The organism is Pseudomonas sp. WS 5021 (genome assembly GCF_012985535.1).
Lineage (GTDB): Bacteria > Pseudomonadota > Gammaproteobacteria > Pseudomonadales > Pseudomonadaceae > Aquipseudomonas.
On sequence record NZ_JAAQWP010000010.1, the window covers coordinates 1 to 57,671 of the forward strand.

50 protein-coding genes and 2 tRNA genes (1 of these 52 running past the window's edge) are annotated in these 57,671 nt (G+C 59.6%); 19 read left to right on the top strand and 33 right to left on the bottom strand.

Annotated features, from left to right (window positions below):
• Positions 1–365: 365 nt before the first annotated feature.
• From msrQ to mrcB, 9 genes are all read right to left on the bottom strand, one after another.
• On the bottom strand, positions 366–986 hold the full coding sequence (msrQ, locus tag HBO19_RS24860; RefSeq protein WP_169955052.1) for a protein-methionine-sulfoxide reductase heme-binding subunit MsrQ: 621 nt from the start codon (positions 984–986) through the stop codon (positions 366–368).
• The gene (gene msrP / locus HBO19_RS24865) at positions 986–1,999 is read right to left on the bottom strand and encodes a protein-methionine-sulfoxide reductase catalytic subunit MsrP (protein WP_170058498.1); all 1,014 of its coding nucleotides are present in this window, start codon (positions 1,997–1,999) and stop codon (positions 986–988) included. Before msrP ends, msrQ begins: the two co-directional genes overlap by 1 nt.
• 63 nt (positions 2,000–2,062) lie before the next feature.
• Entirely contained in the window at positions 2,063–2,920 is an 858-nt protein-coding gene (gene pssA, locus HBO19_RS24870; protein ID WP_029298897.1) for a CDP-diacylglycerol--serine O-phosphatidyltransferase, read from the bottom strand.
• Between the two features lie 142 nt (positions 2,921–3,062).
• Complete coding sequence (gene ilvC / locus HBO19_RS24875) at positions 3,063–4,079, bottom strand: ketol-acid reductoisomerase (protein ID WP_003176099.1); 1,017 nt, start codon at positions 4,077–4,079, stop codon at positions 3,063–3,065.
• Positions 4,080–4,125: 46 nt separating this feature from the next.
• Complete coding sequence (gene ilvN, locus HBO19_RS24880) at positions 4,126–4,617, bottom strand: acetolactate synthase small subunit (RefSeq protein WP_003176102.1); 492 nt, start codon at positions 4,615–4,617, stop codon at positions 4,126–4,128.
• 2 nt (positions 4,618–4,619) lie between these two features.
• On the bottom strand, positions 4,620–6,344 hold the full coding sequence (locus HBO19_RS24885) for an acetolactate synthase 3 large subunit (protein ID WP_169955054.1): 1,725 nt from the start codon (positions 6,342–6,344) through the stop codon (positions 4,620–4,622).
• A gap of 431 nt (positions 6,345–6,775) precedes the next feature.
• The gene (locus HBO19_RS24890) at positions 6,776–7,105 is read right to left on the bottom strand and encodes a YqcC family protein (protein ID WP_170043554.1); all 330 of its coding nucleotides are present in this window, start codon (positions 7,103–7,105) and stop codon (positions 6,776–6,778) included.
• Complete coding sequence (locus HBO19_RS24895) at positions 7,105–7,836, bottom strand: tetratricopeptide repeat protein (RefSeq protein ID WP_057440150.1); 732 nt, start codon at positions 7,834–7,836, stop codon at positions 7,105–7,107. The genes HBO19_RS24890 and HBO19_RS24895 overlap by 1 nt, the downstream gene beginning before the upstream one ends.
• Before the next feature lie 16 nt (positions 7,837–7,852).
• Positions 7,853–10,177 carry a penicillin-binding protein 1B gene (gene mrcB, locus HBO19_RS24900; protein ID WP_170043555.1) on the bottom strand — a complete coding sequence of 775 codons (2,325 nt, stop codon included), beginning with the start codon at positions 10,175–10,177 and terminating at the stop codon, positions 7,853–7,855.
• 117 nt (positions 10,178–10,294) lie between these two features.
• On the opposite strand from mrcB, the gene HBO19_RS24905 reads away from it, so the two are divergent.
• The 3 genes from HBO19_RS24905 to HBO19_RS24915 all read left to right on the top strand — a co-directional run bounded on the left by HBO19_RS24905 (position 10,295) and on the right by HBO19_RS24915 (position 12,761).
• Positions 10,295–11,851: a bifunctional aminoglycoside phosphotransferase/ATP-binding protein gene (locus HBO19_RS24905; protein ID WP_170058499.1), complete on the top strand. Its 1,557-nt coding sequence runs from the start codon at positions 10,295–10,297 to the stop codon at positions 11,849–11,851.
• 91 nt (positions 11,852–11,942) lie between these two features.
• Positions 11,943–12,287: a pentapeptide repeat-containing protein gene (locus HBO19_RS24910; RefSeq protein ID WP_169955058.1), complete on the top strand. Its 345-nt coding sequence runs from the start codon at positions 11,943–11,945 to the stop codon at positions 12,285–12,287.
• Positions 12,288–12,488: 201 nt separating this feature from the next.
• Positions 12,489–12,761, top strand: a complete 273-nt coding sequence (locus tag HBO19_RS24915; RefSeq protein WP_169955059.1) for a TfoX/Sxy family protein — start codon at positions 12,489–12,491, stop codon at positions 12,759–12,761.
• Between the two features lie 325 nt (positions 12,762–13,086).
• Here the strand turns inward: HBO19_RS24915 and HBO19_RS24920 are convergent, their stop codons facing one another.
• From HBO19_RS24920 to HBO19_RS24930, 3 genes are read right to left on the bottom strand one after another with little or no spacing between them, the layout of a single operon-like run.
• Positions 13,087–13,854, bottom strand: a complete 768-nt coding sequence (locus tag HBO19_RS24920; RefSeq protein WP_170058500.1) for a heme ABC transporter ATP-binding protein — start codon at positions 13,852–13,854, stop codon at positions 13,087–13,089.
• Positions 13,854–14,837 carry an iron ABC transporter permease gene (locus HBO19_RS24925; RefSeq protein WP_169955148.1) on the bottom strand — a complete coding sequence of 328 codons (984 nt, stop codon included), beginning with the start codon at positions 14,835–14,837 and terminating at the stop codon, positions 13,854–13,856. Before HBO19_RS24925 ends, HBO19_RS24920 begins: the two co-directional genes overlap by 1 nt.
• A gap of 50 nt (positions 14,838–14,887) precedes the next feature.
• Positions 14,888–15,766, bottom strand: coding sequence for an ABC transporter substrate-binding protein (locus HBO19_RS24930; protein ID WP_170058501.1), 879 nt, complete (start codon positions 15,764–15,766; stop codon positions 14,888–14,890).
• A 172-nt stretch (positions 15,767–15,938) separates the two neighbouring features.
• On the opposite strand from HBO19_RS24930, the gene HBO19_RS24935 reads away from it, so the two are divergent.
• Positions 15,939–16,256: a Rieske (2Fe-2S) protein gene (locus tag HBO19_RS24935; protein WP_169955062.1), complete on the top strand. Its 318-nt coding sequence runs from the start codon at positions 15,939–15,941 to the stop codon at positions 16,254–16,256.
• Here the strand turns inward: HBO19_RS24935 and sfsA are convergent.
• On the bottom strand, positions 16,253–16,966 hold the full coding sequence (sfsA, locus tag HBO19_RS24940; protein ID WP_170058502.1) for a DNA/RNA nuclease SfsA: 714 nt from the start codon (positions 16,964–16,966) through the stop codon (positions 16,253–16,255). The two genes, HBO19_RS24935 and sfsA, sit on opposite strands and share 4 nt — an antisense overlap.
• Complete coding sequence (locus HBO19_RS24945) at positions 16,966–18,138, bottom strand: pyridoxal phosphate-dependent aminotransferase (RefSeq protein ID WP_170058503.1); 1,173 nt, start codon at positions 18,136–18,138, stop codon at positions 16,966–16,968. The genes sfsA and HBO19_RS24945 overlap by 1 nt, the downstream gene beginning before the upstream one ends.
• Positions 18,139–18,457: 319 nt before the next feature.
• On the opposite strand from HBO19_RS24945, the gene dksA reads away from it, so the two are divergent.
• From dksA to HBO19_RS25015, 14 genes are all read left to right on the top strand, one after another.
• Positions 18,458–18,892 carry an RNA polymerase-binding protein DksA gene (gene dksA, locus HBO19_RS24950; protein ID WP_029298940.1) on the top strand — a complete coding sequence of 145 codons (435 nt, stop codon included), beginning with the start codon at positions 18,458–18,460 and terminating at the stop codon, positions 18,890–18,892.
• A gap of 84 nt (positions 18,893–18,976) precedes the next feature.
• Positions 18,977–19,864: a tRNA glutamyl-Q(34) synthetase GluQRS gene (gene gluQRS, locus HBO19_RS24955; protein WP_170058504.1), complete on the top strand. Its 888-nt coding sequence runs from the start codon at positions 18,977–18,979 to the stop codon at positions 19,862–19,864.
• 62 nt (positions 19,865–19,926) lie between these two features.
• Positions 19,927–20,103: a hypothetical protein gene (locus tag HBO19_RS24960; RefSeq protein ID WP_003176118.1), complete on the top strand. Its 177-nt coding sequence runs from the start codon at positions 19,927–19,929 to the stop codon at positions 20,101–20,103.
• Positions 20,087–23,041, top strand: coding sequence for a sensor histidine kinase (locus HBO19_RS24965; protein ID WP_169955066.1), 2,955 nt, complete (start codon positions 20,087–20,089; stop codon positions 23,039–23,041). Before HBO19_RS24960 ends, HBO19_RS24965 begins: the two co-directional genes overlap by 17 nt.
• Positions 23,042–23,063: 22 nt before the next feature.
• On the top strand, positions 23,064–24,491 hold the full coding sequence (locus HBO19_RS24970) for a sigma-54 dependent transcriptional regulator (protein WP_029298946.1): 1,428 nt from the start codon (positions 23,064–23,066) through the stop codon (positions 24,489–24,491).
• Between the two features lie 712 nt (positions 24,492–25,203).
• Positions 25,204–26,601 carry a polynucleotide adenylyltransferase PcnB gene (locus tag HBO19_RS24975; protein WP_169955068.1) on the top strand — a complete coding sequence of 466 codons (1,398 nt, stop codon included), beginning with the start codon at positions 25,204–25,206 and terminating at the stop codon, positions 26,599–26,601.
• Positions 26,602–26,606: 5 nt separating this feature from the next.
• Positions 26,607–27,095, top strand: a complete 489-nt coding sequence (gene folK, locus HBO19_RS24980) for a 2-amino-4-hydroxy-6-hydroxymethyldihydropteridine diphosphokinase (protein WP_170058505.1) — start codon at positions 26,607–26,609, stop codon at positions 27,093–27,095.
• Between the two features lie 350 nt (positions 27,096–27,445).
• The gene (panB, locus tag HBO19_RS24985) at positions 27,446–28,246 is read left to right on the top strand and encodes a 3-methyl-2-oxobutanoate hydroxymethyltransferase (RefSeq protein ID WP_169955070.1); all 801 of its coding nucleotides are present in this window, start codon (positions 27,446–27,448) and stop codon (positions 28,244–28,246) included.
• Positions 28,243–29,097 (top strand): pantoate--beta-alanine ligase, encoded by an 855-nt coding sequence (gene panC / locus HBO19_RS24990; protein WP_170058506.1) that lies wholly within the window; start codon positions 28,243–28,245, stop codon positions 29,095–29,097. The genes panB and panC overlap by 4 nt, the downstream gene beginning before the upstream one ends.
• A gap of 354 nt (positions 29,098–29,451) precedes the next feature.
• Entirely contained in the window at positions 29,452–31,116 is a 1,665-nt protein-coding gene (gene pgi, locus HBO19_RS24995) for a glucose-6-phosphate isomerase (RefSeq protein ID WP_169955072.1), read from the top strand.
• Positions 31,117–31,238: 122 nt separating this feature from the next.
• A complete protein-coding gene (acs, locus tag HBO19_RS25000) occupies positions 31,239–33,176 on the top strand; it encodes an acetate--CoA ligase (RefSeq protein ID WP_170058507.1) in 1,938 nt (645 codons plus the stop codon).
• 16 nt (positions 33,177–33,192) lie between these two features.
• Positions 33,193–34,062, top strand: coding sequence for an oxygenase MpaB family protein (locus HBO19_RS25005; protein WP_169955074.1), 870 nt, complete (start codon positions 33,193–33,195; stop codon positions 34,060–34,062).
• Between the two features lie 126 nt (positions 34,063–34,188).
• Entirely contained in the window at positions 34,189–35,205 is a 1,017-nt protein-coding gene (locus HBO19_RS25010; protein WP_170058508.1) for a class I SAM-dependent methyltransferase, read from the top strand.
• Positions 35,206–35,312: 107 nt separating this feature from the next.
• Positions 35,313–38,246 (top strand): DUF748 domain-containing protein, encoded by a 2,934-nt coding sequence (locus HBO19_RS25015; RefSeq protein ID WP_170058509.1) that lies wholly within the window; start codon positions 35,313–35,315, stop codon positions 38,244–38,246.
• A gap of 289 nt (positions 38,247–38,535) precedes the next feature.
• Here HBO19_RS25015 and HBO19_RS25020 read toward each other — a convergent pair whose 3' ends face one another.
• The 16 genes from HBO19_RS25020 to rlmE all read right to left on the bottom strand — a co-directional run bounded on the left by HBO19_RS25020 (position 38,536) and on the right by rlmE (position 54,810).
• Entirely contained in the window at positions 38,536–39,156 is a 621-nt protein-coding gene (locus tag HBO19_RS25020; RefSeq protein WP_029298967.1) for a BON domain-containing protein, read from the bottom strand.
• Between the two features lie 296 nt (positions 39,157–39,452).
• A complete protein-coding gene (pnp, locus tag HBO19_RS25025; protein ID WP_169955077.1) occupies positions 39,453–41,558 on the bottom strand; it encodes a polyribonucleotide nucleotidyltransferase in 2,106 nt (701 codons plus the stop codon).
• A 194-nt stretch (positions 41,559–41,752) separates the two neighbouring features.
• Complete coding sequence (gene rpsO / locus HBO19_RS25030; protein ID WP_003177875.1) at positions 41,753–42,022, bottom strand: 30S ribosomal protein S15; 270 nt, start codon at positions 42,020–42,022, stop codon at positions 41,753–41,755.
• Between the two features lie 159 nt (positions 42,023–42,181).
• Positions 42,182–43,099, bottom strand: a complete 918-nt coding sequence (gene truB / locus HBO19_RS25035; RefSeq protein WP_169955078.1) for a tRNA pseudouridine(55) synthase TruB — start codon at positions 43,097–43,099, stop codon at positions 42,182–42,184.
• 3 nt (positions 43,100–43,102) lie between these two features.
• A complete protein-coding gene (gene rbfA / locus HBO19_RS25040) occupies positions 43,103–43,498 on the bottom strand; it encodes a 30S ribosome-binding factor RbfA (protein WP_029298974.1) in 396 nt (131 codons plus the stop codon).
• A 159-nt stretch (positions 43,499–43,657) separates the two neighbouring features.
• A complete protein-coding gene (gene infB, locus HBO19_RS25045; RefSeq protein WP_169955079.1) occupies positions 43,658–46,177 on the bottom strand; it encodes a translation initiation factor IF-2 in 2,520 nt (839 codons plus the stop codon).
• 27 nt (positions 46,178–46,204) lie between these two features.
• A complete protein-coding gene (gene nusA, locus HBO19_RS25050) occupies positions 46,205–47,686 on the bottom strand; it encodes a transcription termination factor NusA (protein WP_038445977.1) in 1,482 nt (493 codons plus the stop codon).
• 59 nt (positions 47,687–47,745) lie between these two features.
• Positions 47,746–48,204 carry a ribosome maturation factor RimP gene (gene rimP / locus HBO19_RS25055; protein WP_032867412.1) on the bottom strand — a complete coding sequence of 153 codons (459 nt, stop codon included), beginning with the start codon at positions 48,202–48,204 and terminating at the stop codon, positions 47,746–47,748.
• 140 nt (positions 48,205–48,344) lie between these two features.
• A tRNA-Met gene (locus HBO19_RS25060) sits at positions 48,345–48,421 on the bottom strand.
• 96 nt (positions 48,422–48,517) lie between these two features.
• Positions 48,518–48,603, bottom strand: a tRNA-Leu gene (locus HBO19_RS25065).
• Between the two features lie 21 nt (positions 48,604–48,624).
• On the bottom strand, positions 48,625–49,008 hold the full coding sequence (gene secG, locus HBO19_RS25070; protein WP_029298979.1) for a preprotein translocase subunit SecG: 384 nt from the start codon (positions 49,006–49,008) through the stop codon (positions 48,625–48,627).
• Between the two features lie 4 nt (positions 49,009–49,012).
• A complete protein-coding gene (tpiA, locus tag HBO19_RS25075; RefSeq protein ID WP_070994377.1) occupies positions 49,013–49,768 on the bottom strand; it encodes a triose-phosphate isomerase in 756 nt (251 codons plus the stop codon).
• A gap of 66 nt (positions 49,769–49,834) precedes the next feature.
• Complete coding sequence (gene glmM, locus HBO19_RS25080; RefSeq protein ID WP_029298983.1) at positions 49,835–51,172, bottom strand: phosphoglucosamine mutase; 1,338 nt, start codon at positions 51,170–51,172, stop codon at positions 49,835–49,837.
• 16 nt (positions 51,173–51,188) lie between these two features.
• Positions 51,189–52,040: a dihydropteroate synthase gene (gene folP / locus HBO19_RS25085; RefSeq protein ID WP_170058510.1), complete on the bottom strand. Its 852-nt coding sequence runs from the start codon at positions 52,038–52,040 to the stop codon at positions 51,189–51,191.
• Between the two features lie 8 nt (positions 52,041–52,048).
• Positions 52,049–53,959 carry an ATP-dependent zinc metalloprotease FtsH gene (gene ftsH / locus HBO19_RS25090; RefSeq protein ID WP_029298988.1) on the bottom strand — a complete coding sequence of 637 codons (1,911 nt, stop codon included), beginning with the start codon at positions 53,957–53,959 and terminating at the stop codon, positions 52,049–52,051.
• Positions 53,960–54,159: 200 nt separating this feature from the next.
• Positions 54,160–54,810, bottom strand: coding sequence for a 23S rRNA (uridine(2552)-2'-O)-methyltransferase RlmE (gene rlmE / locus HBO19_RS25095; protein ID WP_038445965.1), 651 nt, complete (start codon positions 54,808–54,810; stop codon positions 54,160–54,162).
• 105 nt (positions 54,811–54,915) lie between these two features.
• Here rlmE and HBO19_RS25100 point away from each other — a divergent pair, with 105 nt between their 5' ends.
• Positions 54,916–55,224, top strand: coding sequence for a YhbY family RNA-binding protein (locus HBO19_RS25100; RefSeq protein WP_029298992.1), 309 nt, complete (start codon positions 54,916–54,918; stop codon positions 55,222–55,224).
• Between the two features lie 8 nt (positions 55,225–55,232).
• Here HBO19_RS25100 and HBO19_RS25105 read toward each other — a convergent pair whose 3' ends face one another.
• The 3 genes in view from HBO19_RS25105 to carB are tightly spaced (at most 28 nt apart) and all read right to left on the bottom strand, a layout consistent with a single transcriptional unit that may run on beyond the window.
• Complete coding sequence (locus HBO19_RS25105; RefSeq protein ID WP_169955083.1) at positions 55,233–55,637, bottom strand: MFS transporter; 405 nt, start codon at positions 55,635–55,637, stop codon at positions 55,233–55,235.
• A 28-nt stretch (positions 55,638–55,665) separates the two neighbouring features.
• Positions 55,666–56,142, bottom strand: coding sequence for a transcription elongation factor GreA (gene greA, locus HBO19_RS25110; RefSeq protein ID WP_032862903.1), 477 nt, complete (start codon positions 56,140–56,142; stop codon positions 55,666–55,668).
• On the bottom strand, positions 56,139–57,671 hold the final stretch of the coding sequence (gene carB, locus HBO19_RS25115) for a carbamoyl-phosphate synthase large subunit (RefSeq protein ID WP_169955084.1). It continues 1,689 nt past the right edge of the window; the window shows 1,533 of its 3,222 coding nt (coding positions 1,690–3,222); the start codon falls outside the window, past its right edge; it ends in the stop codon at positions 56,139–56,141. Before carB ends, greA begins: the two co-directional genes overlap by 4 nt.

Here is a 57,671-nt window from a genome sequence, read left to right on the forward strand (position 1 = left end):
AGCACCCACACGAATTGCTTGATTCAGTTGTTAAAGAGCGGTTGGTTAAGATCTTTCGTCTCAACCGAGGCGCGCATTCTACAGCAGCCTCATTTGCTGTCAAGTGATTATTTTCAGAAGCTTCGAGGTTTTCCTCAACAACTTCAACCACTTGCGCTTTCGATCTCTCGTCAGCGGGAGGCGAATTCTACAGCGTTACACGCTGCTGTCAACACCTCTTTTTCAACTTCCTTTTGGCTTCGATGAACTGAAGCAACCTGCTGCCGAAAACTACATAACTCTTTGTTTACCAAGGAGTTTTCCGTTTCGACTGCGCCGGAAGTGGGGCGAATTATAGACTTCCAGGATCTGCGGTCAAGCGTTAATTACGCTTTTGTTGCAGAAGGTGCTTTTTTGGCAATAAGGCGAGGGATACGGCGCATCACAGGCGGAATCCGCAAGAGCAAAAGCAGCACCCCTATAGAGGCATAGATAGCCCACTCCTTCAGATCGGCACGCACGATCCACAGCATATGCAGCAAACCAAGCCCCAAAATCACATACACCAGGCGATGCAGCTTCTTCCAACGGGCGCCCAGCCGACGCTGGCTATAGCGATTGGATGTCACCGCCAACACCAACAAGCACATAAAACCCAACGCCCCCACAATAATGTAGGGCCGCTTGCGCAGCTCAACGCCCAGTTGCGACCAGTCCAGCCCCAGGATAAATACGCAATAAGCGGCGAGGTGCAAAACCACATACGCAAAGCACCACAACCCCAACTGCCGGCGCACAGCGATCCACCCTGCCCAACCGCTCAATTTTTGCAGTGGCGTCATTCCCAACGTAACCAGCAACAGGATCAGCGTTCCCAGCCCCAACCGATCAACCAGCACTTTTCCGGGATCAGGCCCCAAGGTGAGACTCCACGCCTCATACAACCAGTACAACGGCCACACCGCCGCAGCTATAAAGACGCCAAGGCGCCAGATGGGGTAGCGCATCAGTAGTTCTTCCGCAGATCAAGGCCGGTATAAAGAGAAGCGACCTCATCCGAGTAGCCATTGAACATCTGCGTCTCGCGTACATTCGGACTGAACAAGCCACTGGGCAGGCGCCGCTCCCGTGCCTGGGTCCAGCGCGGGTGATCGACGGTGGGGTTCACATTCGCATAAAATCCATACTCATCCGCCGCAATGCTCTGCCAGGTGGTTTTCGGTTGCTCGCTCACCAGGCTGATCCGCACGATAGATTTCACGCTCTTGAAGCCATACTTCCACGGCACCACCAAACGCAGCGGCGCGCCATTCTGGTTGGGCAATTCCCGCCCATACATGCCCACAGCCAGGATCGCCAAAGGATTCATCGCTTCATCCAGGCGCAGTCCTTCTATATAAGGCCAATCGATCAGGCCAAAACTTGAGCGCTGGCCCGGCATGCTCTTGGGATCCTGCAGGGTTTCAAAGCGGATGTATTTGGCCTTGGAAGTGGGCTCGACCTGTTTAAGCAAGGCCGATATAGGAAAGCCGATCCATGGAATGACCATCGACCACGCCTCGACACAGCGTAGACGGTAGATCCGCTCTTCCAACTGATAGGGCTTCATGAAGTCTTCCAGGGCGTAACGCCCTGGTTTTGCGACTTCACCATCAATCACGACACTCCATAGCTCGGTCTTGAGCGAGCCGGCATTCGCCGCAGGATCGCCCTTGTCCGTGCCGAACTCATAGAAGTTGTTGTAATGGGTCGCATCCTTGAACGGCGTGATGGCCTCGTCTTTGACCGTCACCGCCTGCCATTGCGTGCCAGGAAGTTTCTCGGCGAACCAGCCGGGAGCCTTGCCTGGCTCGACATCGGCATAACGCGCAGTGTCAGCCGCACTCACCCAACGCGGCAGGCTGCTGGCAGCAATACCGGCAAGCGCGCCACCGAGCAGACTGCGGCGGGAGAAATAGAGAGATTCTGGGGTGACATCCGATTCGTGACAGTCGGACGCTTTGGGCAACTTGATTAACATGGCAACTCCGCAGCATTGGAGAACTGATGCACCAATAGACTGCGGAGTATGGGGGAAATTACATTAAGGCAATGTTTTGTCCCGGCGCAGATGCAACAGGTACTGAACCGGACCCGAAGCCGCGTATACCAGGAACGCCAGCAGCAGGATCCGCGGCGGATCACTGAAGACCACCGCGAACACCAGTACCACCACCAGAATCGCCACGAAAGGCACACGCCCCTTCAGGTCGAATTCCTTGAAGCTGTTGTACTTGATGTTGCTGACCATCAGCATACCGGCCGCCGCAACCATCAAGGCCACCAGGAACGACATCTTCGAACCCTGGATACCGTAGTCACTGAACGCCCAGACAATACCGGCCACCACACCCGCCGCCGCAGGACTGGCAAGACCGATGAAGTAACGCTTGTCGGCAGTGCCCACCTGGGTATTGAAGCGTGCCAGGCGCAACGCAGCGCCCGCGACATAGATGAAGGCCACCATCCAGCCAACCTTGCCCATGTCACCCAGGGCCCAGGCAAACGCCAGCAACGCAGGTGCGACACCAAAGGCCACCATGTCCGACAGCGAGTCGTACTCGGCACCGAAGGCGCTCTGGGTATTGGTCATGCGCGCCACGCGCCCATCAAGGCCATCGAGGACCATGGCCACGAAGATCGCGATGGCAGCAAAACCGAAGTACTTGCTGGCACTCGCCGCATCACCTGCTGCTAGCGCGCTCTGGGCACTCATGGAATTGATGATGGAGTAGAAACCGGCAAACAGGTTCGCCGTGGTGAACAGGTTGGGCAGAAGATAGATGCCACGATGCCGGACCTTGCGGCCTTCCGCGTCATGCCCTTCTTCGACATGCTCATCGATCGGTAGCAGGCTTTCGGCGTCAGAGGCCTGGTTTGGCTCTTCGGGACGTTCGCTCATGGACTTTACCTTGCAACGGTGTGAAAAAAATCGATAGACACTTGCGGCGAGTTTCGCCCGCAAACGATGCAGCTTTATACCAGAACCAGCCCTCAAACGAAAAAACGCGGCCTAGGCCGCGTTTTCCGTAGACACGTGCGACTTAGTTCTTGGCTTTGTCGACGATCTTGTTGGCACCGATCCACGGCATCATGGAGCGCAGTTGCTCGCCGATGACTTCGATACCGTGAGCGGCGTTGTTACGACGTTTGGCGGTCATCGAAGGGTAGCCGGTAGCACCTTCGCTGATGAACATTTTGGCGTATTCGCCGTCCTGAATACGTTTCAGGGCGTTGCGCATGGCCTGACGGGATTCGGCGTTGATGACTTCCGGGCCGGTCACGTACTCGCCGTACTCGGCGTTGTTGGAGATCGAGTAGTTCATGTTGGCGATACCGCCTTCGTACATGAGGTCAACGATCAGCTTCAGTTCGTGCAGGCACTCGAAGTAGGCCATTTCCGGCGCGTAGCCAGCTTCAACCAGGGTTTCGAAACCGGCTTTGACCAGTTCAACGGTACCGCCGCACAGAACGGCTTGTTCGCCGAACAGGTCGGTTTCGGTCTCGTCCTTGAAGGTGGTTTCGATGATGCCGGTACGACCACCACCGACGCCAGCAGCGTAGGACAGTGCAACGTTCTTGGCGTTGCCCGAGGCGTCCTGGTAGATCGCGATCAGGTCAGGAATACCACCGCCCTTGACGAACTCGGAGCGCACGGTGTGGCCCGGTGCTTTCGGCGCGATCATGATCACGTCCAGGTCAGCACGTGGCACAACTTGGTTGTAGTGAATCGCGAAGCCGTGGGAGAAGGCCAGGGTGGCGCCTTTCTTGATGTTCGGCTCGATTTCGTTCTTGTACAGCGCGGATTGGAACTCGTCCGGGGTCAGGATCATGACCAGGTCGGCAGCCGCAACAGCGGAAGCAACGTCAGTCACTTTCAGGCCATGGGCTTCTGCCTTGGCAACAGTGGCCGAGCCTTTGCGCAGGCCAACGGTCACGTCAACGCCGGAATCTTTCAGGTTGCAAGCTTGTGCGTGACCCTGGGAGCCGTAGCCGATGATGGCGACTTTCTTGCCCTGGATGATCGACAGGTCACAATCTTTATCGTAATAAACTTTCATGAGGTTCCTCTATATATCCAGGCCTTAAGGCCATTCGCTAATTGGGTTAGATGCTGAGTACTTTGTCGCCACGGGCAATCCCGGTGACACCACTGCGTACGGTTTCCAGAATCGAGGCCGTCCCGATCGACTGGATGAAGCTGTCCAGTTTGTCGCTGGTACCGGTCAGTTGAACGGTATAAACGCTGGCGCTCACATCGACGATCTGCCCACGATAAATATCGGTAGTACGCTTGATCTCGGCACGTTGGGCACCCGTGGCCTTGACCTTGACCAGCATCAGCTCACGCTCGATGTGGGCGCTTTCCGACAAATCGACCAGCTTGACCACTTCGATCAGCTTGTTGAGGTTCTTGGTGATCTGCTCGATCACCTCATCATGGCCTACGGTGGTCAACGTCAGGCGCGACAGGGTCGGGTCTTCGGTCGGGGCCACGGTCAGGCTTTCGATGTTGTAGTTGCGCTGCGAAAACAGGCCGACCACACGAGACAGAGCGCCCGGTTCGTTCTCCAGAAGCAGGGAGATAATGTGCCGCATGATTAGGTTCGCTCCGTCTTGTTCAGCCACATATCGCGCATTGAGCCGTCTTTGATCTGCATCGGGTAGACGTGCTCGCTGGTGTCGACCTGAATGTCGATGAACACCAGGCGATCCTTCATGGCGAACGCCTCTTCCATCTTCGGCTTGAGATCCTTCAGATCGGTGATGCGCATGCCGACATGGCCATAGGCTTCAACCAACTTGACGAAGTCAGGCAACGATTCCATGTAGGAATGGGAGTGACGACTGTTGTAGCTCATGTCCTGCCATTGGCGAACCATGCCCAACACACCGTTGTTCAGGCAGACGATCTTCACCGGCAGGCCATATTGCAGGCAGGTCGACAGCTCCTGGATGTTCATCTGGATGCTGCCTTCACCGGTGACACAAGCCACGTCGACATCCGGGAAGCTCAGCTTCACACCCATGGCCGCAGGGAAACCAAAGCCCATCGTGCCCAGGCCACCGGAGTTGATCCAGCGGTTAGGCTTGTCGAACTTGTAGTACTGCGCGGCGAACATCTGGTGCTGGCCCACGTCGGAGGTCACAAAGGCGTCGCCCTTGGTCACTTCGCACAGGGTTTCGATCACGGTTTGTGGCTTGATGATGCTGCCGTCGCCCTTGTCGTAAGGGAACAGGCCGCGGTCACCGCGCCATTCGTCGATCTGCTTCCACCAACTGGCAACGGACTCCTTGTTCGGCGTCTCGCCAATGTCCTTGAGCGCAGCGACCATTTCGGTCAACACGCTCTCCACGGGACCTACAATCGGCACATCGGCCTTGATGGTCTTGGAGATGGACGCCGGGTCGATGTCGATGTGGATGATCTTGGCATTCGGGCAGAACTTGCTCGCGCCGTTGATCACCCGGTCATCGAACCGCGCGCCCACGGCCAGGATCACGTCGGCGTGGTGCATGGTCAGGTTGGCCGTGTAGCTGCCGTGCATGCCGAGCATGCCGACGAACTGACGGTCCGAACCCGGGAAGGCACCGAGGCCCATCAAGGTGTTGGTCACTGGCAGGTTGAGCATCTTGGCCAATTCGGTCAACGGTGCGGAACCGCCGCCCAGGATCACGCCGCCACCCGAGTAAAGCACTGGGCGCTTGGCCGCCAGGAGCATTTCTGCTGCCTTGCGGATTTGCCCCGAGTGCCCACGCACGGCCGGGCTGTAGGAACGCAGCTTGGCTTTCTTCGGGAAGATGTATTCGAACTTTTCCGCCGGGTTGGTCATGTCTTTCGGGATATCGACCACCACTGGACCCGGGCGACCGGATTGCGCGAGGTAGAACGCCTTCTTCATGACTTCCGGGATTTCCGAGGCATGCTTGATCATGAAGCTGTGTTTCACGATCGGCCGGGAGATACCGATCATGTCGGTTTCCTGGAATGCATCAGTGCCCACCATGGTGCTCGCCACCTGGCCGGAAATGATCACCATCGGAATAGAGTCCATATACGCAGTCGCGATGCCAGTAATGGCATTGGTTGCGCCAGGGCCGGACGTTACCAGCACCACGCCGGCTTTACCGGTTGCACGGGCATAACCGTCAGCCATATGGGTCGCGGCCTGTTCGTGGCGAACCAGGATGTGGTTGACAGCCGGTTCCTTGAACAGTGCGTCGTAGACATGCAGCAGAGCACCACCTGGGTACCCGTAGATATAGTCGACGCCTTCGTCACGCAAAAAGCGGACGAGCATCTCACCGCCAGATAAAAGCTCCACGTTGTTCACCTCTAAAACGCCAGAATACCGTCCGTTGAAAACCGACGGGTCTTAATAGGTTTACTTCTCAACAGAGCATGAGCGACGGTGGTCGCCGACTACGTCAGCACTGACTGAGCAAGTATTGGGATCGTCCCAAGTGTTGCGGGCTTTTCCCACCCAGCGCGAGGTAACGCGTTGCGGGTGTAACAGGTCGGCGCGGATGTGCGCCTCATGATCTGCTGAGCGGGCCTGCTTCTGGCAGTCCCGATACAGCGGACTTTGGATTCTTCTGTTTCAGCCCCTTCAAGTCAAGCAATAATTGCGCTTTTTTCCAACTAAGCGCATGAGAACGTAGAAGAAAGGGCTTTGAGGAGGGATAAAACTCGCCTGAATGTCGTCAAGCGGTAGAAATGTGCGCAAGACTGCCGGAAAACCCGACAGTCAGGCAATTAACGAGCGCCGACGATCAGTTGGTCGAACTTTTTCAGCGCAGAGCGTAGGCCGAGGCTTTGTTGGGGACGGTCGGCGTAGACCATCTCGGCCATCTCCAGGATGCCCGACGCATTAGGTAGCGGCAGGTCCTGTTCGAGGATCTGTTTCATCCGCACCAGGAAGATCCACTGCAGCCACTGATGAAAATCCAGGGTATCCACGGAAAACGGCTCGACGCTGCTCAGCGCCTCTGCACCGGGAGACACCTCATCCCACCAGCCCGCCACGCGCAATTCGCGCTCAATCAGCAACAACTGTTCGGCAATCGCCGGAAAACGAGGATCCATCAGAGACTGACCTTGGCCTTCTGCCGGGCCTGGGCAGCACCGGCAGCATCACCTTGTGCAGCACGTGCATCACCAATCAAGGCCCACAGGCTGGCTTGCAGGTCAGGACGACCGTTGGCCATGGTCAAGCCACGACGGGCGAACTGCTCAGCTTGCGGCGCATCACCCTGGGCCATGCGCACTTGCGCCAGGCGGTAGAGCACCTGCGGTTCACGCGGCGCGACCCGCTGGGCGCGCTCAAGGCTGGACGATGCGCCGTTCAAGTCGCCACCGGCCTGCTGTTGCTGCGCAGTGGTGAGCAAGGCCAGGACCGGGCCGTCCAACTGCTCGTCGGCAGACAGGCCGCCGGCATTGGCCGAGGGAATCCCGCTCGGGGTCGACGGCATGTTGTAGGTGCCCTGGTTGATCGGCGCGGTATCAATCGGCGCCGAGTTCGACGGGCCAGGGGTGATCGGCCCCGGCGTCCATGGTGCGGAGCTGATGGGTGCAGATGTGGTGGCGCCCCCACCCGGGACCATCACCACTACGCCGGAATCCTGCGGTACCGCCTGGGTCGTGGCAGGGTTTGGACGGGTAGTCACGGTCTGGCGAAAGCCGCCATTGGCCGAGATCCGGTCATTGTTGGATACGGCCGTGCCGGAATCCACCACCGGGATGGAGCCGCGCTGCACGCTGGAGCAACCGCTGAGCAAAGCTAACGTTGTAATAGCCGGAATCAACCACTTGTTCACTTGAAATCCTCTTTGCTTAATTCATCCAGCCCTTGACCCAATCCATCACCGAATCCGCATCCGTGGGCACACCTGTGCCACATGGAGCGCCGGCTGGCGGTTCACTGCCGCGAATATACGGCATCTGCACCGCGCCCGGACAGTTGGCATCGGAGCCCTGCCCGGTATGGGGGTCGATCCAGGCCTGAACGATATTGTCGGGTTGCGGCATGTTCAGTGGCAGCGGGTCGGCCTTGCGCATAAAGCTGGTCCAGACCTGCAAGGCGCCGGTCGCGCCGGTGAACGGTGTCTTGCCGTTGTCATCGCGCCCCAGCCACACCACCGCGAGCAGGTCCTGGCTGAAACCGGCGAACCAACTGTCACGGGAGTCGTTACTGGTACCGGTCTTGCCGGCCAGCGTCAGGTTACCCGGCAGCGAGCTGTACACCGAACGCCCGGTCCCTTCGCGCATGACCCGTTGCATGGCGTTCTGGATCAGGTAGATGGAGGCCGGATCAAAACGCTGCTCGATCTGGAACGGGTAGCGCTTGAGCGGCTCGCCTTCCGCCGTGAGGACACTGCGGATCCCGCGCATCGGCGTATTGAAACCACCGTTGGCCAGGGTCTGGTACATGGTCGCCACTTCCATCGGGCTCAAGCCACCTGCGCCCAGCAACATCGACGGGAACGCCGGGAACTCGCGGCTTACACCCAGCCGTGCAAGGGTCTTGAGCACATTCGGCACACCCAGCTCCAGGCCAAGCCGCGCCGTGGACAGGTTGTAGGAATGCGCCAGTCCCTGATACAGGAACACCGTGCCGTGGGAGCGACGATCATAGTTCTGCGGCTTCCATACCTGGCCATCGGCGCCCTTGACCGAAAACGCTTCGTCGGAGAGCCAGCTGGTCAGGGTGTACTTGCTCGGCTTTTCCAGTGCAGTGAGGTACACCGCCGGCTTGATCAGCGAGCCAATCGGCCGCACGGCATCCAGGGCACGGTTGAAGCCGGCGAAGCTGGCCTGGCGGCTGCCGATCATGGCCTGGACTTCACCGGTTTCCGGGTTGGTCACCACCATGGCCGCTTCGACTTCGTCCGAGCCCTTGCGCCCGGCCAGGCGCTTGAAGGTATCGCTGACCGAGGCTTCGGCCTTCATCTGCAGGATCGGGTCGAAACTGGTGAAGATCCGCAGACCTTCTTCGGTCAAGTCCTCGTCGCGATAGTCTTCGCGCAACTGGCGCTTGACCAGGTCGATAAAGCCGGGGAAGGAACTGTCAGCCAACTTGCCACGAGTGGTGACGCCCAAAGGCATCTTCTTCGCGGCCGCGACCTGTTCTGCGGTGGCTACGCCCTGCTGCTCCAGCACGTCGAGGACCAGGTTGCGGCGCTCCAGCGCCCGCTCCGGGTTGCGGCGCGGATTGTAATAGGACGGCCCCTTGACCATACCTACCAGCAACGCCACCTGGTGCAACTTGAGCTCGGACAACGGCTGGCCGAAGAAGAACTGGCTGGCCAGGCCAAAGCCGTGCACCGCGCGCTGGCCATCCTGGCCGACGAACACCTCGTTGAGGTAGGCCTCAAGGATCTCCGGCTTGCTGTAGTGCAGCTCCAGCAACATCGCCATCATGGCTTCGGTGAGTTTGCGAGTCAGGCTGCGCTCACTGGTCAGGTAGAAATTCTTGACCAATTGTTGCGTCAGCGTACTGCCGCCCTGAGTCATGCGGCCACCCGAGGTGTTGACCCAGATGGCGCGAGCGATGGACTTGGGCGAGACGCCCCAGTGGCTGTAGAAATCCCGGTCTTCGACCGCAACCAGGGTTTCCAGCAGATACGGCGGCACCTGATCAATCTTGATCAGGATGCGATCTTCAAGGTTCTTGGGGTAAATCCCGCCGATCAGCAACGGCTCAAGACGCACCACTGGCAACTTGCCGCCATTGAGTGCAGAAAGCTCGGCCACGTAATCCCCGGAGAAACGCACGCGCACCGGCTGCGCCTTTTCCAGGCCTTCATAGAACTGGAAGCCCCGGGTGTTCAGGTCCACGGTATTGCCGCTGACCGCCGCCGCACCCGGGCCGTTGGCCACGGCTTCGCGCCGATAGCCCAGCGCATCGAGTTCGGTAAGGAAATCTTCCTTGCTCAGTTTCTGGCCGGTAAACAGCTCCAGCGGGCGAGCGTAGACCTTCGCCGGGATGGTCCAGCGCTTGCCAGAGAACTTCTCCTGGACCACGGCATCGAGGTATACCGCGATGCCTGCGATCACCACCAGGCCCACCAGGCCGAGCTTGAGCGCCCAGCCTAGCCAGGGGCGCAGGCTGCGGGGAGGAGGTTTTTTACGGGAACGGGGAGATCGGGTACGAGTCATGGCGGCGGATTATACGCATTTTATTGATGATCAACATGAACCGGACGGCGGTTTGCATGACCGACCTGAGCGGCCATAATGCGCTCCATTATTTTCCCAGACTCCGAAGGATCGCCTGTGAGCCAGCCCCTGATTGCCGCCCTGCAAAACCCGGCCCTGTTTCCTCATCCGGTCGAAGCGTTTCAAGTCATCGAAACCCATATTTCCTGGGTCCTGCTCACCGGTCCCTATGCCTACAAGATCAAGAAACCGGTGAACTTCGGCTTCCTCGACTTCACCCAACTGGACGCCCGCGCCCACTTCTGCAACGAGGAACTGCGCCTCAACCAACGCCTGACACAAGATTTGTATCTTGAAGTGTTGCCGATCACCGGCAGCGCTGAAGCACCGCAACTGGGCGGCGAAGGCCCGGCCATCGAATATGTGCTGAAAATGCGCCAGTTCCCGCAAAGCCAACTGCTGAGTACCTTGCAGGCCAATGGCGAGCTGACCAACGGCCACATCGATGAGATGGCCAGCCAGATTGCGCACTTCCACCTCAACGCCCCCAAGGTTCCCGAGGCCCATCCCGCCGGCACCCCGGACGAGGTGATGGCGCCGGTGCGGCAGAACTTCGAGCAGATCCGTCCGTTCCTCAGCGACAAAGCCGACCTGGCCCAACTGGACGCACTGCAAGCCTGGGCCGAGAGCAGCTTCGAACGCCTCAAGCCCCTGCTGGAGCAACGCAAGCTCAATGGCTTTACCCGCGAGTGCCACGGCGATATTCACCTGGGCAACGCAACCATGATCGACGATCACGTGGTGATCTTCGACTGCATCGAGTTCAACGAACCGTTCCGCTTCACCGACGCGTGCGCCGACACCGGCTTCCTGGCGATGGACCTGGAAGACCGTGGCCTCAAGACCCTGGCCAGGCGCTTTATCAGCCAATACCTGGAGCTGACTGGCGATTACCAGAGCCTGGAGCTGCTGAACTTCTATAAAGCCTACCGCGCGCTGGTGCGGGCAAAGATCGCGCTGTTCAGCATGCCGCCCGAGGCAACACCGGTCGAGCGCGCAACCACCCTGCGCCAGTACCGCAACTACGCCAACCTGGCCGAAAGTTACAGCACCATCCCCTCGCGCTTCCTGGCGATTACCCATGGCGTATCGGCGACCGGCAAAAGCCATGTGGCGATGCGCCTGGTGGACGCGCTCGGCGCCATTCGCCTGCGCTCCGATGTAGAACGCAAGCGCCTGTTTGGCGAGCAACAGGTCGAGAACACCCTCCAAGCCGGGATCTATGCCTCGGACGCCAGCGCGGCAACCTACGCCCGCCTGCATACCCTCGCCGAAACCGTACTGCGCGCAGGCTTCCCGGTAGTCCTGGACGCGACCTACCTCAAGCGCGAGCAACGAGAAGCTGCCGCCAAAGTCGCAGAAGCCACCGGCGCACCCTTCCTGATCCTCGATTGCAATGCACCGCAGGCCGTTATCGCCAGTTGGCTGGCGAAACGTCAGGCAGATAAAAACGATCCGTCTGACGCTACCCTGGCAGTCATTGAGCAGCAACAAGCCAGCCGCGATCCCCTGAGCGCCGAAGAACTGCTACTGAGCAAGCGGGTCGAGACCAATGAAAGCGGGACGCTGGACGCACTGGTTGCCCACGTCCGCCAGCGCCTGCCAGGGCTGTAGGAAATATTTCACGGCCGTGATGCGGTTAACAGCTCACGGCCGCAAATAGTGGCACTATAATGGCATTATAAGTCCAACAGGAGTTGCCGCCATGGGCCAGCCGAAGCTGCTTGATACACCGCTCTACGCGCTGCTGCATAAAGATGACATCCGGGGTTTCAATCAGGAACGCCCCAAGGATGGCCCGATTGATATGCGCGGCGGCGACTTCCGTGGTCTGGACCTGCGCCACCTGGACGCCGAGGGCGTGGACTTTACCGACGCCTACTTCCGCTCGGCCGACTTGCGTGGCCTGGACCTGCGGGGCTGCCCGCTGGAAGGCGCCAGCCTGGCCCATGCGCAGATCTCGGGCACTTACTTCCCAGCCGAGCTGAGCGCTGACGAGATCCTTATGTCGGTCAATTTCGGCACGCGCCTGCGCTATCGCACCCGCTGACCGAACACCTTTATCCCCAGCTGAGCGCAACGCGAGCTGGGGGCCTGCGCCTGTCACCGTCAAGATTCCAGCGCCAGCCTTAGAAGCGTTTACGTCGTTTCTGAGCAAAGAACTACGCTTTTCCTACTGAGCGCTACACTCCTTTCAGGCTTGCCTGGTCACGATACCCACCGAACCATTCGGCCGTCGCAAGGAGGCTTGATGAATGATGAGCTGCAACACCTGAAAAACCTTGGCAAGACCTCGGCGCAATGGCTGCATGCGGTGGGCATCCATAGCGCTTCGGACCTGCGTCGCCTGGGCGCGGTGGACGCCTACCGGGCGGTACGCACCCGTGGTTTCCGGGCATCCAAAGTCCTGCTGTATGCCATCGAAGGCGCATTGATGGATGTGCATTGGAACGATATTCCAACCGAGCGCAAGGAGGCCTTGAATCGCCAACTGGAAGCGCTGTCGATACGGAACAAGAACTGAAACAGGTGATAACCCAATGTTTGCGGGGTTCCAAACAAACGTTTGAGAAAAATCCCCATGGGTGCAAAAACAAGTGTTGACTCTCAAATGAGAATCGTTATGATTATCACAACTGGTCGCGAGATCAGCCGATAACTGAAAGACCATTGGTTCGGACTCTCAGATTATCTCCTCATCAGGCTAATCACGGTTATTTGACCCGGCTCTTGCCGGGTCTTTTTTTGCCTGGGTTTTATATCACCCTGTAGGACCTGGCTTGCCGGCGAAGGTGCTGGGTCTTGATACACCGCTATCGCCGGCAAGCCGGCTCCTACAGAGATAGGGTTCAGCGGGCGATGATCAAGGGATGACCCAGCTCAGGATGGGGCTGCACCAGCACATCCAGGCCGAACACCGCCTTGAGCAACTCCGGTCGCAACACCTGCGCCGGTGTGTCCAGGGCGTGGGGGCGACCGTTCTCCAGCAGCAGGATGCGATCGCAGTAGCGCGCCGCCAGATTGAGATCGTGAAGAATCACCAGCACGGCCGCGCCACGGTCGGCAAAGCTGCGGATGGCCTGCAAGGTGGTGTGCTGGTGCAATGGGTCGAGCATCGAGGTCGGCTCGTCCAGCAATAGGGTCTGCCCCGCCTCGCCCGGCCAGAGTTGCGCCAGCACCCGAGCCAGGTGCACGCGCTGGCGCTCGCCGCCGGATAACGCCAGGTAGCTGCGTCCGCTCAGGTGGCCCACGTCGGCGGCCTGCAAGGCGGCTTCGATGATTTCATCGTCGCGTACCCGCCCGGTCTGATGGGGCAAGCGCCCCATGCCCACCACTTCCTCGACGCGAAACGCGAAATCCAGGGTCGACACCTGGGGCAGCACCGCCAGGCGCTGCGCCCGTTGCGCGCCCTGCCAATCCTTGAGCTCGCGGTCGTCCAGCCAAACCTGCCCTTCATCCGGGTGCAGTTGCGCACACAACGCGCCCAGCAACGTGCTTTTGCCGGCGCCATTGGGGCCGAGCACACCCAGAACCTCACCGGGTTTCAAGTCCAGGGTCACGTCGGCCAACACGGTTTTGCGACCGCGGCGGATCTGCAGGTTGTCCACTCGCAGCATCAGGCGCGTCCTCGCAACAGCAGGTATAGAAAAAACGGAGCACCGATAAAGGCAGTAACAATACCAATGGGCAACTCCGCCGGCGCCAGGGCCAGGCGGGCCACCAGGTCGGCGAATAACAACAGGCTCGCGCCCGCCAGCACCGAGGCCGGCAGGAGCACACGATGATCCGGCCCCGCCAGCAGCCGCACCAGATGTGGCACCACCAGCCCGACAAAACCGATCAGCCCCGCAGCGGCGACCGCCGCGCCAACCCCGAGCGCCGTGCAAAACACCAGCTCGCGCTTGAGCCCCTCGACATTGATCCCCAGGTGACTGGCTTCCGATTCTCCCAGTAGCAAGGCATTGAGCGCCTTGGCCCGGCGCGGCAGCCACAGCGCCACACCGGCACTGACCAGCAGCAATGGCCACAGTCGCGAGTAGCTGGCACCGTTCAGGCTGCCAAGGTTCCAGAACGTCAGGGTGCGCAAGGTAGCGTCATCGGCCAGGTAGGTGAACAGGCCCACCGCCGAGGCCGCCAGCGCGGTCAGGGCGATACCGGCCAACAACATGGTTGCGACATTGGTCTGCCCATCGCGCCGCCCCAGGCGATAGACCAGCGCGGTCACGCCCAAGCCACCCAGAAATGCACACAGCGACAGCAGATACGGCGCCACGGCGTCCGGCAGGCCACCAAAGGCCGCGCCGCCGACGATGGCCACCGCCGCCCCCAGCGCAGCGCCACTGGACACACCGACCAACCCGGGGTCGGCCAACGGGTTGCGAAACAGCCCCTGCATGGCCACCCCCGACAGCGCCAGCACCCCGCCAACCGCCAGCCCCAGCAAAGTGCGCGGCAAACGGATCTGCCCCAGAATCAGCTCAGCCTGCTCCAGGCCCTGGGCCTCGATAGGCACGCCAAGCAGGCGCAAGGCAGCGCGCAGTGTGTCGAGCAATGGCAGGCTGACCGGCCCCAGGGCCAGGGACAGCCAGGTCGCCAACACACACAACAGGCTCAAGCCGATAAACAGGGTGCGCGGTTTAACCAGAGTGGTCATGGGGCGGCTTGGGCTTTAACGGGATAGAACCCGGCGGACAGGATTTGCAGGCTGGCCGGCAAGCGTGGGCCCAGGCCGCCGACCAACAAGGTGGGATCCAACTCAAACACCCGGCCGGTCTTGGCCGCCGAGGTGTTCGCCAGAATCGGGTTTTCCTTGAACAACGCCGCACGGGCCGCCTCGCCACTCAGGGCGCGGTCAGAGAACACCAGCACTTCAGGGCTCAACCCCGCCAGCGACTCAACCGAAAACGGCTTATAGCCGCTGTGCGTCGCCAGGTTGTGCCCGCCGGCCTGTTGCAGCACCCAGTCGGCGGCCGTGTCCTTGCCGGCGATCAGCGGCTTGCCACCGGCATGCCCGAGCACCAGCAGCACGCCAGGGGCCTTTTGCCGGGTTTGCGCCTGGGTCACGGCCGCTTTTTGCAGGTTTAGTTGCTGTTGATAAGCATTGAACAGTGTCGCGGCCTTGTCTTCAGCTCCCAGCAGCTTGCCCAGGTGCTGCAGGTTGCCTTGCAGGGTCGGCAGGTCCGGCTGCGCGGAGAACAGTTCCACTTGCACCCCGGCATTGCGAATCTGCGCCAGCACCGGTGGTGGCCCCATTTCCTCGGTGCCCACCAGGATCTGCGGGCGCAGGCTCAAGATCCCTTCGGCGGACAGCTGGCGCTGGTAACCGATACTGGGCAGCGCCTTGAGCGACTGCGGATGCTGGCTGGTAGTATCGACGCCCACCAGCTTCGACTCTCCGCCCAGGGCCGTCACCCACTCCGACAACGCGCCCCCGGCGCTGACCCAGCGTTGAGGCAGCTCAGCAGCTTGCGCCACGTGGTTGACCAGCAGTCCGACAACAAGCGCAATAGCGCTGGCACTCAGGCGCATAAAAGGGTTTCCTTCCAAGGGTGAGGCCGTCTGGCATCGTACTGAGCACGCAGTCAGCTGACGGGCGAAGCCAGCATTTGATAATTGTTTGCATTTGAACGTCAAGCACCGGGCTTACCCGTAAACCCCGGATTGCGCCACAGCCCTTGACCCGCGCCACCTGAGAACACCTATGAAGTTTCTGTGCTCCTCCCACGAACTGGCCCCAGACAGCAGCCGCGGCTTCGATATCGATGGCCGCAAGTTATTGGCCGTGCGCCGCGAAGGCCGAGTGTATTTCTATATCAACCGCTGCCCCCATCGCGGCGTACCACTGGAATGGCAACCTGACCGGTTTCTCGACCCCAGCGCGAGCATGATCCAATGCGCCACCCACGGCGCGTTATTTCTGATCGAAAGCGGCGAATGCGTGGCCGGCCCCTGCGCAGGCCAAAGCCTGACGCCTCTGCCCGGCCGCGAAGACGCACAGGGGCTATGGGTGCAACTCTAGTCGTTGAGCAGCACGGGCAAAGGGCGATCAATGCAGATTTCCTGTGCACTGACATTCACGCCATAGGCCAGGACCTGCACCCCAGCGGACTTGGCTTCACGCAGTGCAGCGGCATACCCGGGATCGATCTCCTCGGCCGGCCTTACGCCATCGATGCCGGACACATTCACACAGTACAACTGCACGGCTCGTACACCGTTACGGGCCAAGTGCGCCAACTCCCTCAAATGCTTGGCACCACGTTGGGTCACTGCATCGGGAAACGCCGCGATTGGCGTGCCGTCAAACCCCAGGGTGACACTTTTGACTTCGACATAGGCCGCGCCGTCGGGGTAGTCCAGGCGAAAGTCGATCCGGCTTTTCTCCTGGCCGTAGGGCACTTCACGCTTTAACGCGGTAAAGCCGTTGAGCTCAGTGATCACCCCAGCATTCAACGCCTCTTCAACCAACGGGTTGGCTCGCGCGGTGTTGACGCACGCCAGGCGGCCCTGTGGGGTCTGCGCGATCTCCCAGGTGCCCGGCAGCTTGCGCTTGGGGTCGTTGGAGCGGCTGAACCAGACCGGCCCGCCCTCGATCATGCAGTTGAACATTGAGCCGGTGTTGGGGCAGTGAATGGTCAGCAACTCGCCGGTAACGGTTTCGATATCGGCCAGAAAACGCTTGTAGCGGCGAATCAGCCGACCTTCTTCGAGGGGAGGATGAAAGCGCATCAGCCTTGCCAGCTCCGCAAGCCACGGGCAATGCGTTCCACTGCTTCCTGTAGGCGATCGAGGTTTTGTGTGTAGGCAAAACGCACATGATGACCCGCCTTGAAGCGACCGAAATCCAACCCTGGCGTGAATGCCACGTGCTCGGTTTCAAGAAAGTGCCGGCAAAACGCGAAGGCATCGCCACCAAAGGCGCTGATATCGGCATACAGGTAAAACGCCCCCTCAGGCTCGACTGCGATACCGAACCCCAGCTCACGCAGGGCCGGCAGCAAAAAGTCACGCCGGCGCCCGAACTCGGCCCGTCGTTCTTCAAGGATCTCCAGGGTCTGCGGGGTAAAACAGGCCAATGCCGCATGCTGGGCCATGCTCGGTGCGCTGATGTACAGGTTTTGCGCCAGCTTCTCCAGCTCACCCACCGCAGCGGGGGGCGCCACCAGCCAGCCGAGGCGCCAACCGGTCATGCCGAAATACTTTGAAAAACTGTTTAGGACAAACGCCTCGTCATCCACTTCCAGGACGCTGGCCGCGTCAGTGCCATAGGTCAGGCCGTGATAGATCTCATCCACCACCAGATGGCCATTGCGGGCCTTGATCGCCCCGGACAAGCCGGCCAGTTCATCACGGGTCAGAATGGTCCCGGTCGGGTTGGCCGGCGAGGCGACCAACGCCCCCACGCTGTCCTGGTCCCAATAGCGCTCCACCAGGTCGGCGGTCAGCTGGTAACGCACCTCGGGGCCGACCGGCACCAGTTGCGCCGCGCCCTCCACCAGTCGTAGGAAATGCCGGTTACAGGGGTAGCCTGGGTCCGCGAGCAACCAATGTTTGCCGGGATCCACCAGCAGGCTGCTGGCCAGGAGCAAGGCCCCGGAGCCGCCCGGTGTGATCAGGATGCGTTCGGGGTCGATGCTCAAGCCATAACGCAGCTGGTAGAAACCACTGATGGCCTCGCGCAGTTCCGGCAGGCCACGGGCGGCGGTGTAGCGGGTCTTGCCGTTGGCCAGTGCGGCCTGGCCGGCCTGGATGATCGGCTCGGCGGTGGTGAAGTCCGGCTCGCCGATCTCCAGGTGAATCACATCATGGCCAGCGGCCTGCAGCTCATTGGCCCGCGCCAGCAACGCCATGACATGAAAAGGTTCGATAGCACGACTGCGAGCACTGTAGGGCTGAGCCATTAGCCTTCCTTAACAATGAGGACAAAATCGGGATTCTACCGAACCCGCGAGGTAAAACATGTTCTATTGCCTGCCCGGCTGGCGTGATGAGCCGGGCAAGCGCCTGCAAAAAGACTAAAATCATCATTCCAGACGGTGTATGCCCGGCCACGGCGGGTCGCAGCAGTTTGCAACCCCGGCGCGACGGGCCTCGACAACCGGGAGTGGCGCACCCCGAATCTATCTGGTAAGTTCGCCCGCTTGCAGCCGCAGGGCCGGCAGGTGTCGGTGATGTTGCAATCCTGCGCAATGGATTAGAAGAGTGAGAGGCGGTCTATTCATGTCCACCCAAGCAAAGCAACAGAGCATCAGCGGCTTCGAACCCTACATCGAGACGAAGGGTGAGGAGTACATGGGCGAGCCCATGCGCAAGCACTTCACCAAGATCCTGCAAAAATGGAAACAGGACTTGATGCAGGAGGTCGACCGTACCGTTGACCATATGAAGGACGAAGCAGCCAACTTCCCTGACCCGGCCGACCGTGCCAGCCAGGAAGAAGAGTTCAGCCTTGAACTGCGCGCCCGTGATCGCGAGCGCAAGCTGATCAAGAAAATCGACAAGACGTTGCAACTGATCGAAGACGAAGAATATGGCTGGTGCGAATCCTGCGGCGTCGAGATTGGTATTCGTCGCCTGGAAGCCCGTCCTACTGCAGACATGTGCGTAGACTGCAAGACCTTAGCCGAAATCAAGGAAAAACAGGTCGGCAAGTAATCCCTGCCGGGCTGGACGAATGGGGCGTGCAAACGCCCCATTTTTGTTTCTGGAGTTTGGCGGTTTTCCAGTAATATCCTGGCCATGACAGCCTCTCCCTATATCGGGCGTTTCGCCCCCACGCCCAGCGGCCATTTGCACTTCGGCTCCCTGGTTGCAGCCCTCGCTTCCTATCTCGACGCCCGCGCCAATCAAGGCCGCTGGCTGATGCGCATGGAAGACCTCGACCCACCCCGTGAAGAGCCGGGCGCCCAGGCGGCGATCCTGCATGCCCTGGAAAGCTATGGTTTTGAATGGGACGGCGAACTGGTCCGACAAAGCGAGCGGCATGATGCCTACGCCAAAGTCCTGAACGATATGTTCAACCATGGCCTGGCCTACGCCTGCACCTGTTCACGCAAGCAACTGGAACCGTATAACGGCATTTACCCAGGCCTCTGCCGCAACGCCGGCCACGACCAGCAGGATGCCGCCATTCGCCTACGGGCTCCCGAGTTGGAATACCATTTTACTGACCGTGTACAGGGCGAGTTCCGACAACACCTGGGCCGCGATGTCGGCGACTTCATCATCCGCCGTCGCGACGGCCTGTATGCCTACCAACTGGCCGTGGTGCTCGACGATGCCTGGCAAGGTGTCACCGATATCGTGCGCGGCGCCGACCTGCTGGACTCCACGCCACGCCAGCTGTACCTGCAAGAGCTGCTGGGCCTGCGCCAGCCGCGCTACCTGCATGTGCCGCTGATCATCCAGCCGGACGGCAACAAGCTGGGCAAATCCTACCGCTCCCCACCGCTGATCCCCGACCAGGCCGCACCTTTGCTCTTAAGGGCCCTGCGCGCCCTCGGCCAGGTGCCGGGGGATGAGCTGCTCTACGCCAGCCCACGGGAACTGCTCGATTGGGGCATCCAGCACTGGGATGCCAGCCGGATCCCGCGCACACTGACCCTGGCCGAAGCGCAATTGCGCTGAAGGCGCTTGCAGCCTGCCAGCCATCCGTTAACATCGCCGCAGTTTTTCAATCAGAGGCCAACATGTACATCTATCGATTGGTCCTGCTGCTGGTCGTCGGGATCTACCTGTTTTCTCCCGCCATCATGGACTGGTGGATCGACGCCACGGGCGCCTGGTATCGCCCCTATCTGCTGTGGCTGATCCTGATCGTCGTGACCTTCATCCTGCAGAGCCAAAAAGATGCCGATGAGCTTTAGCCTGACCCAGATGCTGCTGATCAGCGCCGCCTACCTGGCCGCGCTGTTCGGGGTGGCCTGGATCAGTGAGCGCGGGATGATCCCGCGGGCGATCATTCGCCACCCGTTGACCTACACCTTATCCCTGGGCGTCTATGCCAGCGCCTGGGCGTTCTATGGCACGGTGGGCCTGGCCTACCAATACGGTTATGGGTTTCTTTCCAGCTACCTCGGGGTGTCCGGGGCCTTCCTGCTGGCGCCGGTGCTGCTGTACCCGATCCTGAAAATCACCCGCACCTACCAACTGTCGTCGCTGGCCGACCTGTTTGCCTTCCGCTTTCGCAGCACCTGGGCCGGCGCGCTGACCACGATTTTCATGCTGATCGGCGTGCTGCCGCTACTGGCCCTGCAAATCCAGGCCGTGGCCGATTCCATCGGCATTCTCACCCATGAGCCGGTACAGCATCGGGTGGCCCTGAGCTTTTGTGCGCTGATCACTTTGTTCACGATTTTTTTCGGCTCGCGGCATATCGCCACCCGGGAAAAGCACGAAGGCCTGGTGTTTGCAATTGCCTTCGAGTCGGTGATCAAGCTGATCGCCATCGGTGGCGTCGGCCTCTATGCACTGTACGGCGTGTTCGACGGTCCGCAACAACTGGAGCTGTGGCTGCTGCAAAACCAGACCGCCCTCGCCGCCCTGCACACTCCGCTGCAAGAAGGCCCATGGCGCACGCTGTTGCTGGTGTTCTTTGCCTCCGCCATCGTCATGCCGCACATGTACCACATGACCTTTACCGAGAACCTCAACCCGCGCTCGCTGGTCAGCGCCAGTTGGGGCCTGCCGCTGTTCCTGTTGCTGATGAGCCTGGCAGTGCCGCTGATCCTCTGGGCCGGCCTGAAACTGGGGGCCACCACCAACCCGGAATACTTCACCCTGGGTATCGGCATCGCCGCCAACAGTAAATCCCTGGCCTTGCTGGCCTATGTCGGCGGTTTGTCGGCGGCCAGCGGCTTGATCATTGTCACCACCCTGGCGCTGTCGGGCATGGCCCTCAACCACCTGGTGCTGCCGCTGTACCAGCCGCCCGCCGAAGGCAATATCTACCGCTGGCTGAAATGGACACGCCGGGCGCTGATCGTAGCGATCATCATGGCCGGCTATGGTTTCTACCTGTTGATGGCGGCCGAGCAAGACCTGGCCAACCTGGGCATTGTGGCCTTCGTCGCCACCTTGCAGTTCTTGCCGGGGGTTTTGTCGGTGCTGTACTGGCCGACAGCCAATCGGCGTGGGTTTATCGCCGGGTTGCTGGCGGGGATCCTGGTATGGCTGGTGACCATGCTGCTGCCGCTGGTCGGTAATCTGCAGGGTTTCTATATCCCGCTGCTGAACATGATCTACGTGCTCGACGACACCAGTTGGCACATGGCAGCGATCGCCTCGCTGGCGGCCAACGTGCTGATGTTCACCCTGATTTCCCTGTTCACCAACGCCAGCCCCGAAGAAACCAGCGCCGCCGAGGCATGCGCGGTGGATAACGTGCGCCGTCCGCAACGCCGCGAACTGCATGCCGCCTCGCCCCAGGAGTTTGCCACGCAACTGGCCAAGCCCCTGGGTGCCAAGGCCGCGCAAAAGGAAGTGGAGCAGGCGCTGCGCGATCTGTACCTGCCGTTCGACGAGCGCCGTCCCTACGCCCTGCGCCGCCTGCGTGACCGCATCGAGGCCAACCTTTCCGGGTTGATGGGCCCCAGCGTGTCCCAGGACATGGTCGAGACCTTCCTGCCGTACAAGGCCGGCGGCGAGAACTATGTCACCGAAGACATCCACTTTATCGAGAGCCGGCTGGAGGACTACCACTCGCGCCTCACCGGCCTTGCCGCCGAACTCGACGCCCTACGCCGCTACCACCGCCAGACCTTGCAGGAACTGCCCATGGGCGTGTGCTCCCTGGCCAAGGACCAGGAGATCCTGATGTGGAACAAGGCCATGGAGGAGCTGACCGGCATCGCCGCCCAGCGCGTGGTGGGCTCGCGCCTGACCACCATCGCCGATCCGTGGAAAGAATTGTTGCAAGGGTTTATCAACCTGCCAGACGAGCACTTGCACAAACAGCACCTGGCCCTCGACGGCCAGACCCGCTGGCTGAACCTGCACAAGGCAGCGATCGACGAGCCCCTGGCCCCCGGTAACAGCGGCCTGGTGTTGCTGGTCGAAGACCTGACCGAAACCCAGATGCTCGAAGACAAGCTGGTGCACTCCGAGCGCCTGGCCAGTATCGGCCGCCTGGCGGCCGGCGTGGCCCACGAGATCGGCAATCCGATCACCGGTATCGCGTGCCTGGCGCAGAACCTGCGCGAGGAGCGCGAGGAAGACGACGAAATCACCGAGATCAGCGGGCAGATCCTCGAGCAGACCAAACGTGTCTCACGCATCGTGCAATCGCTGATGAGCTTTGCCCACGCCGGCGGCCACCAGAATCATGACGAAGCGGTGTGCCTGGCTGAAGTCGCCCAGGATGCCATTGGGCTGCTGGCCTTGAACCGGCGCAATTTCGAAGTACAGTTCTATAACTTGTGCGACCCGGAACACTGGGTGGTGGGCGACTCACAACGCCTGGCCCAGGTGCTGATCAACCTGCTGTCCAACGCCCGCGACGCGACCCCCGCCGGCAGTGCGGTAAGGGTCAAGAGCGAGGCTTTCGAGCACACGGTCGATCTGATCGTCGAAGACGAAGGCAGCGGTATTCCACAGAACATCATGGACCGATTGTTCGAACCCTTCTTCACCACCAAGGATCCGGGTGAAGGTACCGGTCTGGGCCTTGCACTGGTCTATTCCATCGTTGAAGAGCATTATGGACAAATCACCATCGACAGCCCGGCTGACACCGAAAGCCAACGCGGCACCCGTATTCGGGTGACCTTGCCGCGTCATGTCGAAGCGACGTCCGCTGTGAACTGAGACCGTCGAGAGAATTGAATCAATGCCGCACATTTTGATCGTCGAAGACGAAACCATTATCCGCTCTGCCTTGCGTCGCCTGCTTGAACGTAATCAGTACCAGGTCAGCGAAGCCGGCTCGGTGCAGGAAGCCCAGGAGCGTTTCAGCATTCCCACATTCGACCTGATCGTCAGTGACCTGCGCCTGCCCGGCGCACCGGGCACCGAGTTGATCAAGCTGGGCCAGGGCACGCCGGTGCTGATCATGACCAGCTATGCCAGCCTGCGCTCGGCCGTCGACTCGATGAAGATGGGCGCGGTGGACTACATCGCCAAGCCTTTCGACCACGACGAGATGCTCCAGGCGGTGGCGCGTATCCTGCGTGACCGCCAGTCGGCCAGCAGCGCACCGGCGGAACGGCCGGCCGGCAAGGCCGCCAGCGACAAACCCGGCGTCGACAACAGCAATGGCGAAATTGGCATCATCGGCTCCTGCCCACCCATGCAGGACCTGTACGTCAAGATCCGCAAGGTGGCGCCCACTGACTCCAATGTCCTGATCCAGGGCGAGTCCGGTACCGGCAAGGAACTGGTGGCCCGCGCCCTGCACAACCTGTCCAAGCGCGCCAAGGCCCCGATGATCTCGGTGAACTGTGCAGCGATCCCCGAATCCTTGATCGAATCCGAACTGTTCGGCCACGAAAAAGGGGCCTTTACCGGCGCCAGCGCCGGACGCGCAGGCTTGGTAGAAGCGGCGGACGGCGGCACGCTGTTCCTCGACGAAATCGGTGAACTGCCCCTGGAAGCCCAGGCCCGCCTGCTGCGTGTGCTGCAGGAAGGCGAGATTCGCCGGGTTGGCTCGGTACAGTCGCAAAAAGTCGACGTGCGCCTGATCGCCGCGACTCACCGTGACCTGAAAAGCCTGGCGAAAATCGGCCAGTTCCGTGAAGACCTCTATTACCGCCTGCACGTGATTGCCCTCAAGTTGCCGGCCCTGCGCGAACGCGGCGCCGACGTCAACGAGATCGCCAATGCGTTCCTGCTGCGCCAGAGCGCGCGGGTCAACCGTACCGACCTGACGTTTGCGGCCGACGCCGAACAGGCCATCCGCCACTATTCGTGGCCAGGTAACGTGCGCGAGCTGGAAAACGCCGTGGAGCGCGCAGTGATTCTCTCGGAGAGCCCGCAGATCTCCGCTGAGCTGCTGGGCATCGATATCGAACTGAGCGACCTGGACGATGACGACTTCATTGGCCTGGCACCACAACAGGGCGGCAGTAACACCAGCCACGAGCCCACAGAAGACTTGTCCCTGGAGGACTACTTCCAGCACTTCGTCCTGGAGCACCAGGACCATATGACCGAGACCGAGCTGGCGCGCAAACTGGGCGTCAGCCGCAAGTGCCTGTGGGAGCGGCGCCAGCGCCTGGGCATTCCACGGCGCAAGACCGGGGTTGCCAGTGAAAGCTGAGATCAACTCACATTGGGTAACACCCCAAACGTGAAAAAACTGTTACCTCAGATATTCACGTAACAAAAAGCCGGGGCTTACGGTAACGAAGCCCCGGCTTTTTTTCGCCCGCCAAACACCCATGAACCGGTCAAACCCCTGATTTTGCTGGGGCTCGCAAAAGTTGGCACGCACCCTGCTATATGCTTAGTACAAGAACAATAAAAAGCACCGTACACACACAATAAAAATAAGACGAATCGACTCACGCACAATAAAAACAACACGGCGGAGGCGCAGCTAACTGATTCTTTTGGAGAGGCGTTGCATTTGGGGCTTGCCCCGCAACCAGGCCGAGAACAACAAAAACTGCCCTAAGGCAGAGCCTGAACTGGTTGGATCATTGATCATAGCAACACAGCGACCAAAGCAATCCGTTTGCTCTTGACTCCCGATTGGGAGTGTCATGAAGGTGAAATGTCATGGCGAGGGCGATCAACAAAAACAAGAAGCCCGAAATCAATAATAAAAATAGAGCACGCAACTACTTTCTGGGGGAGCTTCGGCTCCCCTTGTAGTTTCTGCGATTTGAGCGCCACGCCGGCTTTTTTAAGCATCTGGCTCAACGCTTGCAGCTAGTTCCTACACCATCCCCTGACTAAATGCTAGAATCCCGGCCCATCATGCGGTCATTCTTCGTTATGGCCGAACATTCCTTCAAACAGTGCATCCCATGCTGAAGAAGTTGTTCCAGTCATTCCGTTCCCCCTTGCGTCGTACGCAACACATTCGCAGCACGCCTGAAGTGCTCAACAGCAATCAACATTCGCTGCAGCGCGCCCAGTTCAGCCGTTATGCGGTGAACATCGTCGAACGCCTGCAGAACGCCGGCTACCAGGCCTACCTGGTCGGCGGTTGCGTGCGCGACATGTTGCTCAACATCACCCCCAAGGATTTCGACGTCGCCACCAGCGCCACGCCTGAACAAGTGCGTGCCGAGTTTCGCAACGCGCGGATCATCGGCCGGCGCTTCAAATTGGTGCATATCCACTTTGGTCGCGAAATCATCGAAGTTGCGACATTCCGCGCGGGCCACCCGCAAAACGATGAAGAGGAAGACAGCAACCAGTCTTCCCGCAACGAAAGCGGACGCATCCTACGGGACAATGTGTACGGCACCCTGGAAGAAGACGCGCAACGCCGCGACTTCACCATCAATGCCCTCTATTACGATCCAGTCAGCGAGCGCATCCTCGATTACGCCAACGGCGTGCACGATATTCGCAATCACCTGATTCGCCTGATCGGCGACCCCACGCAGCGCTATCAGGAAGACCCGGTGCGCATGCTGCGGGCCGTGCGTTTTGCCGCCAAGCTGAACTTCGGCATTGAGAAACATACAGCCGCGCCGATTCGCGAACTGGCACCGATGCTGCGGGAAATTCCCTCGGCGCGCCTGTTCGAGGAAGTGCTCAAGCTGTTCCTTTCCGGGCATGCCGCCGACACGTTCGAAATGCTGGTGGACCTGCAGTTGTTCGACCCATTGTTCCCGGCCAGCGCCGATGCACTGGAGCACAACCCGACGTACACCCACACGCTGATCAGTGAAGCGTTGATCAACACCGACCTGCGGATCAAACAGAACAAACCGGTGACCCCGGCGTTCCTGTTTGCCGCCCTGCTCTGGCCGGCGCTGCCCGCCCGGGTACTGCGCCTGCAGAACCGTGGCATGCCGCCGATTCCGGCAATGCAGGAAGCTGCGCACGAACTGATCGCCGAACAGTGCCAGCGCATCGCGATCCCCAAGCGCTTCACCATGCCGATCCGCGAGATCTGGGACATGCAGGAACGCCTGCCACGTCGCAGTGGCAAACGCGCCGACCTGCTGCTGGACAACCCGCGCTTCCGTGCCGGCTACGACTTCCTGCTGCTGCGCGAAAGCGCCGGCGAACAGACCGATGGCCTGGGCGAATGGTGGACCGACTATCAGGACGCCAATGACAGCGAACGTCGCGAGATGATTCGTGAACTGAGCAGCAAAGGCGAAACCACGGGCGAGGGGCCGAAAAAGCGCCGCCGCAGCAGTGGCAGCAAGCGCAAGCGCAGTGCCGCCGATACCTCGGGCGAATAAGCACGGTGGAACGGATCTACATCGGCATGGGCAGCAACCTCGCTGCCCCGCAGCAGCAATTGCGCAACGCCATCGAGGCGTTGGCGCAGTTGCCGAACACCACACTCGTCGGTGTTTCTGCCTTCTATCAAAGCGATTCCCTGCTTCCTGGCCAGCCGCGCTACACCAACGCGGTGGCGGCGCTGGACAGCACCCTCGCGCCACTGGATCTGCTGGATGCGCTGCAAGCCATCGAGAACGACCAGGGCCGCGAACGCCTTGAACGCTGGGGCCCACGCACGCTGGACCTGGATATCCTGCTGTTTGGCGATCGCCTGATTGATGAGCCGCGCCTCAAGGTGCCGCACTATCAAATGCATCTGCGCGCGTTTGTGCTGTATCCACTTGCCGAACTGGCGCCTGCCACTTTGCAACTGCCTGACGGCCGTCTACTCAGTGATCTGCTCGCCGGATGCCCGTTCGTCGGCCTGGAACGCCTGCCTCAATCCCTGTAGGAGCTGGCTTGCCTGCGATGGCATCACCGCAGTCTGCCTGACACTCCGCGGTGATGCCATCGCAGGCAAGCCAGCTCCTACATTGATCCTCAGCGCCAGCCAAAAAGCATTACAGCCTGCTGAATCGCATCAGTAACAGCGGTAACACCTACCTCGTAACAATGCGGTAACACATCCAATTGACTTCCAGAGTCCTCCTCACGACTATAGGCGTCCCGCTGCCGCCAACCCGGCGCTGAAGGGCGCAATCCAGGCCTTATAAGCACTGCTCTGAAGAAAGTGCGCCTGTATAAACGAAGACTCACGCGCGTTACTCGCTGTTTCCAAGCGCCTGAACGAGGACCCTTTTCATGCCAGACATTACCCTGACCACCTTGCAGAGCCTCAAACTCAAGGGTGAAAAAATCGCCATGCTGACCTGCTATGACGCCACCTTCGCCCAGGCCTGCTGCCAGGCCGGCGTCGAGGTGTTACTGGTGGGCGACTCCCTGGGCATGGTTCTTCAAGGGAATGACAGCACCCTCCCGGTCACCACCGATGAACTCGCCTACCACACCGCCAGCGTCAAGCGCGGCAACGAGGGTGCGTTCATCATCGCCGATCTGCCGTTCATGGCGTACGCAACGCTTGAGCAGACCTTCCAGAATGCCGGCAAGCTGATGCAGGCCGGGGCACATATGATCAAGGTGGAAGGTGCCGTATGGCTCGCCGAGTCGATCCGCCTGCTGGCCGAACGCGGCGTGCCGGTGTGTGCGCACATGGGCCTGACACCGCAGTCGGTGAATATCCTCGGTGGCTACAAGGTCCAGGGTCGCAATGAAGCCCAGGCGCGGCAGATGCGCGCCGATGCCATCGCCCTTGAGCAGGCCGGCGCGGCAATGATCCTGCTCGAATGCGTGCCAAGCGAACTGGCCGCAGAAATCACCCAGGCGGTGAAAATCCCGGTCATCGGTATTGGCGCCGGCAGCGCTACCGACGGCCAGGTCTTGGTGTTGCACGATATGCTCGGCCTGAACCTCACCGGCCGCGCACCTAAGTTCGTGAAGAACTTCATGGCGGGCCAGGACAGCATCCACGCCGCGCTGGGTGCCTATGTCGCCGAAGTCAAAGCCGTCACCTTCCCAGGCACCGAACACGGATTCTCTGCATGAACACCGTAAAAACCCTGCGCGAACTGCGGGCCGCGGTCACTCACGCGCGCAGCGCCGGTAAGCGCATCGGCTTCGTGCCAACCATGGGCAACCTGCATGCGGGCCACGCCACGCTGGTGACCCGCGCCGCCGAGCAAGCCGACTTCGTGGTGGCGAGCATTTTCGTCAACCCGCTGCAGTTTGGCGCCGGCGAAGACCTGGACAAGTACCCGCGCACCCTCGCCGCCGACCAGGAAAAGCTGCTGGTGGCGGGCTGCAACCTGCTGTTCGCACCCACGGTCGACGAAATGTACCCAGGCGGCATGACCGTGCAGACCCGGGTCAGCGTGCCACAACTGTCTGAAGGCCTGTGCGGCGCCAGCCGTCCGGGGCACTTCGAGGGTGTGGCGACGGTGGTGAGCAAGTTGTTCAACATGGTCCAGCCTGACCTGGCGGTGTTCGGGCAAAAGGACTACCAGCAACTGGCGGTGATCCGCGCCATGGTGCGCGACCTGAACATGCCGATCCAGATCATTGGCGAACCCACCGTGCGCGCCGAGGACGGCCTGGCGCTGTCCTCGCGCAACGGTTACCTGACGCAAGAGCAGCGCGCCATCGCCCCGGTGCTGTTCCGCAGCCTTAGTCATATCGCCACTGCCATTGAGAATGGCGACCGCGACTTCGCCAAGCTGCGGGCCGAGCAGGTCCAACACATCGAGGCCGCCGGCCTGCGCATAGACTACCTGGAAGTTCGCCAGGGCCAGCATCTGCGCCCGGCAACCGCCGAGGATCGTGATGTGGTGATCCTGGTCGCCGCGTACCTAGGCGCGACCCGGTTGATCGACAACCTGCACCTCAACCTCAGCGTTTAAGCCTGGCAATATCCTCATGTGGGGGCGGGCTTGTCGGGTCGCCGCATCGCCGCGATGGCGGACTGTCAGTCGATGTAGTTGTCGCTGACCCACCACCATCGCGGGCAAGCCCGCTCCCACATTCGGTTTGTAGCGCCTCCCAGGCCCCAGTATAAAAAAGTACCGGCCTGTACGCAGACAAAGCCAAGACATATCGACACGCTAGGTTTAATGTAATCGCCCGACGCTAGTGTTGGCGTTGACGCATTCGACCGGAACCCGCCGTTTCTCAGTGCCTGCTTGATAAAAGTCGGACGTTCCGGACATTCAAGTGTCCCAAAAGTAGTCCCAGTAATAAAAAGGAAACCCGCAGCGATGGCGTATTACCGCACTCCTCATGACGTTACCGCTCTGCCCGCCTGGCAAGCGCTCAATCAACACCGCCAAGCCATGCAGGATTTCAGCATGCGCGAAGCGTTCAATGCCGATCCCCAGCGCTTTGGCCAGTTCACCTTGAGCAGCTGCGGACTGTTCCTCGACTACTCGAAAAACCTGATTACGTCTGAAACCCGCGACCTGCTGGTGGGCCTGGCCAACGAAGTCGACCTCAAGGGCGCAATCAAGGCGCTGTTCGACGGCGAGCCGGTCAACTCTTCGGAAGGGCGCCCGGCGCTGCATACCGCATTGCGCCGTCCGGTGGGCGACAAGCTGTCGGTCAACGGCACCAATATCATGCCCGACGTGCACAAGGTGCTGAACCAGATCACCGACCTGGTAGGCCGCATCCACGACGGCCTGTGGCGCGGCTACACCGAGAAGCCGATCACTGACGTGGTCAACATCGGCATCGGTGGTTCGTTCCTCGGCCCGGAGCTAGTCTCTGAAGCACTGTTGTCCTACGCCCATAAAGGCGTGCGCTGCCACTACCTGGCGAATATCGACGGCAGTGAGTTCCACGAACTGACCCAGAAGCTGCGCGCCGAGACCACGCTGTTTATTGTCTCGTCGAAGTCCTTCAACACCCTGGAAACCCTGAAAAACGCCCAGGCCGCCCGCGCCTGGTACCTGGCCCAGGGCGGCTCCGAAGCCGAGCTGTATCGCCACTTCATCGCCGTGTCGAGCAACAACGCGGCAGCCGTGGCCTTCGGTATCCGTGAAGAGAACATCTTCCCGATGTGGGACTGGGTCGGCGGCCGTTACTCGCTGTGGTCGGCCATCGGCTTGCCGATCGCCCTGGCCATTGGCATGTCCAACTTCAAGGAACTGCTGTCGGGTGCCTACACCATGGACCAGCACTTCCAGACCGCGCCGTTCGAGGCAAACATGCCGGTGCTGCTGGGCCTGCTGGGTGTGTGGTACGGCAACTTCTGGGGCGCACAGAGCCACGCGATCCTGCCGTACGACCACTACCTGCGTAACATCACCAAGCACTTGCAACAGTTGGACATGGAATCCAACGGCAAGAGCGTACGCCAGGACGGCACGCCGGTTTCCACCGATACCGGCCCGGTTATCTGGGGCGGCGTGGGCTGCAACGGCCAGCACGCGTACCACCAGTTGCTGCACCAGGGCACCCAGTTGATCCCGGCCGACTTCATTGTGCCGATCGTCAGCTTCAACCCGGTCTCCGACCATCACCAGTGGCTGTATGCCAACTGCCTGTCCCAGAGCCAAGCTTTGATGCTCGGCAAGACCCGCAGCGAAGCCGAAGCCGAGCTGCGTGACAAAGGCATGGCCGAAGACGAAGTGCAAAAACTGGCCCCACACAAAGTGATCCCGGGCAACCGCCCGAGCAACACCCTGGTGGTCGAGCGGATCAGCCCGCGTCGCCTGGGCGCACTGGTGGCAATGTATGAACACAAGGTGTTCGTGCAGAGCGTTATCTGGGGCATCAACGCCTTTGACCAATGGGGCGTGGAGCTGGGCAAGGAACTGGGCAAGGGCGTCTACAACCGCCTGACAGGCGCCGAGGAAACCTTGGCCGACGATGCCTCGACCCAGGGCTTGATCAACTACTTCCGTGGTCGTCACCGCGGTTGATGTGATCGGCACTACAATCAGGGATTGAACCTGCACAAGCGCCCCCTGTGGGAGCTGGCTTGCCAGCCCCCACAGGGACCAGCCTTGAACTCTTGTATCTATAACAAGAAGAGGGATCCCTAATGTTCGATATCAGCCAGTTTCCCCATGCCGATGCCGTGCGCCGGGCTGCGCAACTCAGTCAAGAGGACTACCAGCGCCTCTATCGGCAATCCATCGAACACCCCGATACTTTCTGGGCCGAACAGGCCAAGGCGCTGCTCGACTGGATCACGCCCTGGCAAACCGTCCAACACTGCGATATCCACACCGGCGCCGCACAGTGGTTTGCCGGCGGCCAGTTGAACGTCAGCTACAACTGCATTGATCGGCACCTGGCGCAACGTGCCGATCAGCCGGCCTTTATCTGGGAAGGCGACGATCCTGCAAAATCGTCCAAAATCACCTACCGCCAACTTCATCAAAACGTCATCCGCCTGGCCAATGTGCTGAAAAGCCGTGGCGTGAAGAAAGGCGACCGGGTGTGTATCTACATGCCGATGATTCCGCAGGCCGCCTACGCAATGCTGGCCTGCACGCGAATTGGCGCGGTGCACTCGGTGGTGTTTGGCGGGTTCTCACCGGATGCCCTGCGCGATCGCATTCTGGATGCCGACTGCCGCACGGTAATCACTGCCGACGAAGGTGTACGCGGCGGCAAGCCGGTGGCACTGAAACAGAATGTCGATAAAGCCCTGGCCAGTTGTCCGAATGTCACGACGGTGCTGGTGGTAGCGCGTACCGGCGCCGCAGTGGCCTGGACCGAGGGGCGCGACCTCAAGTATCAACAGGCGGTGGACGCGGCCAGCGGCGAATGCCCGCCCGAGCCGATGGGCGCCGAAGACCCGCTGTTTATTCTTTATACCTCCGGCAGTACCGGCAAGCCCAAGGGCGTGCTGCACACCACCGGCGGCTATCTGCTGCAAGCGGCAATGACCTTCAAGTACGTGCTCGACTACCGCGAGGGCGAAGTGTTCTGGTGCACCGCCGACGTCGGCTGGGTCACGGGCCATAGCTATATCGTGTACGGGCCACTGGCCAACGGTGCCACCTCCCTGATGTTCGAGGGCGTGCCGAGTTACCCGGACAGCTCGCGCTTCTGGCAAGTGATCGACAAACATCAGGTGAATATTTTCTACACCGCGCCCACCGCCCTGCGGGCCTTGATGCGTGAGGGCCATGGCCCGCTGGAGAACACGTCCAGGGCCAGCCTGAGATTGCTCGGCAGTGTCGGCGAGCCGATCAACCCGGAAGCCTGGGAATGGTATTTCAATGCCGTCGGCGAGCAGCGCTGCCCGATTGTCGATACGTGGTGGCAGACCGAGACCGGCGCCATCATGCTCAGCCCGCTGGTCAGCGCCCAGCGCATCAAGCCTGGCTGCGCGACTCAGCCGATGTTTGGGGTGCAGCCGGTCTTGCTCGACGAGCAGGGCAAGGAAATCAGCGGCGCCGGCAGTGGCGTCCTGGCGATCAAAGCCAGCTGGCCGGGGCAGATCCGCAGTGTGTATGGCGACCCGCAGCGGATGATCGACACCTATTTCAAGCCTTACCCCGGCTACTACTTTACCGGCGACGGCGCGCGGCGCGATGAGGATGGCGACTACTGGATCACCGGGCGCATCGATGACGTGATCAACGTCTCCGGCCATCGCATCGGCACCGCCGAGGTGGAAAGCGCGCTGGTGCTGCACGACAAAGTGGCCGAAGCCGCCGTCGTCGGCTATCCCCATGACCTCAAGGGCCAGGGCATCTATGCGTTTGTCACGCCGATGAATGGCGTCGAGCCCAGCGACGAACTGAAAAAACACCTGCTGGACCTGGTCAGCAAGGAAATCGGGAGTTTCGCCAAGCCCGAGCTGATCCAATGGGCGCCAGCCTTGCCCAAAACCCGCTCAGGCAAGATCATGCGGCGTATCCTGCGCAAGATCGCCTGCAACGAGCTCGACAGCCTGGGCGATACCTCGACCCTGGCCGATCCGAGCGTGGTCGACGGCTTGATCGACAAGCGCCTGAACCGATAGGAACCCTCAAGCCACCATGGAATTTCTGCGCAACCGTATCGAATCCCAGTTGATGAGCCTCACGGGCCTGTCCCTGGGCAACCTGGACCTGGAAAGCCCCAAGGGCGATCCGGGGCTGTTCGGGCCGGACTCGGTGAGCTGGAAGGTCCATGGTGACTTCAGCAGCATGCTGATCGGCGGCATCAGCGCCTTGATGTTGCAAGCGCTGCATCCCTTGGCGCTGGCCGGCGTGTGGGACCATTCCAACTTTCGCCAGGACATGCTCGGGCGCTTGCGCCGTACGTCGCAGTTTATTTCCGGCACCACCTTTGGCTCGCGCCGCGATGCCGAGTGGCTGATCGAAAAAGTGCGCACCATCCACCTGCAGGTGGTCGGGCACGCGCCGGATGGGCGTCCCTATGCCGCCAGTGATCCGCAATTGCTGACCTGGGTCCACGTCGCCGAAGTCAGCAGCTTTCTGGCGGCGCACCTGCGCTACAAAAACCCGGGGTTATCACTTCGGGACCAGGACCGCTACTACAGCGAGATAGCCCTGGTCGCCGAACAACTGGGGGCTCGGCATGTGCCGCGTTCAAGGCAGGAAATATCTGATTATCTGCAACGTATTCGCCCACAACTGTTGTGTGACGAACGCAGCCGCGAAGTACTGCGCCTGTTGCTCGATGCCCCGGCTCCCAGCGCGTTGGCCAAGCCGTTCGGGGCGCTGATGATGCAAGCCGGCATCGACCTGCTGCCGGACTGGGCGGGTGACATGCTGGGGCAGCAGCAAAGCCCGCTGCAACGCCAGTTGATCCGCGCCGGGGTCAGGCGTAGCGCGCCGCTGCTACGCTGGGCGATGCGCAATGGCTCGGTGCAACGCGCCCACAGGCGGATGGGCCTGCTGTAACGACACACCCTGTGGGAGCTGGCTTGCCAGCGATAGCGATTCCTGCTCCACCGCCATCGCTGGCAAGCCGGCGCCCACAGGAGCTGTTAAACTTGCGCGCTTCAATTCCCCAGCAAGGCGCGCTCCATGTCGTCCCTGAATCAGGCGCTGCGCGCCGCCCTCGATCACCGCCAAGACCTGCTCGCCGAGCTGCATGCCCAAGGCACCGATTGCTATCGGTTGTTCCATGGCAGCCAGGAAGGTGCCGGTGGCTTGACCATCGACCGCTACGGCCCGCAATTGATGGTGCAGAGCTTTCACCAATCGCTAGATAGCGATGCGCTGCTGCAGTTGCACCTGATGATCAACCAGTACCTGGGGCTGGAACTGCTGCTGGTCTATAACGACCGCTCCCGAGGCAACTCGCGTATCGACCGCGAAGACACGGTGTACCGCGCCGAACCCGCAGCCCTGGAAGACCTGGTCGGCCATGAATGGGGCCTGAACTATCGCGTGCGCGGTCGCCACTCCGGGCAGGATCCGCTGCTGTTCCTGGACCTGCGCAACACCCGCGGCTGGGTCAAGGCGCACAGTGCCGGCAAAAGCGTGCTGAACCTATTTGCCTACACCTGCGGCGTCGGCCTCAGCGCAGCGGCCGGTGGGGCCCGTGAGGTGTGCAACCTGGACTTTGCCGAGGGCAACCTGGCGGTCGGTCGCGAAAACGGCGAGTTGAACCCGCAACTGCCAGCCATGACGTTTGTACAGTCCGATTACTTCCCGGCAATCCGCCAGTTGGCCGGGCTGCCGATCACCCAGCGTCGCGGGCAAAAACTGCCAAGCTACCCACGCCTGGAGCAACGGCAATATGACCTGGTGCTGCTCGACCCACCGGCGTGGGCCAAGAGCGCCTTTGGCACCGTGGACCTGCTGCGCGACTACCAAAGCCTGCTCAAGCCCGCACTGCTGGCCACCGCAGACAATGGCGTGCTGATCTGCTGCAACAACCTGGCAAAAGTCAGCATGGATGATTGGCGCGAGCAGGTCTTGCGTTGCGCTGAAAAGGCCGGCAGGCCGGTACGCGACTGGAAAGTGATGACGCCCGGCGCTGACTTTCCCTCACAAGACCAGCAGCCTCCTCTGAAGACCCTGATCCTGCAGCTGTAGGATTGCCCTGAAAGGCCTGGACTGGCGTAATAAAGGCTCGGTTCTTCGGAACCGTAAACCCGTGCCATACTCCAAGGCACTCTTGATCGACATAGATGGCGTCACCCATGCCCAAAGGATTGATTCGCGCCGCAGGCGCCTTGCTGACCGCCCTTGCACTCTACAGCTTGCTGGGCTTTTTGATTTTGCCCGGTATTGCGCTTCGCGTGGCCAACCAACAGTTGGCCAACTACGCCACCGTGCCGGCCCGTATCGAGCGTATCGAACTCAACCCGTTCAGCCTGGAGCTAACCCTCTGGGGCCTGAAAATCGGTGAGCCGGGCAAGGAACAGGTGGGCTTTGATCGCCTCTACGCCAACCTGCAGATCGACAGCCTCTGGACTCGCGCCCTGCACTTGGCCGATGTGCAATTGGACAAGCCGAAGACCGAAATCCTCTTCGACAAAGCCGGTGCGCTCAACCTGGCGCAATTGTTCAAGTTGCCGCCGAGCGAACCGACGCCCGATGACCCCGAGAGCAAACCGTTCCCGCTGCGCATCGAGCGCATCAAGCTGGCGGGCGGCTACGTGCACTTCGAAGATGTGCGCCCCAGCGAACCTATCGAGTTTCTCTACGACAAACTCGACTTCGAACTGAAAAACCTCAGCACCCTGCCCGAAGACAACGCCGACATGACCCTGGTCGCCGCCGGCCCCGAGGGTGGGCAGATCGACTGGACCGGTAATTTCAGCCTGGTGCCGATCGCCTCCGAGGGTAAGCTCAAGGTCACGGATGGCAAGATGAAAGTCTGGTGGCCCTATGTACGGGACGCCGTGCCTCTGGTCCTGGAAGACGGCATCCTCAACTTCAGCACCGACTACAAGCTGAACCTGGCCAAAGAAACCGAACTGAACCTGACCAACGTCTCCGCGAGCATCGCACCCTTTGCGATCAAGGCCCCGGATGGCCGGCCACTGGCGCGCCTGGAGCGCCTGGATGTCAGCGAAACCTCGATCGACCTGGCCAAGCAGCAAGTGATCGTGGGCAAGATCCGCAGTAACAAGCTCGAAACCTGGGCCGCCCGCGAAGCCGACGGCCAACTGGACTGGCAGAAACTGTTCGCCAGCCAGCCGAGCAAGCCGGCCACCCAGCCTGAGCCAGCAAGCGCTCCCGCCACGGCCGACTCGCCAAAACCCGAACCGACAGCACCGAGCAAGCCTTGGCAAGTGCTGCTCAAGGATGTGCAACTGCGCAACTACCAGGTGCATCTGGCTGATCGCCAGGTAAAACCTGCGGTAGCACTGGAGCTGGGCCCGCTGAATGTCGATGTACAAGATTTCGACAGCCTCAATCAAAGCCCCTTCACGCTGAAGATCGACAGTGGCCTGGGCAAGCAGGGCAAGATCCAGGCGAGCGGCCAGGTCAACCTGAACCCGGTCAGCGCCAAGCTGAAGGTCGACACCAAGGATATCGACCTGCGGGTTGCCCAGTCCTATATCAGCCCCTTTATCCGCCTGGAACTGCGTAGCGGCATGCTCGGCAGCAACCTGGACGTGAACCTCAAGAGTACCGAGCCCCTTGCGCTGCAGATCACCGGCCGCGCGCAAGTGGACCAACTGCACACCCTCGATACTCTCAAGACCCGTGACTTCCTCAAGTGGCAGCGCCTGGTGGTCGAGGGCTTGAACTACCAGCACGGCAACAGCCTGTCGATCGACAAGATCAACCTGCTGCAACCCTATGCGCGTTTTATGATCAACGATGACCGCACCACCAACGTCGATGACCTGCTGATCCCACAGCCGGCCGACAGCGGTGCCAAATCGACGGCCAAATCCAGCGCGAGCAACGAGAAGCCCCTGGGCATCCGTATCGGCCAGATCGCGATCAATGATGGCTCGGCCAACTTTGCCGACTTCAGCCTGACACCGAACTTCGCCACGGCGATCCAGCAACTCAATGGCCAAATCGGCACCATCGACAGCCGCCAGGCCAAGCCGGCCAGCGTCGATATCAAGGGCAAGGTCGATCGCTATGCGCCGGTAACCATCAAGGGCAGCGTGAACCCGTTTGACCCGATGGCCGCACTGGATATCGCCACCAGCTTCAAACGCGTCGAACTGACCACCCTGACACCTTACTCGGGCAAGTTCGCCGGGTTCCGTATCCGCAAGGGCCGGCTCAACCTGGACCTGCACTACGTGATCACCAAAGGCCAGTTGAAGGCCGAGAACAAGGTAGTGGTGGAGCAACTGCAACTGGGCGAGAAAGTCGACAGTGCGGACGCGGTGGACCTGCCGATTCGCCTGGCGATTGCCCTGCTCAAGGACACCGACGGCAAGATTTCCATCGAATTGCCGGTGACCGGCGACTTGAACAACCCACAATTCAGCGTGATGCCGATTGTCTGGCAAACCCTGCGCAACCTGGTGGTACGCGCGGCGACGGCGCCGTTCAAGTTCATTGGCGGGCTGGTGACGGGTGGTGGCGCGCAGGATCTTGGCAACGTGTCGTTCGCCGCAGGCTCCAGCGCCCTGAACAAGGACGCCGAGTCGGCCCTGGACAGCCTCGCCAAGGCCCTCAAGGAGCGCCCTGCCCTGCGCCTGGAGATCGAAGGCACCGCGGCAGCCAGCAGTGACGGCCCGTTCTTGGCTGCCGAGCGGCTTGAGCGCGAGTATCAGTACAACTACTACAAGATACTCCAGCGCCGTGGCGATAAAGTCCCGGCCCAGGCATCGTTGCTCGAAGTACCGGAAAAGGAAAAAGCCCCGCTGCTCGAAGGCATCTACCGCACTCGCTTGAAGCAACAGCCACCGGCCGAGTGGAAAAACCTGGGTAGCGATGAGCGCTCGTCGAAGCTGCGTGACGGCGTGATCAAGTTCTGGAGCGCCAGTGACGTGCTGCTACGCCAACTGGGCCAGGACCGCGCCAGCACGATCAAAGACTATCTGGTCGACAAGGGCCAGCTGGAAGATGACCGGGTGTACTTCATTGATGCCAACCTTGGGCAGGCAGAGAAAGATGGCCGGGTTGTTACGCCAATGCACCTGGATGCCGAGTAACTACCGGGCACCATAAGTGCAAAGTGTGGGGGCTGGCTTGCCTGCGATGGCGGTGGGTCAGCCAGCCTGCTTACTACTGATACGCCGTCATCGCAGGCAAGCCAGCTCCCACATTTGATCTCCAAAATCGGCAAATATGTATTCCCCGCCACAATAAAACGGGCCCCGACACAAGTGCCGGGGCCCGTAGTGACCACATCCCTGTGGTCGGTCGCATGAACCTGTAAGGTGCATTGAGCGGATATCTGCCTCGCTCGTGGCCGCCTGGGTCCAGTCGAATGGTTACGCGTTACTCTGCTTTCAGGCCGTCGGCCGATACAGCTTTAACGCCTTTGATTTTCTTGGTGATATTCACCGCAGTAGTTTTCTGCGCTTCAGTCACAGCGACCGAAGAGGACAGGGAAACCACGCCCTTGTTGGTTTCGACTTTAATGTCGGTACCAGGAATGCCTTTCTCGGTTACCAGGTCAGCTTTCACTTTGGTAGTGATCCAGGTATCCGAAGTGGACTCTTTGGCGCCTGCTGCTGCGCTTTTGGTTTTGTCGATGTTGTCTGCCTTGGTGGCGCCGCCAGCCAGCAGGCCGTCAGCAGAAACCGCGGTTACACCTTTGATTTTCTTGGTGATCGCTACAGCGGTTGCTTTCTGCGAATCCGAAATGGCTACAGTCGACGACAGGGAAACCACACCTTTGTTGGTTTCAACCTTGATGTCCGAACCAGGAATACCTTTTTCAGTCAGCAGATCAGATTTAACTTTGGTGGTGATCCAAGTATCCGAAACGCTTTCTTTCGCTTTGGTGGCTTCACCAGCCGCCAGAGTCATTGGAGCTTGGGAAGTTTGGGCAAAGGCCACGTTAGCACCCATGGCCAGGGTCAGAGCGGTAGCAGTAGCGAGAGCGAACTTCTTCATACGAGTAACTCCTGTTTTATTGAAAGTCTGCAGTGTGTGAACCTTCATACTGCAGCGTTAACAGGAATAGTGCAGACAGTGTGCCAAGTCCAAAAATTTAAATAAACCCATATGAATCAATAGCTTATATAAATGCTGTTTTTTCGAAATCGTGCAACTTGCATGAAGCCCGTCGTGCCTGCATGCAAGTTGCGGCTTTTGTCCTGGGCTAAACGGCTGATTTACCTTCACTTTCCCGCAGTCCAAAAAAAAGGACTCCGAAGAGTCCTCTTTTTCAGCGTGAAGCCTGGGAGTGATTAAACGCCCGAAGCCTTGGCTGCTGCTACGTCCTTGATGGACAGTTTGATACGGCCGCGGTTGTCCACGTCCAGTACCAGCACTTCCACTTCCTGGCCTTCTTTGAGGATGTCGGTCACTTTCTCAACGCGAGCATCGCTCAGCATGGAGATGTGAACCAGACCGTCCTTGCCCGGCAGGATGTTGACGAATGCGCCGAAGTCGACGATGCGCTCAACCTTACCGACGTAGATCTTGCCGATCTCTGCCTCAGCGGTGATACCCAGGACGCGCTGGCGTGCAGCTTCAGCCGCTTCCTTGGTTTCGCCGAAGATCTTGATCGAACCGTCGTCTTCGATATCGATCGAGGCCTTGGTTTCTTCACAGATCGCACGGATGGTCGCGCCGCCTTTACCGATGACATCACGGATTTTGTCGGTGTCGATTTTCATCGCGATCATGGTCGGAGCATTTTCCGACAGTTCGGTGCGGGACTGACCAATGATCTGGTTCATCTGGCCGAGGATGTTCAGGCGCGCTTCCAGGGCTTGGCCCAGAGCGATTTCCATGATTTCTTCGGTGATGCCCTTGATCTTGATGTCCATCTGCAGCGCGGTCACACCTTTGGCGGTACCGGCTACTTTGAAGTCCATGTCGCCCAGGTGGTCTTCGTCGCCCAGGATGTCGGTCAGGATGGCGAACTTCTCGCCTTCTTTAACCAGGCCCATAGCGATACCGGCAACCGGTGCCTTCATCGGAACGCCGGCGTCCATCAGAGCCAGGGAAGCACCGCAGACCGAAGCCATGGAGCTGGAACCGTTGGACTCGGTGATTTCCGACACAACACGAATGGTGTACGGGAACACGTCGGCGGCAGGCAGCATGGCTGCAATCGAACGACGGGCCAGGCGGCCGTGACCGATTTCGCGGCGACCAGCACCACCCATGCGACCACACTCACCTACCGAGAACGGAGGGAAGTTGTAGTGCAGCATGAACGGGTCTTTTTTCTCGCCTTCCAGGGTGTCCAGCAGCTGTGCGTCACGGGCAGTACCCAGAGTCGCGACTACCAGGGCCTGGGTTTCACCACGGGTGAACAGGGCCGAACCGTGGGTCTTCGGCAGAACGCCGACTTCGATGTTCAGCGGACGTACGGTGCGGGTGTCGCGACCGTCAATACGTGGCTTGCCGTTAACGATATTTTCGCGAACGGTGCGGTATTCGATTTCGCCGAAGGCTGCTTTGACTTCGCTGGAAGAAGGCTGGCCTTCTTCACCGGACAGCTTGGCAACAACCTGGTCCTTCAGTTCACCCAGGCGAGCGTAACGGTCGGCCTTGATGGTGATGGTGTAGGCGTCGGAGATCGCAGCACCGAACTCGGAGCGAATAGTGCCCAGCAGTGCGGTGGCTTCAGGCGCAGGAGCCCAGGTCCAGGTTGGCTTGGCAGCTTCAGCAGCCAGTTCTTTAACAGCGTTGATCACAACCTGGAACTCGTCGTGAGCAAACAGTACAGCGCCCAGCATCTGGTCTTCGGTCAGCTCTTTGGCTTCCGATTCAACCATCAACACGGCTTCCGAAGTACCGGCAACGACCATGTCCAGGCTCGAAGCTTTCTGTTGTTCGTAAGTCGGGTTCAGCAGGTAGCCGGTGCTTTCGTGGAACGCAACACGGGCTGCGCCGATCGGGCCATCGAAAGGAATACCGGAGATGGCCAGGGCAGCCGAGGTGCCGATCATCGCAGCGATGTCCGGATCGGTCTTCTTGCTGGTGGAAACGACGGTGCAGACAACCTGCACTTCGTTCATGAAGCCTTCTGGGAACAGCGGACGGATCGGACGGTCGATCAGTCGGGAAGTCAGGGTTTCTTTCTCGGAAGGACGGCCTTCACGCTTGAAGAAACCACCAGGGATCTTACCGGCAGCGTAAGTCTTTTCCTGGTAGTGAACGGAAAGAGGGAAGAAGCCTTTGCTTGGGTCAGCGGTCTTGGCGCCTACAACGGTCACCAGTACGGTAACGTCGTCGTCAACGGTGACCAGCACTGCGCCGGAGGCTTGACGGGCAATACGGCCTGTCTCGAGGGTAACGGTCGACTGACCGAACTGGAATTTTTTGATAACCGGGTTCACGGTGTCCTACCTTCTTTGTGGCTCTTGGGGAACTTGTCTTCTTGCGAAATTCTTGGGCAATGTCGGGAATCGGCCCAACGCCTGTCCAGGGTAAAACGTGTATCCAGATAAAACTTGAGGCTGGAAGCCTGCCATGGGCCAGCGGGAAACCCACTGACACACGACAGCCAACCAACCTCTAGCGCAATCGCTGATTAGCGACGCAGACCCAGGCGACCGATCAGAGTCTGATAACGACCCAGATCCTTGCCTTTCAGGTAGTCCAGCAGCTTACGACGCTGGTTTACCATGCGGATCAGACCACGACGGGAGTGGTGATCTTTACCGTTGGCCTTGAAGTGACCTTGCAGCTTGTTGATGTTGTGGGTCAGCAGTGCAACTTGCACTTCTGGCGAACCAGTGTCACCAACAGCTTGCTGATAGTCAGCTACGATTTGTGCTTTTTCTTGAACGTCGAGAGCCATGAGGCAATCCTTTTTTCAGGAAACCACCCAAAGGGCAGTTTCAACAGGCCAGGGACAAATCCCTGTATCTAAAAATGAGTAGTGACCGTGCCTGTTAACAGCCACCCTCGTTCCAGTTTGCGTAAAAACTACTGCGCTTTTACCACAAACTGGTTCCGGTCATTCTGACCGAATCAGTCGACGCGGCGCGATGCGCCCGTCTTCGCTCACTTCACCGATACCGATAAAGCGACCGTTGTGATCTTGTACCCGCACCATGCCGAACTTCGGGGCATCCGGTGCACGTACTGGCTGGCCGTTGAGCCAGTAGAACGCGCTGTGCTCCGAAAAGTGCAGCAATGGCCAATCCAGCAAGCCGCTGTCCGATGGCATCAGGAAGCGATCAACTGCTTCATTGCCGCCTTCGGCATGCACGGCTTCCAACTCTTCCAGCGTGACCGTCTGGGCCAGGGTAAAAGGGCCAGCCTGGGTGCGTCGCAGTTCTGCAACGTACGCGCCGCAACCGAGCTTTTCACCGATATCTTCCACCAGGGTACGGATATAGGTGCCTTTGCTGCAGTCCACGGCCAAGCGGGCAGTCTCGCCTTCACAGGCAAGCAATTCCAAGCGCGCAATAGTAACAGAACGCGGTTCGCGCTCCACTACTTCGCCCGCACGTGCCAGCTTGTAAAGAGGCTGGCCATCACGCTTGAGAGCCGAGTACATCGGCGGTATCTGACTGATTTGCCCACGAAAAGCGGGTAAAGCGGCCTCGATATCTGCACGACCAACGGTCACGTCACGAACCTGCAGAACATCACCTTCGGCGTCAGCCGTGGTGGTGGTCTTGCCCAGTTGCATCAGGGTTTCGTAACCCTTGTCTGAATCGAGCAGGTATTGCGAGAACTTGGTGGCCTCGCCAAAGCACAATGGCAATACGCCAGTAGCCAAGGGGTCGAGGCTGCCGGTGTGCCCGGCCTTCTCGGCATTGAGCAGCCAGCGGACCTTCTGCAAAGCGGCATTGGAGGTAAAGCCAATGGGCTTGTCGAGCAGGATGATGCCACTGACGTTACGACGGATACGCTTGACCTGAGCCACCGCTTACTCCTTGGCGTCTTCAGGTGTGGACGGATGCTGATTGTCTTCAGCCACGGCACGTTCGATCAGGGCCGACAGGTGCGCACCACGCACGACGCTTTCGTCGTAGTGGAAGTGCAACTGGGGCACGCTGCGCAGCTTCATCTCACGGGCCAACTGCATGCGCAGGAAGCCTGCGGCAGAGTTGAGCACCTTGATGCTTTGCGCGATCTCTTCGCTATTGTCCTGGCCCATCACGGTGATGAAGATCTTCGCGTGACCAACGTCACGACTCACTTCAACAGCGGTAATGGTGACCAGGCCAACGCGCGGGTCTTTGACTTCGCGACGGATCAGTTGGGCCAGCTCGCGCTGCATCTGATCGCCGATACGTTGGGTACGGCTGTATTCTTTTGCCATGTCTTGTTACCTGTTACTGCCACACGGTGAAACCCGTGGGGTCTGAAAGCGGCAAACGCCCGGCCTGACAAAAGCCAGACCGGGCGTTGCGTTTAGAGTCCGGACACTGCGCGGGACATTTGCATGCCCACACGCGGCGTGGCTCCTGAAGTGCGCGAGTTAGAGGCTGCGAGCAACCTGGACCTTCTCGTAGACTTCGATCTTGTCGCCAGGCTTGACGTCGTTGTAGCTCTTGACGCCGATACCGCATTCCATGCCGGCACGTACTTCGGAAGCGTCATCTTTGAAGCGGCGCAGGGATTCCAGCTCGCCTTCGAAGATAACGATGTCTTCACGCAGTACACGGATTGGACGGTTACGGTGCACAGTACCTTCGATAACCATGCAACCGGCGATCGCGCCGAACTTCGGCGAACGGAACACGTCACGCACTTCGGCAACACCCAGGATATTTTCCCGCACGTCACTGCCAAGCATGCCGGTAAGGGCTTTCTTGACGTCTTCGATGATGTCGTAGATGACGTTGTAGTAACGCATGTCCAGGCCTTCCTGCTCGACGATCTTCCGTGCGCCAGCATCGGCACGCACGTTGAAGCCGAACAGTACAGCGTTGGAGGCCAGTGCCAGGTTGGCATCGGATTCGGTGATACCACCGACACCGCCACCGACAACACGCACTTGCACTTCGTCGTTACCCAGGCCGTTCAAGGCGCCGTTCAACGCTTCGAGGGAACCACGGACGTCAGATTTGAGGACGATGTTAAGCGTCTTCTTCTCTTCCTGGCCCATGTTCTCGAAGATGTTTTCCAGCTTGCCGGCGTGAGCACGGGCCAGCTTGACTTCGCGGAACTTGCCTTGACGGAACAGAGCCACTTCACGGGCTTTCTTCTCGTCGGCAACTACGCTCATCTCGTCGCCAGCGTCCGGGGTACCGTCCAGGCCAAGAATCTCGACCGGGATAGCAGGACCTGCTTCCTTGATTGGCTTGCCGTTCTCGTCGAGCATGGCACGTACACGGCCGTAGTTCGAACCGACCAGCACCATGTCGCCTTGGCGCAGGGTACCGTCTTGAACCAGCACGGTCGCAACCGGGCCACGACCCTTGTCGAGGCGCGATTCAACCACGACACCACGGCCAGGAGCCGATGGCGTAGCGGTCAGTTCCAGGACTTCGGCTTGCAACAGGACTGCTTCGAGCAGTTCGTCAACGCCGGTACCCATCTTCGCCGAGACCGGTACGAATGGAGTGTCGCCACCCCACTCTTCGGATGTCACGCCGTGAACCGACAGTTCGCTACGGATGCGATCGAGATCGGCGCCCGGCTTGTCGATTTTGTTCACTGCAACCACCAGCGGCACACCAGCAGCCTTGGCATGCTGAACGGCTTCGATGGTTTGTGGCATTACGCCGTCGTCCGCTGCAACCACCAGGATCACGATGTCGGTCGCCTTGGCACCACGGGCACGCATTGCGGTAAACGCGGCGTGACCTGGGGTATCGAGGAACGTCACCATGCCACGGTCGGTTTCAACGTGGTAGGCACCGATGTGCTGGGTGATGCCGCCGGCTTCGCCCGCTGCAACCTTGGCACGACGGATGTAGTCGAGCAGGGAAGTCTTACCATGGTCAACGTGGCCCATTACGGTCACGACTGGCGCACGGGAAACTGCCTCACCTTCAAACTTCAGGGACTCGGCCAGGGAATCTTCCAGGGCGGTGTCGCTGACCAGGGTCACTTTGTGGCCCAGCTCCTCAGCAACCAGTTGGGCAGTTTCCTGGTCCAGTACCTGGTTGATGGTGGCCGGAGTACCCAGCTTGAACATGAACTTGATGATTTCAGCAGCCTTGACCGACATCTGCTGGGCCAGATCGCCCACAGTGATGGTCTCGCCGATCTTCACTTCACGCACGACAGGGCCGGTTGGGCTCTGGAAACCGTGGGCGTTGCGTTTCTTCAGTTTGGCCTTGCCGCGACCACCACGACGGAAGCCATCGCTTTCTTCGTCGGTAGTACGTGGCGCAACGCGTGGAGCAGGCGCTTTCTCTTTGACCGAAGCACGATGTGGAGCGTTTTTGCGCTCACCATCACCACTGCCGCGACGATTGTTATCGTCTGCGCGTGGCTTGTCCGGACGACGAGGTTCGTCGCGCTTGCGAGCGTCGGCTGCAGGAGCAGGTGCGGCGGCAACAGGAGCGGCCTCACGCACAGCTTCAACAGGCGCGGCAGGAGCGGCGACTGCATCAGTAGCGGATTGCGCAGCAGCAGGCTGGCGACGCGCTTCTTCTTCGGCGCGACGCTTGGCTTCTTCTTCAGCCTTCTGACGTGCAGCATTTTCTACTGCGCGACGTTCGTCCATCTCGCGTTTGCGCTCGGCTTCGATTTCTTCCGGGCTGCGCTGTACGAAGACTTTCTTCTTACGCACTTCAACGCTGATGCTTTTGCTACCAGCCACCCGCAGGGTGCTGGTTGTTTTGCGCTGCAATGTAATCTTGCGCGGTTCTTCCACTTTCGCCTTGTGGCTGCTTTTCAAGTGAGTCAGCAACGATTGCTTCTCACTGTCGCTCACATGTTCCTCGGCGGCGGTGTGCGGCAGACCTGCCTCACGCATCTGCTGCAACAGGCGCTCTACCGGTGTTTTGACCTCATCGGCCAGTTGTTTCACCGTGACTTGCGTCATGCACTTCTCTCCTCAGGCCGCGCCTAATTACTCGAACCAATGGGCTCGGGCGGCCATGATCAACTTGCCGGCACGATCATCGTCAATGCCGTCGATGTCGAGCAGGTCGTCAATAGACTGCTCGGCCAGGTCTTCGCGGGTAATTACGCCGCGCACCGCCAGTTCCATCGCCAAATCCTTGTCCATACCCTCAAGCGAGAGCAGGTCTTCGGCCGGATGGGCGTCTGCCAGCTTTTCCTCAGTAGCGATGGCTTTAGTCAACAAGCGATCCTTGGCCCGAGCGCGAAGCTCGTTGACGGTGTCTTCGTCAAAGCCGTCGATGTTGAGCATTTCCTCCACCGGTACGTAGGCAATCTCTTCCAGGCTGGTAAAGCCTTCATCTACCAGCACCTGTGCCAGGTCTTCGTCGACTTCCAGCTCGTCGATGAAGTTGCGCAGGATGTCGCCGGTTTCTGCTTGCTGCTTAGCCTGGATGTCCGATTCGGTCATGACGTTCAGGGTCCAGCCAGTCAACTGGCTGGCCAGACGCACGTTCTGACCACCGCGACCGATGGCCTGGGCCAGATTGTCTGCGCCAACGGCGATGTCCATTGCATGGGCATCTTCGTCAACAATAATTGCCGCGACTTCGGCCGGGGACATGGCGTTGATCACGAACTGCGCCGGGTTATCGTCCCACAGCACGATATCCACACGCTCACCGCCCAATTCGCCCGACACTGCCTGGACGCGCGAACCGCGCATACCAATGCAAGCACCCTGCGGGTCGATGCGTTTGTCCTTGGAGCGGACCGCGATCTTGGCGCGCGAACCCGGGTCGCGGGACGCAGCCATCACTTCGATCAGGCCTTCGGCAATTTCCGGCACTTCAATACGGAACAGCTCGATCAACATTTCCGGCGCAGTACGCGACAGGATCAGTTGAGGGCCACGGTTCTCGGTGCGGATTTCCTTGAGCAGCGCACGCAAGCGCACGCCAACACGGAAGGTTTCGCGAGAAATGATGTCTTCACGGGCCAGCAACGCTTCAGCGTTGTTACCCAGGTCGACGATCACGTTGTCGCGGGTCACTTTCTTCACGGTGCCGGAGATGATTTCCCCCAGGCGCTCGCGATAGGCGTCAACGACTTGAGCGCGCTCGGCTTCGCGGACCTTTTGCACGATGACTTGCTTGGCAGTCTGTGCAGCGATGCGGCCGAACTCGATGGACTCGATCTTTTCCTCGACGACGTCACCCACCTGGGCACCAGGATGCGTTTGCGCAACCTTGCTTGGCCAGGTTTCGATGGCCGGATCATCAAGATCGGCTTCTTCGACGACTGTCCAGCGACGGAAAGTCTCATAGGCTCCGGTGTGGCGGTTGATTTCCACACGCAGATCAACTTCGTCTTCAAAACGCTTTTTGGTAGCAGTGGCCAAGGCCAACTCCAGCGCTTCAAAAATCACGTTAGCCGGTACGCCCTTTTCATTGGATACCGACTCAACAACCAGCAGTACTTCTTTGCTCATCGTACGCCTCGCCTTTCGCAAGCCATTGGATCCGCGGGATCCGCAGTTTCTGGCACGTCTCAGTCAAAACTGGGAATAATGTTGGCCTTGTCGATCATATCGATCGGCAACAGGAACTCGTGGTCTTCTACCTGCACCACTACATCCTGTTCTTCTACACCGCGCAGAAGGCCCTGAAAGTTGCGTCGCCCTTCAAAAGGAGATCGCAGCTTGATCTTCACTTGTTCACCGGCATATTTAGCAAACTGCTCAATAGTGAACAGTGGGCGTTCCATGCCTGGCGAGGAAACTTCGAGGGTGTATTCAACGGCGATCGGATCTTCAACATCCAGGACACCGCTGATCTGACGGCTGACGATGGCACAATCGTCCACCAGCACGCCGCCCTCTTTATCGATATAAACGCGCAACATTGAGTGGCGACCTTGAGCCGAAAACTCAATACCCCAGCATTCATAGCCTAGGGCCACGACCACCGGGGCCAGCAAGGCCTGCAACTCTTCTAGCTTGCTCGACACCTGAACCCCCTCGTGCATGTATGTGCATGCTGTGCAAAATAAAAAAATGGGCGAAACGCCCATCCTTGAAACGCCGTCGAACAGCGGCGTTGAAAGTGTCCAGCTAACAAAAAGCCCCTTAAAAGGGGCTCCGCTAAAACTGGTTGCGGGGGCCGGATTTGAACCGACGACCTTCGGGTTATGAGCCCGACGAGCTACCAGACTGCTCCACCCCGCGACAAAGCTGGGGCGGAAGTATACGACCGATCCCTTACAGGGTCAATGTAACCTTCCACCTACAAGAAAGCCCGCAACAGCGGGCTCTCCTGATAATTGGTACCGAGAAGGGGACTCGAACCCCTACACCCTATGGGCACAACCACCTCAAGGTTGCGTGTCTACCAATTCCACCACCTCGGCAATACAGCGTTTACAACCTTCTTACTTCTGCTCTTGAGCTGGAGGCACGTCAGTCGCTGGAGTAGCCGACTTTTGCTCTTGAAGCACCGGAACATCATCAGAAGCCGGTTTTGCTTTTGGTACTTCCAACACTGCTGGATCTGGCAAACCTGCTTGAGTCAGCACATGAGCTTTCTCTTTAGCAAAGTAACCTAACCCCAGGCTGGTTATGAAGAAACCGGCGGCAAGTATAGCAGTAAACTTACTAAGAAAGGTAGAGGAACCTTGGCTTCCGAACACAGTATTTGAAGCACCTGCCCCGAAAGACGCACCAGCGTCCGCACCTTTACCCTGTTGCAGCAATACCAGGGCAACAACGCCCAGCGCACCCAACAGATGAAAAACGACTACGACTGTTTCCAGCATTTTCTCAGTTTCCCGCGGCGCGACAAATCGCACCGAACTCATCTGCATTCAGGGAAGCTCCACCAATGAGCCCCCCATCGATATCCGGCATGCCGAACAGTTCGACCGCATTGGCCGCCTTCACGCTGCCGCCGTATAGAAGCCGCACACCTTGTGCGACCTCAGAATTCTCTGCCGCCAACTGCGCGCGGATGGCTGCATGCACATCCTGCGCCTGTTGCGGTGTAGCAGTCAGCCCGGTGCCAATGGCCCAGACCGGCTCGTAAGCAATCACTGCCTTTGCAAATGCACCAACACCCAGCTCCTCGATGATGCTGCCCAGCTGACGCGAGACAACTTCAAGAGTCTTGCCCGATTCACGCTGCTCCAGGGTTTCCCCTATGCACAACACTGGAATCAAGCCACAAGCCTGTGCCGCTGCGAACTTGCGGTTGAGCGTCCCATCCCGCTCGCCCATCATCTGACGGCGCTCGGAGTGCCCAACAAGCACATAGGAACAACCCGCATCAACCAACTGACTCGGTGCAATCTCACCGGTCAACGCACCCTGCATGGCTTCTACTGCGGAATTCTGCGCGCCGACCTGGATCGACTTGCCTTTCAAGCCATCAACCACTTGGTTGATATGCAAGCAAGGCGGGAATACCGCAATATCGACACCGCTTGGCAAAGCCAGGTGACGAAGGCCATTGACCAGCTCAGCGACACTGGCGCGGGTACCGTGCATCTTCCAGTTACCAGCTACCATAGTGCGACGCATGCTGTACCTCGTCGGTCAAAGTGGGCGCAGATGTTACCCAACCACATCATCACTGGCAAGCCGAATTCAGGCGCAAACTTCAGTTACCAGTTTTGCCAGCTCTTCGGCGTAGCCACGAACCTGTGTTTCGTCATCGCCTTCAACCATCACACGCACCAAAGGCTCGGTCCCCGACTTGCGCAACAAGACCCGGCCACGCCCCGCCATGGCGACGGTAACGCGCTCACAGGCTTCCTTGATCGCCGGGTGCTCGATAGGGTTTTCACCACCCGAGAAACGCACATTGAGCAATACTTGAGGGCACTTGCGTAGCGCCTGGCGCGCCTGAGCCAGGCTTTCTTCGCGGCGACGCAGGGCCAATAGTACCTGCAGCGCCGCGATAATCGCATCACCGGTGGTGGTGTGCTGGAAGCACACGACATGGCCCGAATTCTCGCCACCCACCACCCAGTTGCGCTCCAGCAGCTCGGCAATCACGTAGCGGTCGCCAACATTGGCGCGCACGAACGGGATCCCCAGGTCGGCCAGGGCCAGCTCCAGCCCCAGGTTACTCATCAAGGTACCGACGACGCCGCCTTGGAGCTTGTTACGCTCATGCAGGTCGCGGGCAATGATGAACAGCAGGTCGTCACCGTCGACGATGGCGCCGGTATGATCGACCATCAGCACGCGATCACCGTCACCATCGAAGGCGATACCCAGGTCCGCGTGCTCGGCCAATACCGCTGCCTGCAATTGCCCCATGTGGGTCGAACCGCAGTTGTCGTTGATGTTCAGGCCGTTAGGCTGAGCCGACAGCACGGTGACCTCGGCGCCCAATTCCTTGAATACGCTGGGAGCGACCTTGTAGGTGGCACCGTGGGCACAGTCGATGACCACCTTGAGCCCGGCAAAATTGGTGCTGGTAGGCACGCTGCTTTTGCAAAATTCGATATAACGACCCGACGCGTCGTTGATCCGCGATACCTTGCCCAGCTTGCTCGACTCGACGACGGTCATCGGCGCATCCAGCAGCTCTTCAATCATGTGTTCGATCTCGTCCGGCAGCTTGGTGCCCTGGCCCGAGAAAAACTTGATGCCATTGTCGTCATGGGGATTGTGCGAAGCGCTGATCACAATTCCGGCTTCAGCGTGAAAGGTACGCGTCAGATAAGCGATCGCCGGCGTAGGCATCGGCCCCAGCAACATCACATCAGCCCCGGCAGCGGACAGGCCCGCCTCCAGCGCAGACTCGAACATGTAACCGGAGATCCGCGTGTCCTTGCCGACCAGGATGCGGCATGCGCCCATGCTGCGAAAGGCCATCCCGGCCGCCCAGCCCAGCTTGAGCATGAAATCCGGAGTGATCGGGAATTCGCCGACCCGACCACGAATACCGTCGGTGCCAAAATATTTCTTTGTCATAAGTGCTCCATCATTCTTATTCGGCTGATTCTACCGCTTCGATCATCCGCACTACGTCAACTGTCTCGGCCACATCATGCACCCGCAGAATGCGCGCGCCCTTGGCCACGGCCAGTGCCGCGAGGGCCAGGCCGCCATACAGGCGCTCGCCCACGGGACGATTCAAGGCCAGGCCTATCATGCTCTTGCGTGACACCCCAACCAACAGGGGGCGACCAAGGGCATGCAGCGACTCCATATGTTTGAACAGGCTCAAGTTGTGCTGCAGGGTTTTGGCAAAACCAAACCCCGGATCGAGAATGATCCGCTCAGGTGCAATTCCTGCAACGGCGCATTGGGCAATGCGACTCACCAGAAATTCCGTCACTTCTTCAACCAGGTTGTCGTAGTGCGGGGCGTCCTGCATCGTCCCGGGCTCGCCAAGCATATGCATCAGGCACACAGGCAACCCGGTGGCAGCAGCAGCATCCAGCGCACCATCGCGCTGCAATGAGCGCACATCGTTGATTAGCCCCGCGCCGAGTCGCGCGGTCTCACGCATGACGGCGGGCGTCGAGGTATCTACCGAGATGATGACATCCAGCTCACGATGGATTCGCTCGACAATCGGCGCAACACGCTCCATCTCCTCCAGCGGGGAAACAGCACGTGCTCCAGGCCGGGTCGACTCACCACCGACATCGATAATGGTCGCACCCGCAGCCACCATTGCTTCTGCATGACGCAAAGCCGCGTCCAACTGGCTGAAGCGACCACCGTCGGAAAAGGAATCAGGGGTTACGTTGAGAATGCCCATAACGTGGGTACGGGCCAAATCAAGAACCCGGTTGCCGCAAGGCAACCGGGTGGAGGACAACACAGAAGTCATTTCAAGCCTTAAAGGTCGGCAGCCGGGCCGCCGATTGGGTTTTCCGGGCGCTCATTCTGTACCACTGGCGGTGTGCCAGAAGTACCCGAACCACCTTCCCAATCACGAGGCTCGCGAGGAGTACGGCCAGCCATGATGTCGTCGATCTGCTCGGCATCAATAGTCTCGTACTTCATCAGGGCATCAGCCATGGCGTCGAGCTTGTCACGGTTATCGGTAAGGATCTGCTTGGCCGTGCCGTAGCACTGGTCAATGATGCTGCGCACTTCAGAGTCGATCAGCTTGGCAGTCTCGCCGGAGAAGCTGGCACTTTGACCGCCGCCACCACGACCCAGGAATACTTCGCCTTCTTCCTCGGCATACATCAGCGGGCCGAGTTTTTCCGAAAGACCCCACTTGGTGACCATATTTCGCGCAATCTGGCTGGCACGCATGATGTCGTTGGACGCGCCGGTGGTTACACCGTCAAAGCCCAAGGTCATCTCTTCGGCGATACGGCCGCCGTACAGCGAGCAGATCTGGCTGATCAGGGCACGCTTGGAGAGGCTGTAACGATCCTCTTCCGGCAGGAACATGGTGACACCCAACGCCCGACCACGAGGAATAATCGACACCTTGTAGACCGGGTCATGCTCAGGCACAACGCGACCTACAATGGCGTGACCGGCTTCGTGATAAGCGGTGTTCTGTTTCTCTTTCTCGGACATGACCATGGATTTGCGCTCAGCGCCCATCATGATCTTGTCCTTGGCCAGCTCGAACTCTTTCATCTCGACGATGCGCTTGCCGGTACGGGCAGCGAACAGCGAGGCCTCGTTCACCAGGTTGGCCAGGTCGGCACCGGAGAAACCAGGAGTACCACGGGCAATCACGCCCGGCGCCACGTCATCGCCCATTGGCACTTTGCGCATATGGACCTTGAGAATCTGCTCGCGGCCACGGATATCCGGCAAGCCAACCACCACCTGGCGGTCGAAACGGCCCGGACGCAGCAGCGCTGGGTCAAGTACGTCAGGACGGTTGGTGGCGGCAATCACGATGATGCCGTCGTTCATTTCAAAGCCGTCCATCTCCACCAGCAACTGGTTGAGGGTCTGCTCACGCTCATCATGACCACCCCCCATGCCAGCACCACGATGGCGACCGACAGCGTCGATTTCATCGATGAAGATAATGCATGGCGCGTGCTTCTTGGCCTGCTCGAACATGTCACGCACACGGCTGGCGCCTACACCGACGAACATCTCGACGAAGTCGGAACCGGAAATGGTGAAGAACGGCACCTTGGCTTCGCCGGCAATCGCCTTGGCGAGCAGGGTTTTACCGGTACCCGGAGGACCAACCATCAGTACGCCGCGAGGAATACGGCCACCCAAGCGCTGGAACTTGCCTGGGTCGCGCAGGAACTCGACCAACTCGCCGACTTCTTCCTTGGCTTCGTCGCAACCGGCAACGTCAGCCAGGGTGGTTTTTACCTGGTCTTCGGAAAGCAGGCGCGCCTTGCTCTTGCCGAAGCTCATCGGCCCGCCCTTGCCTCCTGCACCACCTTGCATCTGGCGCATGAAGAACATGAACACGGCAATAATCACCAGGATCGGGAAGCTGGCTACCAGCAACTGGGTCCAGATGCTCTGCTGCTCAGGCTGCTTGCCCTCGACGACCACCTTGTTGTCCACCAGGTCGCCGATCAGGCCATTGTCCTGGATCGCCGGACGGATGGTCTTGAAGCTGTCGCCATCGTTGCGCTTGCCGGTGATCACGTAGCCATCAACCGCTACGCGCTCGACCTTGCCATCCTTAACTTGCTGGATGAAGTCGGAATAGTTGAGGGTCTGCGGCTCGTTAGGGCTGGAGAAGTTGTTCATCACCGTCACCAGGACAGCCGCGATGATCAACCACAGGATCAGATTCTTTGCCATATCGTTCAATTAACTACCCTCTGAAGCAAGCTCCGCTACTGGCGCGCGCTTCGCATGATATTCACCGGCCTAACTTACTACATTACCTACAACTCTGGCAGGCGCCGTCTGTAACCCTTTGTGAAACTTTGACTACACAATATTCGTAAAGCTTCGTGACGAAAGCGATATAAAAAAACCTATCGACTCCCTTAAAACCTTTAAAGACGCTCATCACTGGCAGCGCCTTCGACACCGCGGTAACCGCGGCCCAGCAAATACTGCTCGCGAGACCTGTCCCTCGATGAGTCAGGCTTGCGGGTCTGCACCTTGTCGAACAGCTTGCGCATGTTCTTGTGGTACTCGTCAAAACCTTCCCCAAGGAAAACCTTGACCAGAAAATCACCACCCGGACGCAGAACCCTTCCTGCCAGATCCAGTGCCAATTCGCACAGGAACATGGCGCGTGGCATATCCACGGCTGGTAATCCACTCATATTGGGGGCCATATCCGAAATCACAAGGTCTACCTGCGAATTTCCGACAGCCTCGAGGATCTGTGCCAACACGTCATCGCGGGTAAAGTCGCCATGGACGAAGGTCACATCAGGGATGCTGTCCATCTCCAGGATATCGGAAGCGATCAACCGGCCTTGCCCACCAATCAGACGACTGGTCACCTGGGACCAGCCACCTGGGGCTGCGCCAAGATCGATTACGCTCATGCCTGGACGGATCAACCGGTCCTTTTCCTGGATCTCCAGCAGCTTGTAGCTGGCCCGGGAACGGTAGCCATCCTTTTGCGCCTTTTTGACGTAAGGATCGTTGAAATGCTCTTTAAGCCAGTTAAGGCTAGTTTTGGAACGGGCCACGGGCCACCTCGAAAATAAAACGGGTCGTGATTAACTGGGCGGTCCCGGACTCGCTCGGGTAAACTGGCCGCCGCTTTTTACAAGATCAGACGCAGGGGTCAGATTATGCCGCTCACTCAAGAGCAGAAGAAACAGTACAAATCCATTGGCCACCATCTGAAACCAGTTTTGATCGTGGCTGACAACGGTTTGACTGAAGGTGTGTTAGCCGAACTTGAACGCGCATTAGGCGATCACGAGCTGATCAAGATCAAGGTCAATATCCTCGATCGCGAAGCGCGCCTGGCCGCCATTGCAGAACTGTGCAAGGTGGGCAAGGCGGACCTGGTTCAGGTCATCGGCAAGATGGCGCTGCTGTATCGCAAGAATTTCAGCGCCAACAAGCAATTGTCGAACGTTCACCGCTTCAAATGATACAAGGGTCACGGGCGTGCTTCGCGCGCCCTGCCACTCCATCCCGGCGCAGGTTGTACCACCAGCACCAAGCCAGAAAACCCTAGCACAAGATAGCTGAACAGCTGCCAGCGCAAGGCTTCCGGCAGCAATATGCGCACCACGCAATACATTGCGCACGCATACAGCGCCATCAACAGCAGTTGCCCGCGCATATCCCGCCACAAACTCCCCAAGCCCTCAGCCTTGACCAGCACCAATGCCTGGAGAGTCACGCACGCCGCCGCAAATCCCACCAGCAGCGCACTCAATAATCCGCCGATCTCATCGATCAGCAACGGCGCCAGGCCAATCATGCCCAGTACCGGCAATACACCCAGGTGTAACAGCCACAGGCCGCCAACCCAGAGCATCTGGGCCAGCTGCCAAAGCATGGCGCCCGCTGGAAGCGGGCGCCCTCCTTCAGATGTGACGAACTTCGACAATCTCGTACTCGATCACGCCACCAGGCGTCTTGACGGCGACCACGTCACCCTCTTCCTTGGCGATCAAGGCACGGGCCAGCGGCGAACCGACGGAGATCTTGCCGAGTTTGAAGTCAGCCTCGTCCTCACCCACGATATGGTAAGTCACGCTTTCATCCGTCTCGACGTTGGCGATTTCCACAGTCGTGCCAAAAATCACCTTGCCGGTCTTCGGAATGGTCGTGACATCGATGATGACCGCATTCTGCATGCGCCCTTCGATATCACGGATCCGCGCCTCGACCATACCTTGCTGCTCACGAGCAGCGTGGTATTCGGCGTTTTCCTTCAAGTCACCCAACTCACGGGCCGTACCGATGTCCTGGCTCAGCTTTGGACGTACGACCTTGGTCAGGTGGGCGTGCTCCTCTTCCAGGGCCTTGGCGCCCTGGACTGTCATAGGGTATTTGATCATGCCTTCAATCCTGCGTGTAGATCCTGCAAGCGACGCACGGTCTTTTCCGGACCGAACTTGAGCGCTTCACAGATAGCTTCGCCAGCAGCAATGGTGGTGGTGCAGTAGATCTTGTGCTGCAAGGCGTTACGACGAATGGAGTAGGAGTCCGCGATCGACTGGCGACCTTCGGTGGTGTTGATGATCAGGGTGACTTCGTCATTCTTGATCATGTCGACCACGTGCGGACGGCCTTCCGTTACCTTGTTCACGCGACGCACTTTCAGGCCAGCGGCTTCAATCAGCTTGGCGGTCCCGGCAGTGGCCACGACTTCGAAGCCCAAGTTGATCAGATCACGGGCCACGCCTGCAACCAGTGGTTTGTCATCATCACGCACGCTGATAAACGCAGTACCGCCGGTCGGCAGCACTTCGCTGGCGCCCATCTGGGCCTTGGCGAATGCTTCGCCGAAGGTATCGCCCACGCCCATCACTTCACCGGTGGACTTCATCTCTGGGCCCAGGATCGGGTCCACGCCAGGGAATTTGGCGAATGGGAATACCGCCTCTTTCACGCTGTAGAAGTTCGGAATGATTTCCTTGGTGAAGCCGATTTCCTTCAAGGTCTTACCGGCCATCACACGGGCGGCAATCATTGCCAGGGATACGCCGATGCACTTGGAAACAAACGGTACGGTACGCGAGGCACGTGGGTTGACCTCGATGACATAGATGTCTTCGCCCTGCAGCGCCAACTGTACGTTCATCAGGCCGACCACACCCAACTCCAAGGCCATTTTCTTGACCTGTTCGCGCATCTCGTCCTGAATGTGCAGCGGCAGCGAGTACGGCGGCAGGGAGCAGGCGGAGTCACCGGAGTGAACGCCCGCCTGCTCGATGTGCTGCATGATCGCGCCGATCACTACGTCGGTACCGTCGCAGACCGCATCCACGTCCATCTCGATGGCGCAGTTGAGGAAGTGGTCCAGCAGCACCGGGCTGTCATTGGACACTTTCACCGCATCACGCAGGTAGCGCTTGAGTTCGTCTTCTTCGTAGACGATTTCCATCGCCCGGCCGCCCAGCACGTAGGACGGACGCACCACCAGCGGGTAGCCGATCTTGCTGGCGGCGCGGATGGCTTCATCTTCGCTGCGCACAGTAGCGTTTGGCGGCTGACGCAGGTTCAGGCGCTCGACCATTTGCTGGAAGCGCTCACGGTCTTCGGCACGGTCGATGGCGTCTGGGCTGGTACCGATGATCGGCACGCCGGCCGCTTCCAGGGCCCGCGCCAGTTTCAGCGGGGTTTGCCCGCCGTACTGCACGATCACGCCTTTTGGTTTCTCGACGCGACAGATTTCCAGCACGTCTTCCAGCGTTACCGGCTCGAAGTACAGGCGGTCAGAAGTGTCGTAGTCAGTGGAAACAGTTTCCGGGTTGCAGTTGACCATGATGGTCTCGTACCCGTCTTCGCGCAGGGCGAGGGCGGCGTGTACGCAGCAGTAGTCGAACTCGATGCCCTGGCCGATACGGTTTGGACCGCCACCCAG

What these genes read in the sequence shown, in the direction of transcription:
- msrQ (WP_169955052.1), bottom strand. Translation starts at nt 986, where the DNA reads ATGCGCTACCCCATCTGGCGCCTTGGCGTCTTTATAGCTGCGGCGGTG.
- msrP (WP_170058498.1), bottom strand. Translation starts at nt 1,999, where the DNA reads ATGTTAATCAAGTTGCCCAAAGCGTCCGACTGTCACGAATCGGATGTC.
- pssA (WP_029298897.1), bottom strand. Translation starts at nt 2,920, where the DNA reads ATGAGCGAACGTCCCGAAGAGCCAAACCAGGCCTCTGACGCCGAAAGC.
- ilvC (WP_003176099.1), bottom strand. Translation starts at nt 4,079, where the DNA reads ATGAAAGTTTATTACGATAAAGATTGTGACCTGTCGATCATCCAGGGC.
- ilvN (WP_003176102.1), bottom strand. Translation starts at nt 4,617, where the DNA reads ATGCGGCACATTATCTCCCTGCTTCTGGAGAACGAACCGGGCGCTCTG.
- HBO19_RS24890 (WP_170043554.1), bottom strand. Translation starts at nt 7,105, where the DNA reads ATGGATCCTCGTTTTCCGGCGATTGCCGAACAGTTGTTGCTGATTGAG.
- mrcB (WP_170043555.1), bottom strand. Translation starts at nt 10,177, where the DNA reads ATGACTCGTACCCGATCTCCCCGTTCCCGTAAAAAACCTCCTCCCCGC.
- HBO19_RS24910 (WP_169955058.1), top strand. Translation starts at nt 11,943, where the DNA reads ATGGGCCAGCCGAAGCTGCTTGATACACCGCTCTACGCGCTGCTGCAT.
- HBO19_RS24915 (WP_169955059.1), top strand. Translation starts at nt 12,489, where the DNA reads ATGAATGATGAGCTGCAACACCTGAAAAACCTTGGCAAGACCTCGGCG.
- HBO19_RS24920 (WP_170058500.1), bottom strand. Translation starts at nt 13,854, where the DNA reads ATGCTGCGAGTGGACAACCTGCAGATCCGCCGCGGTCGCAAAACCGTG.
- HBO19_RS24930 (WP_170058501.1), bottom strand. Translation starts at nt 15,766, where the DNA reads ATGCGCCTGAGTGCCAGCGCTATTGCGCTTGTTGTCGGACTGCTGGTC.
- HBO19_RS24935 (WP_169955062.1), top strand. Translation starts at nt 15,939, where the DNA reads ATGAAGTTTCTGTGCTCCTCCCACGAACTGGCCCCAGACAGCAGCCGC.
- sfsA (WP_170058502.1), bottom strand. Translation starts at nt 16,966, where the DNA reads ATGCGCTTTCATCCTCCCCTCGAAGAAGGTCGGCTGATTCGCCGCTAC.
- HBO19_RS24945 (WP_170058503.1), bottom strand. Translation starts at nt 18,138, where the DNA reads ATGGCTCAGCCCTACAGTGCTCGCAGTCGTGCTATCGAACCTTTTCAT.
- dksA (WP_029298940.1), top strand. Translation starts at nt 18,458, where the DNA reads ATGTCCACCCAAGCAAAGCAACAGAGCATCAGCGGCTTCGAACCCTAC.
- gluQRS (WP_170058504.1), top strand. Translation starts at nt 18,977, where the DNA reads ATGACAGCCTCTCCCTATATCGGGCGTTTCGCCCCCACGCCCAGCGGC.
- HBO19_RS24960 (WP_003176118.1), top strand. Translation starts at nt 19,927, where the DNA reads ATGTACATCTATCGATTGGTCCTGCTGCTGGTCGTCGGGATCTACCTG.
- HBO19_RS24965 (WP_169955066.1), top strand. Translation starts at nt 20,087, where the DNA reads ATGCCGATGAGCTTTAGCCTGACCCAGATGCTGCTGATCAGCGCCGCC.
- HBO19_RS24970 (WP_029298946.1), top strand. Translation starts at nt 23,064, where the DNA reads ATGCCGCACATTTTGATCGTCGAAGACGAAACCATTATCCGCTCTGCC.
- HBO19_RS24975 (WP_169955068.1), top strand. Translation starts at nt 25,204, where the DNA reads ATGCTGAAGAAGTTGTTCCAGTCATTCCGTTCCCCCTTGCGTCGTACG.
- panB (WP_169955070.1), top strand. Translation starts at nt 27,446, where the DNA reads ATGCCAGACATTACCCTGACCACCTTGCAGAGCCTCAAACTCAAGGGT.
- panC (WP_170058506.1), top strand. Translation starts at nt 28,243, where the DNA reads ATGAACACCGTAAAAACCCTGCGCGAACTGCGGGCCGCGGTCACTCAC.
- pgi (WP_169955072.1), top strand. Translation starts at nt 29,452, where the DNA reads ATGGCGTATTACCGCACTCCTCATGACGTTACCGCTCTGCCCGCCTGG.
- acs (WP_170058507.1), top strand. Translation starts at nt 31,239, where the DNA reads ATGTTCGATATCAGCCAGTTTCCCCATGCCGATGCCGTGCGCCGGGCT.
- HBO19_RS25005 (WP_169955074.1), top strand. Translation starts at nt 33,193, where the DNA reads ATGGAATTTCTGCGCAACCGTATCGAATCCCAGTTGATGAGCCTCACG.
- HBO19_RS25010 (WP_170058508.1), top strand. Translation starts at nt 34,189, where the DNA reads ATGTCGTCCCTGAATCAGGCGCTGCGCGCCGCCCTCGATCACCGCCAA.
- HBO19_RS25015 (WP_170058509.1), top strand. Translation starts at nt 35,313, where the DNA reads ATGCCCAAAGGATTGATTCGCGCCGCAGGCGCCTTGCTGACCGCCCTT.
- HBO19_RS25020 (WP_029298967.1), bottom strand. Translation starts at nt 39,156, where the DNA reads ATGAAGAAGTTCGCTCTCGCTACTGCTACCGCTCTGACCCTGGCCATG.
- rpsO (WP_003177875.1), bottom strand. Translation starts at nt 42,022, where the DNA reads ATGGCTCTCGACGTTCAAGAAAAAGCACAAATCGTAGCTGACTATCAG.
- rbfA (WP_029298974.1), bottom strand. Translation starts at nt 43,498, where the DNA reads ATGGCAAAAGAATACAGCCGTACCCAACGTATCGGCGATCAGATGCAG.
- infB (WP_169955079.1), bottom strand. Translation starts at nt 46,177, where the DNA reads ATGACGCAAGTCACGGTGAAACAACTGGCCGATGAGGTCAAAACACCG.
- nusA (WP_038445977.1), bottom strand. Translation starts at nt 47,686, where the DNA reads ATGAGCAAAGAAGTACTGCTGGTTGTTGAGTCGGTATCCAATGAAAAG.
- secG (WP_029298979.1), bottom strand. Translation starts at nt 49,008, where the DNA reads ATGCTGGAAACAGTCGTAGTCGTTTTTCATCTGTTGGGTGCGCTGGGC.
- tpiA (WP_070994377.1), bottom strand. Translation starts at nt 49,768, where the DNA reads ATGCGTCGCACTATGGTAGCTGGTAACTGGAAGATGCACGGTACCCGC.
- glmM (WP_029298983.1), bottom strand. Translation starts at nt 51,172, where the DNA reads ATGACAAAGAAATATTTTGGCACCGACGGTATTCGTGGTCGGGTCGGC.
- folP (WP_170058510.1), bottom strand. Translation starts at nt 52,040, where the DNA reads ATGACTTCTGTGTTGTCCTCCACCCGGTTGCCTTGCGGCAACCGGGTT.
- ftsH (WP_029298988.1), bottom strand. Translation starts at nt 53,959, where the DNA reads ATGGCAAAGAATCTGATCCTGTGGTTGATCATCGCGGCTGTCCTGGTG.
- HBO19_RS25100 (WP_029298992.1), top strand. Translation starts at nt 54,916, where the DNA reads ATGCCGCTCACTCAAGAGCAGAAGAAACAGTACAAATCCATTGGCCAC.
- HBO19_RS25105 (WP_169955083.1), bottom strand. Translation starts at nt 55,637, where the DNA reads ATGCTTTGGCAGCTGGCCCAGATGCTCTGGGTTGGCGGCCTGTGGCTG.
- greA (WP_032862903.1), bottom strand. Translation starts at nt 56,142, where the DNA reads ATGATCAAATACCCTATGACAGTCCAGGGCGCCAAGGCCCTGGAAGAG.